At 58.1% G+C, this 57230-nt stretch carries 59 protein-coding genes (2 of these 59 only partly in view); 2 read left to right on the top strand and 57 right to left on the bottom strand.

All coding sequences use genetic code 11. The features are described from left to right. The 51 genes from H8699_RS06005 to rpsB all read right to left on the bottom strand — a co-directional run. Positions 1-121 carry the 5' portion of an SDR family NAD(P)-dependent oxidoreductase gene (locus tag H8699_RS06005; RefSeq protein WP_249284895.1) on the bottom strand. 689 nt of this gene lie to the left of the window's left edge, so 121 of the gene's 810 nt are visible here — the first part of the coding sequence; it begins with the start codon at positions 119-121; its stop codon lies off the left edge, out of view. A gap of 30 nt (positions 122-151) precedes the next feature. Further along, positions 152-1117 (bottom strand): uroporphyrinogen decarboxylase family protein, encoded by a 966-nt coding sequence (locus H8699_RS06010; protein ID WP_249284896.1) that lies wholly within the window; start codon positions 1115-1117, stop codon positions 152-154. A gap of 139 nt (positions 1118-1256) precedes the next feature. Beyond that, positions 1257-1703, bottom strand: a complete 447-nt coding sequence (locus H8699_RS06015) for a GatB/YqeY domain-containing protein (RefSeq protein WP_249284897.1) — start codon at positions 1701-1703, stop codon at positions 1257-1259. Further along, a complete protein-coding gene (locus H8699_RS06020) occupies positions 1700-2458 on the bottom strand; it encodes an NAD-dependent protein deacylase (RefSeq protein WP_249284898.1) in 759 nt (252 codons plus the stop codon). Before H8699_RS06020 ends, H8699_RS06015 begins: the two co-directional genes overlap by 4 nt. A gap of 20 nt (positions 2459-2478) precedes the next feature. Further along, positions 2479-3318: a prephenate dehydrogenase gene (locus tag H8699_RS06025; RefSeq protein WP_249284899.1), complete on the bottom strand. Its 840-nt coding sequence runs from the start codon at positions 3316-3318 to the stop codon at positions 2479-2481. 2 nt (positions 3319-3320) lie between these two features. Then, positions 3321-3770: a type II 3-dehydroquinate dehydratase gene (aroQ, locus tag H8699_RS06030; protein WP_249285113.1), complete on the bottom strand. Its 450-nt coding sequence runs from the start codon at positions 3768-3770 to the stop codon at positions 3321-3323. A gap of 12 nt (positions 3771-3782) precedes the next feature. Continuing rightward, positions 3783-4292 carry a shikimate kinase gene (locus tag H8699_RS06035; protein ID WP_249284900.1) on the bottom strand — a complete coding sequence of 170 codons (510 nt, stop codon included), beginning with the start codon at positions 4290-4292 and terminating at the stop codon, positions 3783-3785. Then, complete coding sequence (locus tag H8699_RS06040) at positions 4289-5110, bottom strand: shikimate dehydrogenase family protein (RefSeq protein WP_249284901.1); 822 nt, start codon at positions 5108-5110, stop codon at positions 4289-4291. Before H8699_RS06040 ends, H8699_RS06035 begins: the two co-directional genes overlap by 4 nt. Positions 5111-5122: 12 nt before the next feature. Beyond that, positions 5123-6241, bottom strand: a complete 1119-nt coding sequence (pheA, locus tag H8699_RS06045; RefSeq protein WP_249284902.1) for a prephenate dehydratase — start codon at positions 6239-6241, stop codon at positions 5123-5125. Continuing rightward, positions 6238-7326, bottom strand: a complete 1089-nt coding sequence (gene aroC, locus H8699_RS06050) for a chorismate synthase (RefSeq protein ID WP_249284903.1) — start codon at positions 7324-7326, stop codon at positions 6238-6240. The genes pheA and aroC overlap by 4 nt, the downstream gene beginning before the upstream one ends. Then, positions 7323-8597, bottom strand: coding sequence for a 3-phosphoshikimate 1-carboxyvinyltransferase (aroA, locus tag H8699_RS06055; protein ID WP_249284904.1), 1275 nt, complete (start codon positions 8595-8597; stop codon positions 7323-7325). Before aroA ends, aroC begins: the two co-directional genes overlap by 4 nt. Continuing rightward, the gene (gene aroB, locus H8699_RS06060; RefSeq protein WP_249284905.1) at positions 8597-9676 is read right to left on the bottom strand and encodes a 3-dehydroquinate synthase; all 1080 of its coding nucleotides are present in this window, start codon (positions 9674-9676) and stop codon (positions 8597-8599) included. Before aroB ends, aroA begins: the two co-directional genes overlap by 1 nt. Before the next feature lie 27 nt (positions 9677-9703). Continuing rightward, a complete protein-coding gene (gene aroF / locus H8699_RS06065) occupies positions 9704-10723 on the bottom strand; it encodes a 3-deoxy-7-phosphoheptulonate synthase (protein WP_249284906.1) in 1020 nt (339 codons plus the stop codon). Between the two features lie 394 nt (positions 10724-11117). After that, positions 11118-11852 carry a class I SAM-dependent methyltransferase gene (locus H8699_RS06070; RefSeq protein WP_249284907.1) on the bottom strand — a complete coding sequence of 245 codons (735 nt, stop codon included), beginning with the start codon at positions 11850-11852 and terminating at the stop codon, positions 11118-11120. Between the two features lie 225 nt (positions 11853-12077). After that, the gene (locus H8699_RS06075; RefSeq protein ID WP_249284908.1) at positions 12078-14192 is read right to left on the bottom strand and encodes a bifunctional 4-hydroxy-3-methylbut-2-enyl diphosphate reductase/30S ribosomal protein S1; all 2115 of its coding nucleotides are present in this window, start codon (positions 14190-14192) and stop codon (positions 12078-12080) included. Between the two features lie 94 nt (positions 14193-14286). Then, positions 14287-14886 (bottom strand): lysophospholipid acyltransferase family protein, encoded by a 600-nt coding sequence (locus H8699_RS06080; RefSeq protein WP_249284909.1) that lies wholly within the window; start codon positions 14884-14886, stop codon positions 14287-14289. A gap of 54 nt (positions 14887-14940) precedes the next feature. Then, positions 14941-15627: a (d)CMP kinase gene (gene cmk / locus H8699_RS06085; protein WP_249284910.1), complete on the bottom strand. Its 687-nt coding sequence runs from the start codon at positions 15625-15627 to the stop codon at positions 14941-14943. 30 nt (positions 15628-15657) lie between these two features. Next, positions 15658-16077 (bottom strand): HutP family protein, encoded by a 420-nt coding sequence (locus tag H8699_RS06090; protein WP_138296064.1) that lies wholly within the window; start codon positions 16075-16077, stop codon positions 15658-15660. 23 nt (positions 16078-16100) lie between these two features. Beyond that, on the bottom strand, positions 16101-17345 hold the full coding sequence (locus H8699_RS06095; RefSeq protein ID WP_249284911.1) for a BaiN/RdsA family NAD(P)/FAD-dependent oxidoreductase: 1245 nt from the start codon (positions 17343-17345) through the stop codon (positions 16101-16103). Continuing rightward, positions 17338-17952: a histidine phosphatase family protein gene (locus H8699_RS06100; RefSeq protein ID WP_249284912.1), complete on the bottom strand. Its 615-nt coding sequence runs from the start codon at positions 17950-17952 to the stop codon at positions 17338-17340. Before H8699_RS06100 ends, H8699_RS06095 begins: the two co-directional genes overlap by 8 nt. Further along, positions 17952-18812, bottom strand: a complete 861-nt coding sequence (locus H8699_RS06105; RefSeq protein ID WP_138296067.1) for a MurR/RpiR family transcriptional regulator — start codon at positions 18810-18812, stop codon at positions 17952-17954. The genes H8699_RS06100 and H8699_RS06105 overlap by 1 nt, the downstream gene beginning before the upstream one ends. 284 nt (positions 18813-19096) lie before the next feature. After that, positions 19097-20527 carry an adenylosuccinate lyase gene (gene purB / locus H8699_RS06110; RefSeq protein ID WP_249284913.1) on the bottom strand — a complete coding sequence of 477 codons (1431 nt, stop codon included), beginning with the start codon at positions 20525-20527 and terminating at the stop codon, positions 19097-19099. A gap of 21 nt (positions 20528-20548) precedes the next feature. Beyond that, positions 20549-21478, bottom strand: coding sequence for a dipeptidase (locus H8699_RS06115; protein WP_249284914.1), 930 nt, complete (start codon positions 21476-21478; stop codon positions 20549-20551). Between the two features lie 98 nt (positions 21479-21576). Continuing rightward, entirely contained in the window at positions 21577-23172 is a 1596-nt protein-coding gene (rny, locus tag H8699_RS06120; RefSeq protein ID WP_138296070.1) for a ribonuclease Y, read from the bottom strand. Positions 23173-23367: 195 nt separating this feature from the next. Then, on the bottom strand, positions 23368-24414 hold the full coding sequence (recA, locus tag H8699_RS06125; RefSeq protein ID WP_138296071.1) for a recombinase RecA: 1047 nt from the start codon (positions 24412-24414) through the stop codon (positions 23368-23370). Between the two features lie 17 nt (positions 24415-24431). After that, on the bottom strand, positions 24432-25688 hold the full coding sequence (locus H8699_RS06130) for a competence/damage-inducible protein A (protein WP_249284915.1): 1257 nt from the start codon (positions 25686-25688) through the stop codon (positions 24432-24434). Positions 25689-25703: 15 nt separating this feature from the next. Beyond that, the gene (gene pgsA, locus H8699_RS06135) at positions 25704-26267 is read right to left on the bottom strand and encodes a CDP-diacylglycerol--glycerol-3-phosphate 3-phosphatidyltransferase (protein WP_249284916.1); all 564 of its coding nucleotides are present in this window, start codon (positions 26265-26267) and stop codon (positions 25704-25706) included. Beyond that, complete coding sequence (gene rimO / locus H8699_RS06140) at positions 26264-27592, bottom strand: 30S ribosomal protein S12 methylthiotransferase RimO (RefSeq protein ID WP_283244157.1); 1329 nt, start codon at positions 27590-27592, stop codon at positions 26264-26266. Before rimO ends, pgsA begins: the two co-directional genes overlap by 4 nt. Before the next feature lie 10 nt (positions 27593-27602). Further along, positions 27603-30329 (bottom strand): FtsK/SpoIIIE family DNA translocase, encoded by a 2727-nt coding sequence (locus tag H8699_RS06145; protein ID WP_249284917.1) that lies wholly within the window; start codon positions 30327-30329, stop codon positions 27603-27605. Between the two features lie 163 nt (positions 30330-30492). Beyond that, positions 30493-32598 (bottom strand): polyribonucleotide nucleotidyltransferase, encoded by a 2106-nt coding sequence (locus tag H8699_RS06150; RefSeq protein ID WP_249284918.1) that lies wholly within the window; start codon positions 32596-32598, stop codon positions 30493-30495. 88 nt (positions 32599-32686) lie between these two features. After that, positions 32687-32950: a 30S ribosomal protein S15 gene (rpsO, locus tag H8699_RS06155; protein WP_138296076.1), complete on the bottom strand. Its 264-nt coding sequence runs from the start codon at positions 32948-32950 to the stop codon at positions 32687-32689. 145 nt (positions 32951-33095) lie between these two features. Further along, positions 33096-34025, bottom strand: coding sequence for a bifunctional riboflavin kinase/FAD synthetase (locus H8699_RS06160; RefSeq protein ID WP_249284919.1), 930 nt, complete (start codon positions 34023-34025; stop codon positions 33096-33098). After that, positions 34016-34930: a tRNA pseudouridine(55) synthase TruB gene (gene truB, locus H8699_RS06165; protein WP_138296078.1), complete on the bottom strand. Its 915-nt coding sequence runs from the start codon at positions 34928-34930 to the stop codon at positions 34016-34018. Before truB ends, H8699_RS06160 begins: the two co-directional genes overlap by 10 nt. Positions 34931-34933: 3 nt before the next feature. Further along, positions 34934-35908: a DHH family phosphoesterase gene (locus tag H8699_RS06170; protein WP_249284920.1), complete on the bottom strand. Its 975-nt coding sequence runs from the start codon at positions 35906-35908 to the stop codon at positions 34934-34936. Beyond that, a complete protein-coding gene (gene rbfA, locus H8699_RS06175; RefSeq protein ID WP_138296080.1) occupies positions 35898-36278 on the bottom strand; it encodes a 30S ribosome-binding factor RbfA in 381 nt (126 codons plus the stop codon). Before rbfA ends, H8699_RS06170 begins: the two co-directional genes overlap by 11 nt. Before the next feature lie 22 nt (positions 36279-36300). Further along, positions 36301-39051, bottom strand: a complete 2751-nt coding sequence (gene infB / locus H8699_RS06180) for a translation initiation factor IF-2 (protein WP_138296081.1) — start codon at positions 39049-39051, stop codon at positions 36301-36303. A gap of 36 nt (positions 39052-39087) precedes the next feature. Continuing rightward, positions 39088-39396, bottom strand: coding sequence for a L7Ae/L30e/S12e/Gadd45 family ribosomal protein (locus tag H8699_RS06185; protein WP_249284921.1), 309 nt, complete (start codon positions 39394-39396; stop codon positions 39088-39090). Beyond that, positions 39386-39658 carry an RNase P modulator RnpM gene (gene rnpM / locus H8699_RS06190; RefSeq protein ID WP_249284922.1) on the bottom strand — a complete coding sequence of 91 codons (273 nt, stop codon included), beginning with the start codon at positions 39656-39658 and terminating at the stop codon, positions 39386-39388. Before rnpM ends, H8699_RS06185 begins: the two co-directional genes overlap by 11 nt. Positions 39659-39661: 3 nt before the next feature. Continuing rightward, positions 39662-40783 carry a transcription termination factor NusA gene (gene nusA / locus H8699_RS06195; protein WP_249284923.1) on the bottom strand — a complete coding sequence of 374 codons (1122 nt, stop codon included), beginning with the start codon at positions 40781-40783 and terminating at the stop codon, positions 39662-39664. A gap of 46 nt (positions 40784-40829) precedes the next feature. Then, positions 40830-41276, bottom strand: a complete 447-nt coding sequence (locus H8699_RS06200; protein ID WP_249284924.1) for a ribosome maturation factor RimP — start codon at positions 41274-41276, stop codon at positions 40830-40832. A 168-nt stretch (positions 41277-41444) separates the two neighbouring features. Beyond that, positions 41445-45728, bottom strand: a complete 4284-nt coding sequence (locus tag H8699_RS06205; RefSeq protein ID WP_249284925.1) for a PolC-type DNA polymerase III — start codon at positions 45726-45728, stop codon at positions 41445-41447. A gap of 43 nt (positions 45729-45771) precedes the next feature. After that, on the bottom strand, positions 45772-46842 hold the full coding sequence (gene ispG / locus H8699_RS06210; protein WP_249284926.1) for a flavodoxin-dependent (E)-4-hydroxy-3-methylbut-2-enyl-diphosphate synthase: 1071 nt from the start codon (positions 46840-46842) through the stop codon (positions 45772-45774). A 17-nt stretch (positions 46843-46859) separates the two neighbouring features. After that, complete coding sequence (locus H8699_RS06215) at positions 46860-47939, bottom strand: M50 family metallopeptidase (protein ID WP_249284927.1); 1080 nt, start codon at positions 47937-47939, stop codon at positions 46860-46862. Positions 47940-47955: 16 nt separating this feature from the next. After that, a complete protein-coding gene (locus H8699_RS06220; RefSeq protein ID WP_249284928.1) occupies positions 47956-49113 on the bottom strand; it encodes a 1-deoxy-D-xylulose-5-phosphate reductoisomerase in 1158 nt (385 codons plus the stop codon). An 18-nt stretch (positions 49114-49131) separates the two neighbouring features. Continuing rightward, on the bottom strand, positions 49132-49926 hold the full coding sequence (locus H8699_RS06225; RefSeq protein ID WP_249284929.1) for a phosphatidate cytidylyltransferase: 795 nt from the start codon (positions 49924-49926) through the stop codon (positions 49132-49134). A gap of 74 nt (positions 49927-50000) precedes the next feature. After that, the gene (locus H8699_RS06230; protein ID WP_249284930.1) at positions 50001-50759 is read right to left on the bottom strand and encodes an isoprenyl transferase; all 759 of its coding nucleotides are present in this window, start codon (positions 50757-50759) and stop codon (positions 50001-50003) included. 68 nt (positions 50760-50827) lie between these two features. Beyond that, on the bottom strand, positions 50828-51073 hold the full coding sequence (locus tag H8699_RS06235) for a hypothetical protein (RefSeq protein WP_249284931.1): 246 nt from the start codon (positions 51071-51073) through the stop codon (positions 50828-50830). Then, entirely contained in the window at positions 51073-51630 is a 558-nt protein-coding gene (gene frr / locus H8699_RS06240; protein WP_138296091.1) for a ribosome recycling factor, read from the bottom strand. The genes H8699_RS06235 and frr overlap by 1 nt, the downstream gene beginning before the upstream one ends. A 68-nt stretch (positions 51631-51698) precedes the next feature. Continuing rightward, positions 51699-52415 (bottom strand): UMP kinase, encoded by a 717-nt coding sequence (gene pyrH / locus H8699_RS06245; protein ID WP_147517781.1) that lies wholly within the window; start codon positions 52413-52415, stop codon positions 51699-51701. A 79-nt stretch (positions 52416-52494) separates the two neighbouring features. Further along, a complete protein-coding gene (gene tsf / locus H8699_RS06250; RefSeq protein WP_138296093.1) occupies positions 52495-53139 on the bottom strand; it encodes a translation elongation factor Ts in 645 nt (214 codons plus the stop codon). Between the two features lie 44 nt (positions 53140-53183). Then, a complete protein-coding gene (gene rpsB, locus H8699_RS06255) occupies positions 53184-53918 on the bottom strand; it encodes a 30S ribosomal protein S2 (protein WP_147517780.1) in 735 nt (244 codons plus the stop codon). A gap of 273 nt (positions 53919-54191) precedes the next feature. Here rpsB and H8699_RS06260 point away from each other — a divergent pair, with 273 nt between their 5' ends. Continuing rightward, positions 54192-54584 (top strand): hypothetical protein, encoded by a 393-nt coding sequence (locus H8699_RS06260; protein WP_249284932.1) that lies wholly within the window; start codon positions 54192-54194, stop codon positions 54582-54584. Beyond that, positions 54581-54796, top strand: a complete 216-nt coding sequence (locus tag H8699_RS06265; RefSeq protein ID WP_249284933.1) for a hypothetical protein — start codon at positions 54581-54583, stop codon at positions 54794-54796. The genes H8699_RS06260 and H8699_RS06265 overlap by 4 nt, the downstream gene beginning before the upstream one ends. A 66-nt stretch (positions 54797-54862) precedes the next feature. On the opposite strand, the gene H8699_RS06270 is transcribed toward H8699_RS06265, so the two are convergent. The 6 genes from H8699_RS06270 to H8699_RS06295 form a co-directional block, all read right to left on the bottom strand. Further along, positions 54863-55141: a DUF1292 domain-containing protein gene (locus H8699_RS06270; protein WP_138296096.1), complete on the bottom strand. Its 279-nt coding sequence runs from the start codon at positions 55139-55141 to the stop codon at positions 54863-54865. Positions 55142-55146: 5 nt separating this feature from the next. Further along, positions 55147-55578 (bottom strand): Holliday junction resolvase RuvX, encoded by a 432-nt coding sequence (ruvX, locus tag H8699_RS06275; protein ID WP_249284934.1) that lies wholly within the window; start codon positions 55576-55578, stop codon positions 55147-55149. Further along, positions 55578-55847: an IreB family regulatory phosphoprotein gene (locus tag H8699_RS06280; RefSeq protein WP_138296098.1), complete on the bottom strand. Its 270-nt coding sequence runs from the start codon at positions 55845-55847 to the stop codon at positions 55578-55580. Before H8699_RS06280 ends, ruvX begins: the two co-directional genes overlap by 1 nt. Positions 55848-55930: 83 nt before the next feature. Then, on the bottom strand, positions 55931-56992 hold the full coding sequence (locus H8699_RS06285; protein WP_249284935.1) for an AI-2E family transporter: 1062 nt from the start codon (positions 56990-56992) through the stop codon (positions 55931-55933). 69 nt (positions 56993-57061) lie between these two features. Then, on the bottom strand, positions 57062-57226 hold the full coding sequence (locus H8699_RS06290; RefSeq protein WP_171026060.1) for a hypothetical protein: 165 nt from the start codon (positions 57224-57226) through the stop codon (positions 57062-57064). Further along, on the bottom strand, positions 57216-57230 hold the end of the coding sequence (locus H8699_RS06295; protein ID WP_138296100.1) for a hypothetical protein. Its footprint extends 498 nt past the window's final position; 15 of the gene's 513 nt are visible here — the last part of the coding sequence; its start codon lies off the right edge, out of view; the stop codon is at positions 57216-57218. The genes H8699_RS06290 and H8699_RS06295 overlap by 11 nt, the downstream gene beginning before the upstream one ends.

A 57230-nucleotide genomic window follows, 5' to 3' on the forward strand; every position in this document is an offset into this window, starting at 1 on the left:
CCGCCCCGGCCCGCGCCAGGCCCTTGCAAAGCTCCCGGCCAATGCCGCCCGCCGCCCCGGTAAAGAGAACGACCTTGCCCTCCAGAGAAAACATCTGCTGCAAATTCTTCGCTACGTCCATTTTAACTCCCCCTTAAATATAAATCCCTATCTATCTGTCGCCCTGTGCGTACTCCTGCGCGCCTTCTACTACCGCGCGGATATTCGCATCCGGCGTATCCTGCTGCACGGAACAATCCGCGCATAAAATAAGCCGTTCCGCCCCAGCGGAGGCGATCAACTCCTTGGTATAGGTTTTGACCTGCTCCGGCGTTGCACACTGCAAAATTTTGCCCGGCCGGTTATCAAACCCGCCCATCAGCGTGGTGCCAGGCTTGAAAAACGCCCTGCCCTGGGCCAGTTGCAGGTCTTTTTCGATAAAGGTGCCCCAGTTCACGGTCTCGTACGGATAGTCCTGCCACAGGTCGATGAAGTTGGGCGTCCCCACCCAGGAACACATATGGACGATATTATGCTCATACAGGCTGTTGACGTAATCTAAAAGCCGGATATCCCAGGGCTTTAACGCCTCCACATACTCCTGCGGCGTAAAGCGGTCCACCTCGCAGTTTTGCAGCGAAACAAACAGGCCATCGATCCCCGTCTTTTCTTTGAGCAGCCTGGAAAGCGTAAAATTATCCTCTTGGATCACCTGCATGGCCGTCTGCACCGCACCTTTATCCTCGCGCCACAGATCCATCACATGCGTTTCGCCGCCGAAGGTATGCTTGATGGTCGAAAAGGGCGTAAAAAGCATATAATAGACCGCTGCGCCATCCTGCATCGCCTCGGCGATCTTCCCCGCCCGGTAAAGATGGCGTTGCATATAAGCGGATTCTGGTCCGTGTGGGCGTATCCCCTTCCAATCCTGCACGGTGTGCAGCGCCGTATCGCTGAAAAAGCCCATCAACCCATCGGTCTCAACGCACAGTACATCCATATCCGTACGTTTGCACCAGTCCACCTGGCCAGCGACGGCCGCGTCATCCTCGGCCGAAAAGTGGGTGTAAAATCCCACCGGCACCCGGTCTACAGGCGACCCTGCCATGGCGCGCAGGGTCCGCTCCTTTTTGTTCATTTTTATACCCCCCTAAATTATTTTAGCTATTTCCTATTATAGGCTTTTATCTGGCCAAGCACAATCTAAAACAATTAGATACACAAAGTAAAAAGAGGACGGCTTAAGCCGTCCCCTTTTAAGCGTTACTCCGAGAAATTTACACCATGCGCTTGGACAGCAGCTGATTGACCAGCGCACTATCCGCCTTGCCCTTCACCCGGGGCATCAGATTTTTCATGATCAGTCCCTTTTGCTTGCCGGTGGGCTGCTCGATCTCCAACTCCTGCAGCACGGTGTCGATCACGCTGTCGATCTCCGCCTCGCCCATCATCTGCGGGGCAAATTCCCGAAGCACGGCGATGCGTGCCTTGCATTTTTCGATGATATCGGTCCGGCTATCCGGCGCCGTTGTCATGGTCTCCTCGGTCTGCTTGATCTCCTTTAAAACGATGGTATCCTCTTCCATGGCGGTGAGCGGCTCGCGCTTATCCTTGGCCTTGGCTTTAAGCGCGCTGAGCAGCAGGGAAAGCGTCTCCTTGCGCGCTGCGTCCTTATCCTTTAGCGCCTGCATCATCGCCTTTTGTACGGCTTCTGTTTTACTCATGTTAAACTTCCTCCTTCTGATCCTACTTCCATTTTATCCACGTTCAGCGCCGCGAATACCGCGCCAATGGCGCCGCATATCTCCAGCTGCCCGCGCGAGCGGCCCAACTTCTGGCGATTGATTACCGCAAGACACCTGCCGGTAAAATAGTCGATCAGCCCCGCCGCCGGATAAACGCTGAGCGATGTGCCGCCTACGATCAGCAGGTCCGCGTTGGCAATAGCCGCCACGGCGGCATCCAGCACCCTTTCATCCAGCGCCTCCTCATAGAGCACCACATCCGGCTTGATAATGCCGCCGCAGCTGCAGCGCGGCACGCCTTCCGCAGCCAGTATCGCCTCCACGCCGTAGGCGCGGCCGCAGGCCATGCAATGGTTACGGTGGACCGAGCCGTGCAGCTCCAGCACGTTTTGGCTGCCTGCGGCCTGGTGTAGGCCGTCGATATTCTGCGTGATCACAGCCTTCAGCCGGCCCATTTTCTCCAGCTGCGCCAGAGCCTGGTGCGCTGGGTTAGGCTTAGCCTCAAGATAGAGCATCTTATCCCGGTAAAAGCGGAAAAACCCCTCCGGCTGGGCCATAAAGTAATGGTGGCTGAGGATCTCCTCGGGCGGGAACGCATACTTTTGATGGTACAACCCATCGGTACTACGAAAATCCGGAATGCCGCTTTCCGTAGATACGCCGGCGCCGCCGAAAAAAACGATCGACCGGCTGGCCATGATCTGTTCGCGTAATTCTTTGATCGCCTCGTCCACGATCCCCGCCTCCGTTCCTTTTACACGTCCAAATTCTGCCTGCGCCTGGATGATTTTTCAAAGCAGGCCCGCAGCGCCTCCCCGTCGTCCTGGCGCACGGCCTCCTTTATAATATCCAGCTGCGCCTCAAAATTCTCGATAGCGCCTAGCAAATGCTCTTTATTTCCCAGGAAAAGTTCGCTCCAAAGATCGGGATTGATGTTGGCGATGCGCGTCAGATCCCGATAGCTATCGCCGATAAAGCTGCCGGTATCCCGCCCCTCGATATCGCTATTGACCAGCGCCACGCTAATGGCGTGGGTAAGCTGGGAGGTAAAGGCGATGATCTCATCGTGAAAGGCGGGCGTGATGCGGCGCACGCGCTTGCACCCCATCTCCCGCGCCAGCGCCTCTACCAGGCAGAGGCTTTCCTCCCGGTTGCGGGGCGTGGGGGTCAGGATATAGTTTGCGCCTTTAAAGACAGCGGCAGTGGCAAAATCGATCCCTCTTTTTTCCCGTCCAGCCATGGGGTGGCCAAAGACAAAATCTACCCCCTCGGGCAGCGCCGCCTGGATGCGATCGATATACCGGCCCTTGATGCCCGCCACATCCGTAACCACTGTGCCAGGCTTAAAGCAGCCGCCGTGGCGCTGCATAAATGCGGCGATATCCCGCGGGTAGATCGAGAGGATGACTAGTTCTGAATCTCCTAACTTTTCGGGCAAGGAGAGCTGCTCTTTTTCTATGATCCCCATTTCCCGCGCCTTATCCAGCGTCGCCGCATCCACATCCACCCCGTAGATGCGGTGCTTACCGCTTTGGGCAAGCGCCATGGCCATAGAACCGCCCACCACGCCCAGGCCTACGATGGTTATCTTCATGGCTACATCTGCTCCTTTTCCTTAAGGTGCGCGCAAAGCGCCTCCATCGCCAGCACATAGCCATACGCGCCAAAGCCGCACAGCTGGCCGATACAGGCCGGCGCGGTGACTGAGCGGTGCCTAAACTCCTCCCGCGCGTGAACATTGGACAGGTGGATCTCCACCGCCGGCAGCTGGGAGGCCTTGATGGCATCGTGGATCGCATAGCTATAGTGCGTATAGGCCCCGGGATTGATGACGATCCCATCATAGCCCTCAAAACAGGCCCGATGGATCTGGTCGATGATCGCGCCTTCCGAATTGCTCTGGAAGCACTCTACTTGGCAGCCGCGAAGCGCCCCCTGCTCTTTGATATACGCGCAGACCTGATCGTACCCGGCGGTACCGTACACGTTCTTCTCGCGGATGCCCAGCATGTTCATATTGGGCCCGTTGATCACCATAATCTTCATCATCCAGCCTCCCTATTTATTCAGTGTAGCGCAGATCCGGCGCACCGTCTCCTCGGGAGTGGTATCGTTGAGGATCTCATCCCCCGCCGCGCGGTAAAGCGCCTCCCGCTCACGCTTGAGCACATACAGCCGCTGCACCCCCTGTGCCAGCAGCGGGCGTGTGGTGGTATCGATATCGGCAGCAATACTTTCAATGGGCCGGTTGAGGAACAATACCCGGCCAGCCTGGCGCAGCAGCGCCACGTTCTCCGCCCGCAGCACGACGCCGCCTCCGCCGGCGATCACGGTATGGGTAAACTTGGCCAGTTTGCGGCAGGCCTCGGTCTCCCATTGGCGAAACAGCGGCTCTCCCACGGCGAACAGCTCCGGTATGGTCTGACCCGAGATCTCCTCGATCAGGTCGTCCATATCGCAAAAATCATAGCCCAGAGCCTTTGCCGCCAGTTTGCCGATGGTGGTCTTCCCGCTTCCGGGCATCCCCACCAGAACGATATTTTCCCCTTCTATCCTATTCTCGCTCATCGCGCCAACTCCTCTTTCATTTCCCCGTAAATCTGGCGGATGACCGCCTCTTCTACCGGGCGGCCCTGCCAGATCTCCTGGGATTTGGCGGCCTGTGCCACCAGCATGTAAAGCCCGTCGCAGGTGGTTTTGCCCATACCGCGTCCCAAACGCAAAAATTCCGTTTCAGTGGGGTTATAGATCAGGTCCACCAGCGCATCGAACTGCGCGATCACCTCCGGCGCCACTGGCGATATCCCGGTATTGGGGTACATGCCCACGGGCGTGGTGTTGATCAGCACATCCCCCTTGAGCGCATCAAGCTGCGAATAGCCCACGTGGGTCACGCACACCCCATTGGGCAGCGAGACCGGCCGGGCGGGGTCGCGCGAGACCAGATAAATCATCCTGGCTCCCGCATCTTTTAAATAAGCCAGCACGGCCTTGGACGCGCCCCCCGCGCCCAGCACCACGCAGACCTTGCCCCGGACCGGAATATCCGCGCTGGCCAGCATGCGGCCAAAGCCAAAGTAATCCGTATTGGCGCCGTAAAGCGATCCGTCCTCCTGCAGCAGCAGGGTGTTGACCGCGCCGAGCGCCTCTGCCTCCGGCGAGAGCGCGTCTACCTGCCTTAGCAGCTCCTGCTTATAGGGAATGGTCACATTCACGCCCTTGATCCCCAACAAACGGATCGCCGCCGCCGCGCCGCCGATTTTATCCTTGGGTATTTCAAAAAGCTTGTAGCCGCCCTGTACGCCCAGCAGCTCCAGCAGGCGCTGCTGTATCTGGGGTGAATAGCTGTGCCCCAGCTTTTCCCCGATCAAACCATAAAATTCCATCTTTCCACCGTCCTACTGGTTCTGCTTTTTATAAGCGCCGATCAGCTTGGCCGCCACGCCCTGGCCCCAAAGCGCCTGAACGATGGGCTGCGCCTGAGAAAGGCCATGGGCCACCTCAAAATCGGCATAAAATACGTATTCCCACGTCTTACCCGGCGCCGGGCGGGACTCCAGCTTCAACATATTGATATCCCCTTTGGCAAACTCCTTAAGCACGCCGTACAGCGCGCCCGGCTCATTGGGCAGGGTAAAGACCATGCTGATCTTATTGGCGTCCGCCTGGGGCTGAAGAGCCTTGGCCACGATGATAAAGCGGGTGTAATTGTGCTTTTCGGTATTGATGGTGGGCCGCAGGATCTTTAGCCCGTAAAGCTCCGCCGCGCGCCCGCTGGCAATGGCGGCCTTGTGCACGTCACCGGCCTGGCTCACCATCTGGGCGCTGATGGCCGTGTTATGATAGGGGATCTGCTTCCAATCAGGATGCTGAGCCAGAAATGCCCGGCTCTGTTCAAACCCCTGCTCGTGGGAATAGACCTCCCGGATATCCTCCATCGAGGCGGCCGGCAGTGCCAGCAAGTGCTGGGCCACGGGCACGAATACCTCCTGGGCGATATAGAAATCATACTTCATCAAAAGGTCGTACACCGCGTTGATCGAGCCGGTAGAAGAGTTCTCGATGGGCAGCACCCCGTAGTCGATCTCCCCACTTTTAAGCGCCACAAAGACCTCTTCGAAGCTGGGGTAATTCCTGCGCGGCTGATCCGGCGCGAAGGCCATGAGCAACGCCTCCTCCGAAAAGGAGCCCGCTACCCCTTGGAAACCCACCACCGCCGGTTTGGGCTCTTCCTTGGAAACGCCCATTCGCTCCATCTCCCGGGCCTGAATCCCCCGGCTGATCTTCATCATCTGGCGGTAAAATTCCTCGATATCCTCGCCATAGTCCTGATCCTTCAGGTTATTCCGCGCCTTTTGCAGCACTACGTCCTCCCGGCCGGCCTGCAAAATTTCCATTCCATTTTGGGCCTTATACTGCACCACGCGCTTGCACACATCCATGCGCTGCTCAAACAACGCCGTCATCTGCCGATCCAGCTCGTCTATTTTAGCGCGGTATTGTTCTAATTCCGTCATGCTCTTCTTCCCCCCATCATATCCAAAATCGCGATGGCCGCCGCCGCCTCCACCACCGGCACCGCCCGAGGGACGATGCAGGGGTCGTGCCGGCCGTGCACGATGAGCTTTGCGGGCTGCTTTTTCTCCAGCGAAACCGTATCCTGCTCTTTGGCGATGGAAGCCGTAGGCCGGCAGGCTACCTGAAAGCACAGCGGCATGCCGTTGGTGATCCCCCCGTTTACGCCGCCGTTTACGTTGGTGCGGGTGCGCACCCGGCCCTGCCCGTCGTAATAAAAAGGATCGTTACACTGGGAGCCGCGTTGCGACGCCATGGCAAACCCGCCGCCAAACGCCACGCCCTTGACGCCGGGGATGGCGAACAGTATGTGGCTGAGTACCGACTCGACCGAATCGAAAAACGGATCCCCAATGCCGGCGGCCAGGCCGACGGCCGCGCACTCGATCACGCCGCCCACCGAATCGCCCTGCTTTTTGGCCTCTAGGATCGCCTCCCGCATAGCCGCGCCAGCCTGTGCGTCCAGCACCGGCAGTTCCTGCCCGGCGAACCCCGCAAGGATCTGTTCAGTACAGGTTTCAATCTCCAGCGCCCGGTCCTGCACCGCATGAATCGAAAGGATATGCGCGCCGATCACGACGCCCTTGCGCTTTAAAATCTGCTTGCATACCGCCCCGGCAAAGACCAAAGGCGCGGTGATGCGGCCTGAAAAATGCCCGCCGCCCCGATAATCCTGAAAGCCGGCATAGCGCACCGCGCCGGTATAATCCGCATGGCCGGGCCGCACGGTATCCTGCAGCTGCGCGTAGTCCCGCGAGCGGGTATCCCGGTTGCGGATCAGCGCCGTAAGCGGAGTACCGGTAGTAAAACCATTAAAAAAGCCGCTGAGGATCTCAGGCTCATCCGCCTCGCTGCGCGCGGTGGATAAGGGGCTGCCGCCCGGCGCGCGGCGCGCCATCTCCCGGGAGATGGCCTCCATATCCAGCGCAACGCCGCTGGGAAGGCCGTGCAGGGTCACCCCGATGCCCCCGCCATGAGATTCGCCAAAGATCGAAACCTTGATATTCTCGCCAAATATGCCGCTCATCGCCCGCAAACGCCCCCTACCTTTTGATAATCCTCATAAAAATTGCCGTAGGACTTGGATACACAGCCCGGTTCCTGCAGCAGGACCGGTTTATCGCATCGCGTGGCCGCAATGGCCAGCATCATCGCAATGCGGTGATCCTGATGGCTAAAGGCCCTGCCGCCGGATAGCGATGCAACGCCATCGATTATCAGACTGTCCGGCTGCTCTGTGATATGCGCCCCCAGGGCGCCAAGCTCATGGGCGATGGCGGAAAGCCGGTCGCACTCCTTAATGCGCAGTCGCCCGGCGTTTACCACCTCGGTGCGTCCACAGGCCAGCGCAGCCGCTACCGCCAGCGGCGGGATAATGTCCGGGCACTGGGCCGCGTCGATCCGGGTCCCCCGCAGCCCCTGCGGCGCGCGGCATTGCAGCGCGTCGCCCGTCCAATTAAATTGTGCGCCCATTCGCTGCAAAATGTCCATCACCAGCCGGTCCCCCTGATGGGAATCTGCCCGCAGGCCCTGAACGGCCACATCGCTGCCTAGGGCGCCTGCCACCAAAAAGAAAGCCGCTTGGGAATAATCGCCCTCCACCGCATAGCTGCCCGCGCAATAATGCTGGCCGCCCGGCACATGGTAGCCGCCCGGCGTAGGTACGACTTTGATGCCGAAATCCCGCAGCACGTCCAGCGTCAGCTCCACATAGCCCGCCGATTGCAGCGGCGTCGTCAATTCGATGTCAGAATCGCCCTGCAACAGGGGCAGCGCGAACAGTAAGCCGGTTAAGAACTGTGAGCTGATGTCCCCCCGCAGCGCAAATTTTCCGCTTTGAAGCGGCCCGCGCACCTTCAGGCAGAGCGGATCCCCCTCATGGGAAAAGGGCAGGCCCTGTGCTCGCATGATCTCAAAAAAGGGATCCAGCGGCCGCTTGCCCAGGTTGCCCCGTCCAATAAAGGTGGTCGCCTCCCCCCACAGTGCCAACGCCAGCGGGATGAGAAAGCGCAGCGTAGAGCCGGATTCGTTGCAGTCGATCAAGCAATCGCCCTGTGCCCTCTCCCCGGCATGCAGCCCCTGCACCGCCAGCCGCCCCTCTTGCCAGGCAGCCTGCGCACCCAGCGCCTGCATGCCCGCCAGCGTGGCGCGCACATCATCGTTTAAATCCACCCCGCGCAGCACACTTTTCCCCTGGCAAAGGGATGCGGCGATCACGGCGCGGTGAGCCAGGCTTTTGGAAGAAGGGACCCGTATACTGCCGCAAAGCCGCGCGGGGGCAATTTGCATCGTTTCCATTATTCTATCCCATCCACATCGTTCTTTTCAAAAAAAGCGGCCGTTTCATCGGCGATAAAACACGCCCCGATCTGCCGCAGCAGGATCAGCTTCAGCCGCGCGCCCAGGTTCTTTTTATCGTGGGCGATGGCCTCCAGCAGCTGTGCCATGGGCGGAAGCGGATCATCATAGGGCAAGCCGTGCGCCTTCAGGGCATCGGCAATGCATTGGGCTGTGCCCGCAGGCGTCAGCCCGCGCGCCTCACTCAGGCGCGTGATGGCCACCATCCCCAGCGCCACCGCCTCGCCATGGCTGTATTTGCCAAAGTGATAGTACTTTTCGATGGCATGCCCCAAGGTATGGCCAAAGTTGAGTACCATGCGCCCGCCCATATCCCGCTCGTCTGCCTCGACCACCTGGCGCTTGATATCGCAGCAGCGGTAGACCAGCTCGTCCATCCACGCCGAGAGCTGCGCCCGGGTGGGCGAAGCGGCCAGCCTATCAAAAAAGGCCCGGTCGCAAATGCAGCCGTATTTGATCACTTCTGCCATTCCGTCCTTAAAATAACGTTCTGGAAGCGTATCCAGCACCACCGGATCGATAAAAACAGCTTTAGGTTGGTAAAAGCTCCCCACCAGGTTCTTGCCCTGCGGCAGGTCCACCGCTACTTTGCCGCCGATCGAACTATCGACCTGGGCCAATAAAGAGGTGGGGATCTGGATAAAGGGAATGCCGCGCAGGTAGGTGGAGGCGGCAAAGCCGCCCAGGTCGCCCACCACGCCGCCGCCCAGGGTGATCATCAGATCCGTACGGGTCATCTTGTTTTCCAGCAGCGCGCTGTAGATAGGCACCAGCGATGGAAAGGCTTTGGTCGCCTCTCCGGGCTCCAGCACCATTTTGGCCGTTTGATAGCCCGCGCCGCGCAGGGCGCTTTCGACCTTCGCCCCGTACTGGGCGTCCACGTTGCGGTCCGTCAAAATAAAGGCCCGCTCCGCAGGATAGACCGCCCGCACTTCCTCGCCGATTCTTTCGAGCAGGCCCTCTTCTATCACGAGCGGATAGCCCCGCTCCTTAAGCTGCACATTCAGTACGCGTCGCATCACTTAACCCCTTTCAAAGCCTCTTGCTTAAAGCGCCATTTCCCGGCCTACCGCCGTGGCGATGGGCGCGATATCCTGCATCAGCTCGCCGAACACGCAGGGTTTGATGGACTGCTGCCCGTCGCAAAGCGCGTTTTGCGGGTCGTTATGCACCTCGACGATCAGCCCGTCCGCCCCGACCGCTACCGCGCCCTTGGCCAGCGGCTCGACCATCCACCATTTGCCGGTAGCATGGCTGGGATCTACGATCACCGGCAGATGGCTGAGTTTTTTGATGGCCGGGATAGCGCTCAAATCCAGCGTGTTGCGGGTATAGGTCTCAAAGGTACGGATGCCGCGCTCGCACAAAATGACCTGATCGTTCCCCTCGGCCATGATGTATTCCGCGCTCATCAGCCACTCCTCAATGGTAGCAGATAAGCCGCGTTTTAGCAAAATCGGCTTGCGGGTCCTTCCCAGCTCGCTGAGCAGGGTGAAGTTCTGCATGTTCCGCGCGCCTACCTGGATCACGTCCACATCCCGCTCAAACACCTCGATATCCTGAGGGGCCATGATCTCGGTCACGATGGGAAGGCCGGTGGCCTCGCGGGCCTTTTTCAGCAGCTCCAGTCCGTCGTATTTCAAGCCCTGGAAGGCATAAGGCGAGGTGCGGGGCTTGAAAGCGCCGCCGCGCAGCAGCGTGGCTCCCTTGGCTTTGACCTCCTGAGCGATGGCAATGATCTGCTCCTCGCTCTCTACCGAGCAGGGGCCGGCTATGATGGTGAGTTCCTTGCCCCCGATCTTGCGGCCGCGTACCTCCACCACGGTATCCTCCGGGTGGAACATGCGGTTGGCCTTTTTGAAGGGCTCGGCCACGTGCATCACCCGCTCCACATTGCGGTTGGCTTCTACCTGGGTGGGGTCGATCTTGCTGGTATCGCCCACTAAACCCAGGATGCTCAGATCCGTACCGATAACGGGATTGACGGAAACGCCTTTGGCCTCCAGCTGTTTAGTCAGTTTTTGAATCTCTTCCTGCTGCGTACCGGGCTTTAATACGATAATCATGATTATCTCTCCTTTAAAATAGTCGCTTTGGATAAAAACAAAAAAGAGAGCTCTTCAATGAGCTCTCTTTTCCTGTACATTTGGAACCTGATCGATCCGCCCGCAGCTGCGCTTAGCGGCGCCGCCCTGACGGGAACCTTGGTTTATGCCGGATTAAAGCAATCATTGAAAAGGACTTTTTGACAGCACAAAAAGCCGTAGCTAAATCGATAGCTGCGGTACGTAAAGGTAAAAGAACGGTTTTCGTTCGCCTTCACGCTGCCTCATCCTTCCTCAATGATTTTTGTTAGTCAATCTAACTTGTTTATAATTATACAGATTCAAGGGCATTTGTCAACCGCAAATCGCCCGATTTTTCGAAAAGCCATAATTTTTACGGTTTTGCGCAACGCGTTTAATCCCTGCGGCGCGCCGAAACGATCAGCATCATGGGCCTGCGCATCTCATCCTTCATTCCGGGGCGGTCCATCATCGATGCAGGCGGCTTCGGCTCTACAATCCGCGTCAGTTCAAAGCCATTGTTCAGCAGCCCGTCCAGATAGGTGGTCAGGGTCTTATGGTATTTCGTAACCGTTTCGCCCAGAAAATTCGCCCTGCGCTCCCCCTCGTAAAAATAGTTATCTACCGGGAAATGGGCGATCTGCCCCCGGTCATCGTACACCCAGTCCTGCGAACCCTCGGCGGTAAAGATGGGATGTTCCACGGAAAAGACAAAGCTGCCGCCCTGCTTCAGGCAGGGACGCACCCGCTTTGCCACCGTGTCAAAGGAGGGAACATAGTGCAGCGCCAGGGAGCTTAGCACGATATCAAAACTATTCTGCGCAAATTCGATAGCCTCAATCGGCATGCGGGCATAGGTTACATTCTCCCAGCGGGTCTTTTCCCGTGCCACGGCCAGCATTTTTTCGGAAATATCAATCCCGGTCGCGCTAGAGGCGCCCTGCTCCATGGCATAGATACAATGCCAGCCATAGCCGCAACCCAGGTCCAGCAGACGCTTGCCCTTAAAATCCGGCAGCAGCGCTTTTAGCGTTTCCCACTCCCCTGCGCCGTCCAAGCCTTGGCGGGAACGGTCCATTTGGCTGTACTTTTTGAAAAAAACCGGGTCGTCGTACTTGTTTTCAGGCATGATTTCCTCCTCATTGGTTTTAACCAGTCTACCGCGTATGCTCCACGCTGTCAAACCGTAAAAAAGGGGCGCTTAAGGCCCTGCACGGGCCCAAAGCGCCATTTAAGAAGGGGGTTCATGAAATTATGAGGCAGTACTAGTATGCCACCCCCGAACTTTTCTATACAAAAAAGCGGGCCGCTTGGCCCGCTTTTTTTAATCAACTATCGCTGCTCCCGCAAGGGATTAGTCATCCTGCTTCGGGAAGAAATCCGCCAGGGAGAAGGTGGTCTCCTCCTGGGGCGGGATATACAAGGAATCCTCCATGCTATCCTCATGGTCATCATAGCGCGGCGCCTCCTCCTCGGGCAGCGCCTCGCGGATGGACAGGCTGATGCGCTTATCCGCCGTATTCACATCCAGCACCTTGGCCTGGATCTTCTGGCCGACTTCCAGCACATCTTCCACCTTGTCGATGCGGTGGCGGGCGATCTGCGAGATGTGCACCAGACCGTCAAGACCCGGCTCCAGCTCGATAAACGCACCGAAGGAAACGATGCGCGCCACGGTACCCTCCACAATGGAGCCTACCGGGTACTTCTGCTCGGCCACTTCCCAAGGCTTGGGCAGCAGCTGCTTGCGGCCCAGGGATACGCGCTCCTTCTCGGGATCCAGCGCCAGGATCAATACCTCGATCTCGTCGCCGGGCTTCACAACATCCGAGGGATGGTTGACGCGGCCCCAGGACATATTGGTCACGTGCAGCAGGCCGTCGATACCGCCCACATCCACAAACGCGCCAAAGTCCGTAATGCGCTTGACCGTACCCACGATGGTCTCGCCAGCGGTCAGCTTCTCCCAAGCTTCCTTCTTTTTGGCCTCGGCCTGCTCGGCCAGGACCGCGCGGCGAGAGGCGACTACGCGCTTGCGGCCCTCGTCCACCTCAATGATCTTCAGCTGCAGGGTCTGCCCCACGAACTGCTGCATGTTTTCCACATAATTCTGGGAAAGCTGCGAAGCGGGGATAAAGGCACGGATGCCCAGGATATTGGCAATGACGCCGCCCTTGACGACCTCTTTGCACACGCCCTCAGCATACTCGTTATTTTTGAACATTTCCATCACGGTGCCCCAGTTTTTCCGGGAGTCCACGCGCTTTTTGGAAAGCAGAACATTACCTTCGCCGTCGTTGACCTTCAGCACGCAAACATCGATCTCATCGCCGACGTTCACCACCGTGCGCAGATCCACGTCCATGTCGTCAGAGAACTCGTTCTTGGGAATGAATCCATCGGACTTATAGCCGATGTTCACACAGACCTCGTTCTCAGTGATCTGAACAATCTTGCCCGTGAGCACCTGTCCTTTCCGCAGAACGCGCAACGTCTCCTCTACGCTCTGCATAAAATCCGCATCCTGCTGCGACTCTTCGCTCTCGGCGGCCTCCGCGGGCTGGTCGACCTGCGCTACCGCTTCCTGCTCCGCGGCAGCAGCCCCCTCTTGCATAACCTCGTCGACCTGTTCGTTCATGTCCAACACGCTCATCCTACAAACTACCTCCTTAATTATCCATTCCGGCGTGGATGCGCCGGCAATGATCCCAACAACGTCGTCCGGCTTAAACTCCGCAAGCGGAATTTCCTCGGCCGACTCTATTGCAAACACACGGGAAGTGTGCTGGCAAGCAATCTCAAAGAGCTTACGCGTATTGCTGCTGTTTTTGCCGCCTAAAACCAGAACGGCATCGCATTTTTGCGCAATCTCCCGCGCCTCAGCCTGGCGCCTGGCCGTCGCCTGGCAGATGGAGTCAAATACCTCCAGATTCGCCACTTTTTCTCGCAGCACAACCACTGTCTGCTCAAAGTTTGAGCGCAGGGCCGTGGTCTGCGCCACGGCGAGCCCATATTGAGTTTTTGGAATATTTTCAGCCTCTTGGCTATTGAGTAAAACCGTTGCGTCCTCTCCCGCCCAACCGGCGATGCCCATGACCTCTGGGTGCTTCTCCTCACCGATAATGTAGACGTGACGCCCGCTCTGACGTGCCTGCACAACCCTTTCGTGAATGCGTTTAACATAAGGGCAGGTAGCATCAATGATATGAAGTCCAAGTGCCTCGCATTGTGTAATCATTTGCGGGGGTACGCCGTGGGAACGGATCACGACCGTGCCGCGTCCGGCGATCTCTTCGATCGCGTTAACCACCTGTACACCCTGTTTAGCCAATGCCGCCACTACCGAGGGGTTATGGATAATCGGCCCGAGCGTATAAACCCCGCCCGCCTTTGCTGCATCTAACGCAGCCTCTACCGCGCGTTTTACTCCAAAGCAAAACCCGCCGTGCTTAGCAATAATCAGTTCCATTCTTACGGCAATAAACCTCTTTTTTTACGTACCTAAAGCACATTCGATGGGTTTATGCAAAATTCCTTCTTTTTGAAACAAATTTTTTAATTTTTCATAATTCGGCACGGTCCTTCAGCGTTTGCACGCTGGTTTCCAGCAGCTTATTGGCCGCTTCAATGCGCTGGGCGCCTTTTAGCGTCTCCGGCAGCGCCGCAGCCAGTTCGATGGGTTCGCCCACATACAGGCGCACCTTACCGCCTATGTGATAAGGGGCGATATAGATCGGCAAAACCGGCGCCTGCGTCTTTAGGGCCAGCGAGGCCGGCCCGTCAAAAAACGGCAGTAGCTCCCCATCTCGGCTGCGCGTACCCTCGGGAAAGATCAAAAGCGGCGTATCCTCCCGCAGGACTTTGAGCGCCTTTTTGATGGCCCCGATATCTGCCTTGCCGCGCTTTACGGGGAACACGTTAAATTCGCCGATGGCCCAGGCCACGATTCTGTTGCGGAAGAGCTCCTCCTTGGCCATGATATAGATCTTGCGTTTAATACAGGCCGCCACCACCATCGGGTCGTTCCAATGGATATGGTTGGCGATGATGATCGCCCGGCCTTTGACGACTTCGCGAAGATAATCCGCTCCGGCTACGACGCGCGTGCGGCAGAGCACAAACGCCAGGAAATTGACGACCACCCGGAAGATCCTATACCACATGAAAAAGCGGCACCCCTTTGATTTCTTTTAATGCCTTTGTTAGGCAGCCCTGCGCTACGCCTGATGGCGGCGGGTATCGATCGCCTCGATGAGAAAGTCCACCACCTCGTCGATATCCATCTCAGTGGTGTCCACCACCTCCGCGTCGTCCGCGCAGGACAGCGGCGAAAACTCGCGTTCGGCATCCGCCTTATCGCGCTGGGCCATGGCGGCTTTGACCGCTTCAAAGCTCTCGCTTTTCTCACCCTTTTGCACCAACTCTGCAAAGCGCCGGCGCGCCCGCTCCTCCAACGAAGCGGTGATGAAGAATTTATACCGTGTGTCGGGCAGCACGCAGGTCCCGATATCGCGCCCATCCAGCACCAAATCGTTCTCCAGGGCGATTTTACGCTGCAGCTCCACCAAGTATTCCCGCACGCCGGGATGGGCCGCCACGGCGGAGGCGTACATCCCCATCTCCTGGGTACGGATGGCCGGCTCCACATTCTCCCCGTCCAGCTCTACGCGCATCTGCCCGTTTTGATAGATCACATCCACCCGAGTATCGGGCAGCAGCGCCTCGACCTTGGCGCGGTCCTTGGGGTCCACCCCGCATTTTTTAGCCTTTAGCCCCAGCGCCCGGTACATGGCGCCGGTGTCCAGATAAAGTATATCTAATTTTTGGGCCAGCTGTTTGGCAATGGTGCTCTTTCCCGCGCCCGCCGGGCCATCCAAAGCGATATTGATCTTTTGTTGTTCCATGATTTTCTCCGCCTGCCTTTACTTTGATATCTATACGGCGCGGTGGCCCAAGCCGATGGCCACCTCGTTTAAGTGCAACAGTCCGATCCCGAAAAAGGTGGAAACGGCTATGTGGTCTTCAAACCTGGCGATGCCGATCTTTCCGCCCACATTCAGCCCGATGGCCTTGGTCATGATCTGGGAGAGCGCCTCCCGCGTGGCCCCGGCTACCGCGCCCTCCTCGTGGTGGGACAGGTCGATCACATTTTCGCGCTTGGCCGCCACCACGCTGCGCTCGACGATCTTCATGACCGAGGCGATAAATTCCCCGCCAAAGTCCGCGGCCGCGCTGCGGATGCCCTGCTCAAGCAACTGGCTTTGCAGCTGTTTCTCCTGCTCGCGCGTCTGGGTCAAGCTGATCAAAAGCGCCGCGCGTGCGACCTCTTTGCTGCCGGTTTCAAGATGCTCCATATTCTCAACACCTTTCTTTGGCCTTAATTCTCCATCTCCTGCGCGGCCCCAACGCCCGCCAAATAACCAGTAGAAAAAGCGATCTGCAAGTTGAACCCGCCCGTATAGCCGTCAACATCCAGCATTTCCCCTGCAAAAAACAGGTTGGGATAGCGCTTGGCCCGCATGCTCTTCGGGTCGATCTCCCGCACGCTGATCCCTCCGCGGGTGATGATCGCCTCCTCGATGGGCCGCAAGGCCTTCGGGTGCAGCGGCAGGGCCTTGATCAGCGCGGCAAACGCCGCGCGCTCCGCCCGGGTGAGCTGGTTGGCTGCCTTTTGGGGCGCAATGCCCGAAAGGCGCACCATCACTTCCACCATCCGCTGCGGAAAAAGATCCTTCACCGCGTGGATAAACTGTTTGTTGCTGTACTTTTCAAAATCGCGAACCAGCCGGGCATCCAGCTGCTGCAAACTGAGCGCGGGCTTTAGGTCGATGCTCAGCTCGATCTCATTTAACGCCAGGCCCGCGATATGGCTGGACGCCGAGAGCACCAGCGGCCCGCTTACCCCGTAATGGGTAAACAGCATCTCCCCCTGCTCTGCATACAAGACCTTTTTGTTTCGCCTGGCCGTCAGCGCCACATTGCGCAGGGAAAGCCCCTGCAACTGCGCCGGCCAATCCTCCCGCGTTTCGATAGGGATCAGAGAAGGGTATGCAGGCTCGGTCTTTAAGCCCAAAACTTTGGCCCATGCTAGCCCGTCGCCCGTGGAGCCGGTGCTGGGATAGCTCAACCCTCCCGTAGCAACCACCACGGCCTCGCAGGGGAAGCGTTTGCCGCCGGCAAGCACGCCGCTTACGCGTTCCTCGTCCATTTCCAGCGCCTCTACCCGGTGGGAAAGCAGTACCGTAACGCCGTTTTGGCGCAGATACCGCTCCAGGGCGCGGTTGATATCGCTGGCCTTATCGCTGACCGGGAATACCCGGTTGCCCCGTTCCACCTTCAGCGGCACGCCCAGCGCTTCAAAAAAATCCATTACCTGGCGGTTATTAAACCTATTAAAGGCGCTGAACATGAACTTGCCGTTGCGCGGGAGGTTGTTCATCCATTCCTCCGGCGCACAGGCGTTGGTCAGGTTACAGCGCCCTTTACCGGTGATATAGAGCTTTTTGCCCAGCTTCTCATTGCGCTCCAGCAGCGTAACGGCGCAGCCATTTTGCGCAGCGATGCCTGCGGCCATCATGCCCGCCGGCCCGCCGCCGACCACGACCAGCCTCTTTTTATCCATCCATTGCCTCCAGATGGGCAGCATCCCCCATCGTGGGCAGGGTCCACTTGGCCCCGTCCCAGCGCAGCACGCTCAAGGTGGCGTTGCGCACCAGCATGTCCCCCAGCTGCTCCCAAGGGCGCGCGATGGCCAAGCTCATCAGCACGCTGGAAAAATAACCGTGGGTGGCAATGCCGATGTTCTCATCGGAAAACTCCCCGGTGCAGCGGTCCAGCACCCGCTGCGCGCGGGCGATCACCGTTTCCAGGCGCTCTTTCCCTTCGGGGTTACAGTTCATCGGATCCTTCCAAAGGCAATCATAAAACTCAGGAAAGGTTTCGGCCGCCTCCGATACCTTCAGCCCTTCCCAACTGCCAAAATCCACTTCCAGCAGGTCGTCCCAGGGCTCGATCTCCAGATGCTTGACCTGCGCGATGGCCTGCGCCGTCTGCCGCGCCCGGGTCAAGGGGCTGGTAAACAGGCGCTTAAAATCCAGTTCTTTTGCCCGCTGCGCCAGGCAGGCTACCTGCCTAAGCCCCAGCTCGTCCAGCGGGATATCCGTTTGCCCCTGAAAGCGATGCTCCCCATTCCATACCGTGTGCCCATGCCTGAAAATATATAATTCCATTAGTTTGCATTCCTATCCTTGCCCAAATAGACGCTGTATTCGTCCCAAACCGCTTCAAGCTTGGTAAAGTATTGCGAAATCTCATCCTTCTTGCGCGAGCCGATGGCTACGATCAACGCATTGACCAGACTGAAGGCCGCCACCATGGAATCCGCAAAGGAAGCCATGTCGCTGCGGGCTACCAGGCAAAGATCCGCCTGAGATGCCAGCGGCGAAAGCAGGCTGTCGGTGATCGATACGATCTTGACGCCATTCTTTTTCGCAAAATTGATCCCCTCCACCGTGCGGGAGGAATAGCGCGGAAAGCTCACGCCGATCAGCAGATCCCCTTCTCCGGCCCTGAAGATCTGCTCGAACACGTCGCTGACCCCGGAGGTCACCACCGTGATATTCTCAAAAATAAAGGAGAGGTAATAGGAGAAAAACTGTACCAGCGGCGCCGCGCTGCGCAGGCCCAGAATATAGATGTGTTTGGCCGAAAAAATACTCTCCACGACCTGGCTGAACACCTCCGGGTCGATCTCCTCCAGCGTAGAGCGGATATTGGCCATATCCGTTTTAAAAACGGACTGCAATATCGACGCCTCGTCCTGATCCCCTGTCATCTCGATGCGCTGCACCGTCGTCAGCTTGGTGCGGATCATCTCCTGCAGTGCCCGCTGCAGTTTAGGGTATCCGTCATACCCCAGCGCGTCAGCAAAGCGAACCACGGTAGATTCGCTCACGCCGATGCGGCTGGCCAGCTTGGCCGCCGTCATAAACGCTGCCTTATCGTAATGGGCTAAAATATATTCGGCGATCAACTTTTGCCCCTTGCTCATGGTTTTAAAGCCGCTGTTGATCCGCATGGTCAAATCCATTTGACGCTCCAAATGTATCCACCGTCCCTTTCTCAGGATAGATATTATTTTACCATAGACCCCGTTTATAAAAAAGGGCATATCAGAAGTTTTTGCAATCTATTTCATCCATCCTGCAAAACAAGCAACGGCTGCACAGCCATCGCATCCGTGCAGGAGTTCTTGCACTCCCTGCACGCTGCAATTACCGCGCAGCCGCTTTGTTTTTATTCTGTTTTGCGCGCATGTCCGCAAGCGAACAGGCCCGGGGAAACGCGATCCAATAGCGGCACAAACCGGTCCCTTTACAGGTTGACCTCCCCACGCAGGCCCAAATAGGCCTTATAGTGATCCAAAATAGGCTGTATCTCTTCCGCCACAAATTCCTCCACCTGCTGTTCGGCGCGGCCGGTGAAGCGCTTGGCATCCAATAATTCATCGATCTCCTGCAGCGTCAAGCCAAAGGCCGGGTCTGCCGCAATACGGCTGAGCAGGTCGTTCTCCATCCCCTCCATCTTGACCCTGCGGCCCGCCTCCATAGAATGGACGCGGATACGCTCGTGCAGCTCCTGCCGGTCGCCTCCGCGGCGCACGGCCTCCATCAGGATCGTTTCGGTGGCCATAAAGGGCAATTCCGCGCGCACATGCTTTTCCACCATCTTGGGATAGACCACCAGCCCATCCACCACGTTGAGGTAGATGTTCAGGATCGCATCCACCGCCAGGAAGGCCTGGGGAACAGCCAGACGCTTGTTGGCCGAATCGTCCAGCGTGCGCTCCAGCCACTGGGTGGCAGCCGTCATGGCCGCGTTCTCGCTATTGGCCATCACAAACCGGGAGAGCGAGCAGATGCGCTCGCTGCGCATGGGGTTGCGCTTATAGGCCATGGCGGAAGAGCCGATTTGGCTCTTTTCAAAGGGCTCTTCGATCTCCTTCATATTCTGGAGCAGCCGGATATCATCGGCAAACTTATAAGCGCTTTGGGCGATGCCGGAAAGCTGGCTGAGCACGATGGCATCCAGCTTGCGCGGATAGGTCTGCCCGGTCACGGCAAAGCAGGCTTTCAGCCCCATCTTAGCAGCGACCCGCTTTTCCAGCTCCTTTACCTTCTCATGGTCCCCGTCAAACAGCGTTAAAAAACTGGCCTGGGTGCCGGTGGTGCCCTTTACACCGCGCATCTTTAAAATGCTGATCACGTGCTCCAGTTCTTCCAGATCCATCAGCAGATCCTGCAGCCACAGGCAGGCGCGCTTGCCTACCGTGGTCAGCTGGGCGGGCTGAAAATGGGTAAAGCCCAGTGTGGGCATATCCTTATACTGCAGGGCGAACTTAGCCAGCTCCGCCATGCAGTTGACCAGCTTGGCCAAAACGATACTCAGCGCATCCCGCATGATGAGGATATCCGCATTATCCCCCACATAGCAGCTGGTCGCGCCCAAATGGATGATGGCCCGCGCCGAAGGGCACTGCACGCCATAGGCGTACACATGGCTCATCACGTCATGGCGCACCTCGCGCTCCCGGGCGGCGGCCACGTTATAATTGATATCATCCTGAAAGCGGCGCAGCTCCTCCACCTGGTCAGGGGTGATCGGCAGGCCCAGCTCCATCTCCGCTTCCGCCAGGGCGACCCACAGCCGGCGCCAGGTCTTAAACTTTTTCTCATCCGAAAAGTTCTGCGCCATGGCCTTGCTGGCGTAGCGCGATATCAGGGGGTTTTCATACAGCTCTCTCATGTGTCTCCTCCACATCGTAATTTATGGTAAGTTATCGTATAGATAGCGTTTTAAATTACCGTAGGCGATGCGCCCGATGCACGCCTCTTCCAGCCCTGCTTCGCCCAGGGCGCGTAGGATGCGCTGGAAATGCTGCGGCCCGTCAATCCCCTTGGGCAACACATCCATCCCGTCAAAATCAGAGCCCAGGCCCACGCAGTTTTGCCCGCCCAATTGCAGGATGTGCAAAATATGCGCAACCACATCTGCAATGCCGCTATTTTCATCATCCGCCCGCAAAAAAGGCGGATAAAAGTTCACACCAATGAAACCACCAGCACTGATTATAGCTTTAATTTGGGCATCGGTCAAGTTTCGCGGGTGTTCGCACAGCGCCCGCGCGTTGCCGTGGGAAACAAAGGGCGGATATGGATCATTTTCCAGCACATCCCAAAAGCTGCGCGCGTTCAAATGGGCCAGGTCAGGGATCATGTGCAGGGTACGCATCTCCCGGAGAACCGCCCGCCCAAACGCCGTCAGCCCGCCATCTTCTTTGGCGCCTCCTGCCAGGGGATTGTTCCAATTCCAGGTCAGCCCCAACATGCGCACCCCCAGGTGAAAGTAGGCTTCTACCTGTTCCAGCTTCCCCTCCAACGCCTCCCCACCCTCGATAGCCAGCAGGGTCAATATCCGCCCCGGCCCTTCGCTTTGCAGGTCGTCACGACTGAGTACTGGGGTCACGCGCTGCGCCTCCCGCGTAAGAAAGCGCCGGTAGGCCCTGATCTTTTGCAGGGTCGCTGCGCCGCACGCCCCCTCCTTTTTCGCATCGCCGCACCAGGCCGCCATCACCTGGAGCGCGACGCTCCCCGTCGCCAGATGCTCCGGGCTATTCTGCGGCGCAAAAGATGTATCCTTTTCCATTTTTAAAAGTGCCCAGGGATAATCGCAGTGCGCATCGTAGACTTTTATCATCAGCCTTCCCCCTTTTTGTGGGCGCAAGGTTTTACGCGCCATCTAAAAAGAGGATATGCCGCTAGGGCATATCCTCTTTCCACTTCGTCTTGTGCAAATTACTTTGCGTAGTCTACCGACCGCGTCTCGCGAATGACATTCACTTTGATCTGGCCGGGATAATCCAACTCGTGCTCAATTCTCTTAACGATTTCCTTTGCCACCAACAGGGTACCGGCGTCGTCCACATCCTCGGGTTTAACGATGATGCGCACCTCGCGGCCCGCCTGAATGGCAAATGATTTCTCAACTCCCGCAAATGAGTTAGAAATCTCCTCCAGCTTTTCTAAACGCTTAATGTAATTTTCAAGTTTCTCGCGCCGCGCGCCCGGCCTTGCGGCCGAAATAGCGTCTGCAGCTTGTACCAGTACGGCCTCCACCGTCATAGGCTCCACATCGCCATGGTGCGCCGCGATGGCGTTGACGATATCGGGATTCTCCCGATACTTTTTGGCCACGTCCGCGCCGATCTTGGCGTGCGGGCCTTCCACCTCATGGTCGATGGATTTGCCGATATCATGCAGCAAACCCGCGCGCTTGGCCATCGTCACATCCGCGCCGATCTCCGCGGCCATCAGCCCCGCCAGGTGCGCTACCTCTACGCTGTGCTTGAGCACGTTCTGGCCGTAGCTGGTGCGATAGCGCATGCGGCCCAGAAGCTTGACCAGCTCGTGGTGCAGGTTGTGCACACCCACCTCGAACACGGCGGCCTCGCCGGCCTCGCGGATGGTCACATCCACTTCCTTGCGCGCCTTTTCCACCATTTCCTCGATCCGCGCAGGATGGATGCGGCCGTCTAGGATCAGCTTCTCCAGCGCCACGCGGGCGATCTCCCTGCGGATAGGATCGAATCCCGATAAAATAACCGCTTCCGGTGTATCATCAATAATCAGATCAATTCCGGTCGCCGTTTCAAGGGCCCGAATGTTGCGCCCTTCACGGCCGATAATACGCCCCTTCATCTCATCGTTAGGCAGCGCGACGACCGAAACCGTGGCCTCGGCCACATGGTCCGCCGCACATTTCTGAATCGCCAGGCTGACGATGTTGCGCGCGCGCTTGTCGGCCTCTTCCTTGGCGCGGGCCTCGATATCCCGTACCATGATCGCCGCGTCATAACGCGCGTCGCTCTCAACCGTTTGCAGCAACAGCTCCTTGGCCTCTTCCCGCGTCAGGCCCGAGATACGCTCAAGCTCCTCCAACTGCTTTTTGTGCAGCTGGTCAAACTCCTCTTGCAGCCGGTCCAGTTCCTTTTGTTTACGCGAAAGATTTTCCTCCCGGGATTCCAAAGAAGACTGCTTGCGGTCGAGATTTTCCTCTCTCTGAAGCACGCGCTTCTCCATACGTTGCAGTTCGTTTCTGCGGTCGCGGTTCTCCTTCTCCTGCTCGCTGCGCAGGCGATGAACCTCTTCTTTTGCTTCCAGAATGGTTTCCTTCTTCGTTGCCTCGGCTTTGGCGCGCGCATCGTCCAAAATCTGGCGCGCTTTTTCCTCGCTCTTTCCGATCTTCGCTTCAGCAATCGATTTGCGATAAAAGTAACCACCTAGAACACCAATGATTAAGCTTGGAATGACAGATAAGAGAATCGGCAATAATAAATCACTGCCGTTCAATCCTAGGGTGCACCTCCTCCAATAAATTATGTTGTTTCTCATCTAACATTTCGCCGCCTGCCTCCCCCATGTGCCCCGCCCAAATGCGCGACGGACAGCATCATTAAATATAGAACAGACTGCGAATATCATACAGCACAATTTTATCGCTTTTACAGCCCCCTGTCAAGGACAGGCGGGCGTATAAAAAGGGAGAGGACGCAAGATATTGTGCTATCCTCTCCCCATGGACTACAACTACTCGTTTTCTGCCGCCGGCTGCGGGGCCGGTTCGTCCTTCTTTTCCTTTTCTTCCTTCTCCTGCAGCACCGCCGCGCGGATCTTCTCCTCGATCTCGCGGGCCACATCCGGATTATCGATCAGATACTGCCGGGCGTTCTCGCGCCCCTGGCCGATGCGCATCTCCCCATACGAGAACCAGGAGCCGCTCTTATTGACGATCTTATGGGCCACGCCCATATCCACCAGCGACCCTTCGTGGGAAATGCCCGTGCCGTACAGAATATCAAATTCGGCCATCCGGAAGGGCGGCGCCACCTTATTTTTGACGACCTTGACGCGGGTACGATTACCCACCATCTCCTGGCCGTTTTTCAGCGTTTCGATCCGGCGCACATCCAGGCGGATCGAGGCGTAGAACTTGAGCGCCTTACCGCCGGTGGTCACCTCAGGGCTACCAAACATTACGCCCACCTTTTCGCGCAGCTGGTTGATAAAGACTAGTATGCAATTGGATTTGGAGATGCCGCCCGCCAGCTTGCGCAGGGCCTGGCTCATCAGCCGGGCCTGCAGACCCACGTGCGCATCCCCCATCTCGCCCTCGATCTCTGCCTTGGGTACCAGGGCCGCCACCGAGTCCACCACGATGATATCCACCGCGCCCGAGCGCACCAGTGCGTCCGCAATATCCAGCGCCTGCTCGCCGGTATCCGGCTGGGAGACGTAAAGCTCATCGATATTGACGCCCAGGTTGCGGGCATACACCGGGTCCAGCGCGTGTTCGGCATCAATAAAAGCAGCGGTGCCGTTCAGCTTTTGCGCCTCGGCGACCATATGCAGGGCCAGCGTGGTCTTACCCGAAGACTCAGGCCCATATACCTCGATGATGCGGCCGCGGGGGATGCCCCCCACGCCCAGCGCCAGATCGAGCTCCAGACAGCCCGTAGGGATGACCTCCAGATTCAGCCTGGCCCCCGCCTCCCCAAGGCGCATGATCGACCCCTTGCCAAACTGCCGTTCTATTTGGGATAAAGCCATTTCCAGGGCTTTTTGCTTTTCCAACATACGAATGTTTTCCTCCCTTATGTCCTGTTTCTATCCATTTTATCCAGCGCCCGGCGGATCATATCCAGGGCGTTGAGTGTAGCCATGTTGCGGATGCGGTTGCGCCCGCCGCTCAGGTTGAGCTTTTTGACCGTGACGCCGCTCTCTTGGGCCAAACCGATGTAGACCAGCCCCACGGGCTTTTGCGCCGTGCCGCCATCCGGGCCCGCGATGCCGGTGACCGACAGGGCCAGATCGCTCCCCACCTGGGCGCGCAGCCCCAGGGCCATCTCCCGCGCCGTCTCCTCGCTCACCGCGCCGAACTGCTCCAGCGTCTGCTCCTTAACGCCCAGCCGGCGCACTTTGGCCGCGTTGCTGTAGACGACCTGCCCTTCCAAAAGCGCCTCGGAAATGCCAGGATAGCCCACCAGCTTGGCGGCGATCATCCCGCCGGTACAGCTCTCGGCCAGGGCCAGCGTCCTGCCCTTTTCCAGCAGCTTGCGCGCCACTACGATATCCAGCGTATCCTTGCCGTAGCCGTAAAAGTATTCGCCCACCTGGGCCATGATCGCAGCTTCCACCGGAGCGATCAACCCTTCGGCCTCTTCACGCGCCCTGCACTTGGCCGTCAGGCGCAGCGTGACCTCGCCCGTGCCTGCATAAGGGGCGATGGTAGGGTTGGTCTGCGCGGCGATCAGCTCCCGCAGCTGGTATTCCAGCGCGCTCTCCCCGATGCCGAAAAAGCGCAGGATCTTGGAGACGATCACGTCCTCCGAAAGGGAATGCAGGTAGGGCAGCACGGCGTTTTCAAACATATCATGCAGCTCCACCGGGGGGCCGGGCAGCACGATGACCACCTTGCCGTTTTCCTCTACCACGCAGCCCGGCGCCGTGCCGTTGCGGTTGGGCAGAATACGACTGCCCTTGGGGAAATCCGCCTGTTTGGCATTGTTGGGCGACATGACCGCGCCGCGCTTTTCAAAATGATCTTTAAGCCAGGCGTAGGTCGCCTCATCCCGCTCCATGGGCAGGCCGAAAAATTCCGCCACGGTCTCTTTGGTCAGGTCGTCCATGGTGGGCCCCAGCCCGCCGGTGGTGATCACCATATCCGCGCGCTGCAGGCACTCAGCCAGCGCGGCTTTCAGCCGTTCCACATTATCGCCCACCGTTACATGCCGGTAAACGTTGATGCCCATGGGCGAGAGCTGCTGGGAGAGATATTGGGCGTCGCTATTGACGATCTGCCCCAGCAAAAGCTCCGTACCCACAGAGAGAATTTCCGCACTTTGTACCATTGTACCACGACCTCCTTACGGCTGCATCTTCTTTTCAGACAAATAGCTCCAGCTTCCCTTAAAATAATCCACCGCGGACCAGAGCGTAAACACCAGCGCGATGGCCATGATGATCTGTGCAAAGGGGATATTCCAATAAGAAAAGGGGAAATTATCCGCGATATAAAAACCGATGGCCACCATTTGGGTGATGGTCTTGGTCTTCCCCAGCCAACTGGCGGCGATGATCTCATGCCCGCTGCCCGCCGCCACCAGGCGCAGGCCGCTGACGGCGAATTCCCGCATGATGATGATGAGCACCACCAGCGCGTGCACCTTGCCCTGCGAGGTGAGGATGATCAGCGCGGAACAGACCAGGAGCTTGTCCGCAATCGGGTCCAGCAGGATGCCTACCGGAGAGACCTCCTTTTTTTTGCGCGCCAGGTATCCGTCCAGCATATCCGTACTGGCGGCGATAATAAAGATGGCCACGGCCGCAAATTTCGCCCAGGGAAACGCCGCTCCGTCCAGCAGCATAAAGGCGATCATAAACGGGACCAGCGCGATCCGCGCCAGCGTCACTTTGTTGGCAGCGCTCATGTCAAGGCCACCCCTTCCAGATCGTAATCAAATGCCTGCGTGATCCTGACCGGCACAAAAGCGCCCACGGCAAGATCCGTATCAGCATGTACGAGGATCTGTCCATCAATCTCCGGGGCCTCCGCGCGGGAACGGCCCAGATAGGTCTTGGCCCGCAGGTCGTACCCTTCAATCAGCACCTCTTCCACCTGGCCGATGCGGCGCGCCAAAAGCTCTTTTGAGATGCGCTGCTGCAGCTGCATCAGTTCATCGCACCGGGCCTTTCGCAATTCTTCTTCCACCTGATCGGGCATATCGGCGGCTAGCGTCCCCTCCTCTTGAGAATAGGGGAATACGCCCAGCCTGTCAAACGTGCAGCTCTCGATGAATCCGCGCAGCGCCTCAAAAGCCGCCTCATCCTCGCCGGGGAAGCCGGTGATCAGCGTGGTGCGCAGGGTAAAGCCGCGGCGGCGCAGGTCCTTGGCCAGCGCCCGGATCTGTGCGCCGGTGCCGTTGCGGTTCATGCGCGCTAAAACCGCATCGTCGATGTGTTGGATGGGCATATCGATATAGCGGCAGATCTTCTCATTGCGCTCCATGGTTTGGATCAGCTTATCGGTGATTCGCTCAGGATAAGTATAAAGCACCCGTACCCATTGGATGCCCTCAATGGCGCATACCGCCTCCAGCAGCTCGCTCAAGCGAGGTTCGCCATACAGGTCTTCGCCGTAAAGAGTGGTATCCTGGGCCACCAGCACCAATTCCTTGACGCCCTTTTGCGCCAGCCGTTTGGCTTCGGCGATCAGCACATCCATCTCCCGGCTGTGGTAGGGGCCACGGATCATGGGAATGGCGCAGTAGCTGCAGCAGTTGTCACACCCGTCGGCGATCTTCAGGTAAGCCATATAGGGCGGCGTGGTCAGTACCCGCGCGGTCTCCTCTGCGGGCAGCCCGGGCGCAGCCACCTGCAAAACGCGCTTGCGCGCCAGCACGGCCTCGATCACCTTGGCGATATCCGCCTCATCTGTGATGCCGATGACCGCATCGATCTCCGGGATATCCCGGTACAGGTCCTCGGGATAGCGCTGGGCCAGGCACCCGCTGACGATCAGGGCCTTGAGCTCGCCCTCCTGCTTATATTGGGCCATCTCCAATATCGTCTCGATGGCCTCTTCTTTGGCCGGGCCGATGAAGCCGCAGGTGTTGACGATGATGACCTGCGCCCGAGATGGATCATTGGTCAAGTCGTAGCCCTTTTCCTGCAGAATACCCAGCATGACCTCCGCATCCACGCGGTTTTTATTGCATCCCAGGGCAATCATTCCCACTCTTATCTTCAAAGGCATTCCCTCCGGTCTATTCTTCTTCAAAATCCGGCTCCTCGCCGCCGCTAAGCGCCGCGTACTCTTCTTTGGTGATCAGCAATTTTCGCGCCTTGCTGCCGTCAAAGCCGCTGATGATCCCGCGCGCCTCCATCTCGTCGATCAGGTGGCCCGCGCGGGAGTAGCCGATGCGAAGCCGGCGCTGCAGCATGGAAATCGAGGCCTGGCCGCAATCCAGCACCAGCTCGATGGCCTGGGGCAACAGCTCGTCCCCCGCATCCTTATCCTCACCCTTGAGGCCGGGCGCGGCGTTTTCAAACTCCTCGATGATCTCGGGATTATACTGCGGTTCCTCCTGCAGGCCCGCTTTGATAAAGTCTACAATGGCGCCGATCTCCTTATCGCTGACAAAGGCGCCCTGCACCCGGATGGGCTTGGGGATAGAACCGGGGTAATACAGCATGTCGCCCCGGCCCAGCAGCTTTTCGGCCCCGCCCATATCCAGGATGGTACGCGAATCGATCTGAGAAGATACCGCAAAGGCGATGCGCGAAGGGATGTTGGCCTTGATAACGCCGGTAATAATATCCACCGACGGGCGCTGGGTGGCGATGACCAAATGCACGCCCGCCGCGCGGCCCATCTGCGCCAGACGGCAGATGCTGTCCTCCACGTCCTTGGGGGCGACCATCATCAGGTCCGCCAGCTCGTCGATGATCACCACCAGCGTAGGCAGCTTCTCCTCCCCGTTTTCCAGCAGGTACTGGTTATAGCCCTTCAGGTCGCGCACGCCGTGCTTGGCAAAGGCCTTATAGCGCGTCGTCATCTCGCTTAGCGCCCAGTTCAGCGCCCCGGCCGCCTTTTTAGGGTCGGTCACCACCGGGGTGAGCAGGTGCGGGATGCCGTTGTAAACGCTAAGCTCCACTACCTTGGGATCCACCATGATCAGCTTTACATCCTCCGGAGCGCTGTGATACAGCAGGCTGATAATCAGTGTATTGATGCACACGCTCTTGCCCGAGCCGGTAGCCCCTGCGATGAGCAGATGCGGCATCTTGGCGATATCCGCCACAATGGTCTTACCGGCGATATCTTTACCCAAAGCAAAAGCCGCTTTTCCCGGGTAATGTTGAAATTCCTCACTCTCCAACAATTCCCGCAGGCAGACGGTGGAAATATCGCTCTTGGGCACTTCGATGCCGATGGCTGCCTTGCCGGGGATGGGGGCCTCGATGCGCACGCCGGTGGCCGCCATGTTCAGCGCGATATCGTCCGCCAGGTTGACGATGCGGCTGACCTTGATGCCCGGCGCGGGCGCCAGCTCATACCGGGTGATGGCCGGCCCGCTGTTGACGCTGAGCACTTTAGCAGAGATGTCAAAGCTGGCCAGGGTATCCTCCAGCAGTTTGGCGTTTTGATGTTGCAACTGCTCCTGGGCCATGGCGTTGCCCCGGCGCGCCGGCAGCGCTAAAAGCTCCAGCGGCGGGAAGCGATAGGGCGCGGGGCCCTGCTCCTCCTCGCCGGCGTGCGGAAAAGCCATGTCAGCCGCTTTCTCCCCGTCATCCGCGCGTGTATTTTGCGGCACGTCCGGCGTCTGCGCAGCCGCCTCGGGCTCGACCGCAGGCTCCCAAAGCTCCTCTTTCCAGGGAGCCTCCTGTACAGCGCCTGGACTTTCCGCTGCCCATGCGCTATCCGCTGCGGGTTCAGCCTCGTCCTGCGCATACTCCGGCTGCACATCGCGCTCCAGCGGCGGGATAACGGCGTTCCAATCCGTTTCCATGGGGGGATATACCTGATCGAGCACCGCGTTTTTCTCTTCGCTGGTCAACGCGCCGTCCTCGGTGACAAACGGGGTCTCCTGCAGCGAATCCATGGCCGTAAACTGCAGGTCCGTTTCCTCATCCCGCAGCAGGTGGCTCTGCGGCTGGGCAGGCTCCTGCTCCCTCTTTTTTGCCTTTGCGGGCTTGTATTCCTCCGCCTCCAGGTCGATAAAGCCCCAGCGTTTTTTCCGTGGGGGCTCCTGCTGGCCGTCGAATACATCCCTATCGTAGAGCTGCGGCTCCTCCCGGTCGATGGGCATGTCCACAGCCTGTTCCCGCTCTTGCGCCTCCTGCTGGCGAATCTCATCGATATAAAGCTGCTGTTGTTTGCGCTTTTCCCGGTGCTGATCCACGTGTTGCTTGATCTGGGTATGGATCTCCTCCCCCGTATCCCGCAGAGAGATATTAAAGATCACCACTACGGCGATAGCGGCCAGCGTCAAAAAGGCGATGTAGCTGCCCGCCACGCCGATGAATTTTTGCAGCGGATACACAAACAGCGTCCCGACCACGCCTGCGCCGATATGCTCTGCACCACAGACCTGATAGGCCGACATGATGTTGGCAAAATAAGAATCCCCGCTGAACCGATCCCAAAACAGCAGGTGCACAAACCCCATCAGCGCAACGGCCAATACCACCTGCATCACCGTGCGGCCGGTGGCGTGGTGATTATACTTGCCAAAGATCAGCCAGCAGCCAATGCCCATAAGCCCCAGCGGCAGCACATAGGCGCCCAGGCCCAGCCCGCCGAACAGCACATCCGTAAACAGGGTGCCGATCTGCCCGGTCCAGCGCATGGCGCTGGGCACAAACACGCAAAGTAACAAAAAAAGGCTTATCGCTATGACGATAAGACCGCTGATCTCCCGCGATCTGCGCTCCTGCTTGGTATAGCGCGTCTTTCTAGACTTTCTCTTTTTTTTCGTTTGGGTAGCCAATCGTAGTTCCTCTCCAACGCTTTATTCAAAAATCTTCTTTACACACTACTACATTATACCGCCCACGGCCGCTAAGTTCAAACGAATTCGGCCTTTCCCACAAGAAAAAACAGGGCATGCAAAAAGCAGCCCTGTTTCGCTAAAATCCAACCAATTCAGCCGTTTATTCCTCTGCCGGCAGGTCAGCCTCGGTAATGCCGCGGCGGATCAGGTTCACCCGGCCCTTATCGTCGATCTCGATGACCTTGACGATCACCTCATCGCCGACCTTGACCTCGTCCTCCACCTTTTCGACCCGGTGGTCGGCCAGCTTGGAGATGTGCACCATACCATCTTTACCCGGCAGCAGCTCTACAAACGCGCCGAAGTTCATCAGCCGCACCACCGTGCCGCGGTAGACCTGGCCCACCTCGATCTCCTTGGTGATGGCCTCGATCATCTTGCGGGCCTGTTTGGCCGCGTCCGCATCGTTGGTGGAGATGAACACGCTGCCATCGTCCTCGATGTCGATCTTCACGCCGGTCTCGGCAATGATCTTGTTGATGGTCTTGCCGCGGGGACCCACCACCTCGCCGATCTTCTCGGGATTGATGGAGAACATGACGATCTTGGGCGCATAGGGGCTGAGCTCCGCCTTGGGGGCGGGCAGCACTTTGAGCATCTCGCCCAGAATGTGCAGGCGGCCTTCGCGGGCTTGGGCCAGCGCGCCGCGCAGGATCTCCTCGCCGATGCCCTTGATCTTCATATCCATCTGGATGGCGGTAATGCCCTCTGCCGTACCGGCTACCTTAAAGTCCATATCACCCATAAAGTCTTCCAGACCCTGGATATCCGTCAGGATCACGATCTTACCGGTCTCCGGCTCCTGCATAAGCCCCATGGCAACGCCGGCTACCGGCGCTTTAATGGGAACGCCCGCATCCATCAGCGCCAGGGTAGAACCGCACACGCTGGCCTGCGAGGTCGAGCCGTTGGAGCTGATGACCTCGGATACCAGACGAATGGCATACGGGAAATCCGCCTCGTCTGGAATAACCGGTTCCAGCGCACGGGCCGCAAGCGCACCGTGGCCAATCTCACGCCGGCCGGGGCCGCGCATGGGCTTGGTCTCGCCTACGCTGTAAGGCGGCATATTATAGTGATGCATATAGCGCCGGGTCTCTTCCTCGTCCAACCCGTCCAGCTTCTGCATATCGCCTACCGCGCCAAGGGTGGCCACGGTCACAACCTGGGTGAGGCCGCGGGTAAAGATGGCCGAGCCATGGGTGCGGGGCAAAAAGCCGGTCTCACACCAGATGGGGCGCACCTGCGTAACGCTGCGCCCATCCGGACGCACTCCGTCTTTAATGATCTTGCCGCGCATGACCGCTTTGGTCATGCCGTAAAGGATATCGGAAATCTGCCCGGCGGCCTCGGGGTACTTCTCGGCAAATGCCTCCTGTACCTCCTGCTCCACCTGGCGCTCGCGGGCGCGCAGCTCATCCCGGTCAAAGGTATCCAGGCTCCAGACCACCTTATCCTGGGCGTAGGCGCGCACTTCAGCCTCCATCTCCGGGTCGGGCTTGGGCTCTACAAACTCGCGTTTGGGCTTACCGCACTCGGCGATGATCTTCTCCTGGAAGGCGACGATCTCCTTGATGGCTTCATGCCCAAAGAGGATGCCCTTGAGCATCTCCTCCTCGCTGACCACCTTGGCACCGGCCTCCACCATCATGATGGCGTCCTTCGTGCCGGAAACTACCAAGTGCATGCGGCTCTTTTCGCGCTGCTCGCTATTGGGGTTAATCACATATTCCCCATCCACCAAGCCGACTACGACCGAGCCCGTGGGCCCGGCAAAGGGAATATCCGACAGGCAAAGGGCGATGGACGAGCCGATCATGGCGTAGCTGTCCGGCGGGATCTCGGTATCCACGGACAGCGTGGTCGCCACGATATGCACATCGTTACGGAACCCTTTGGGGAACAGCGGGCGAATCGGCCGGTCGATCAGCCGAGAGGTCAGAATCGCCTTTTCGGTGGGCTTGCCTTCCCGTTTGATGAACCCGCCGGGGATCTTGCCCACCGCGTAAAGTTTTTCCTCATAGTCCACGCTGAGCGGGAAGAAATCGATCCCCTCGCGCGGCTTTTCCGAACAGGTAGCGCAAACCAGTACCACCGTATCGCCACAGCGTACCAGTACGGAGCCGCCTGCCTGCATTGCCAGCCGGCCGGTCTCAATGCTGAGCTTGCGGCCCGCCAGTTCCATTTCATAGACCTTTTGATTCATCGAAATAGGGACTCCTTTCACCTTGACAACAAGATACTTTTTCATAAGAATAGAGCGGCATAAACGCCCGCTCTATTGCTTAAATCCTTTATTTACGCAAGCCTAACTGCGCGATCAGCGTACGATAGCGCTCGATGTCCTTGCCCTTCAAGTAGTTAAGCATGCTACGGCGCTGGCCGACCATTTTCAGCAGGCCGCGGCGCGAGTGATGGTCCTTCTTGTTCACCTTGAGGTGCTCGTTCAAGTGGTTGATACGCTCGGTCAGGATGGCTACCTGTACCTCCGGAGAACCCGTGTCACCCTCGTGGCGCTCATAAGCTTTGATAATCTCGGTCTTCTGATTCTTGTCCATGTTGAAATAAACCTCCTAATTTTTCTCCAATCCCCTTAACCAAAGCAAGCCGTCGGAGTCGTCGAACCACTTAGGCTAAGGATCATATGGATGTACAAAATTTATTCTAACATAATCGCTACAGCTTGTAAACCGATTATGGCGATTATATTTTCAGCCCTTCCCAGGCACGGGCGATGCGAACATCCTTTTCGATCTGCGCCTTGAGCTGCGCCACGCCCGAGAATTTGACCTCGCCGCGCAGTTTTTTGATAAAGCGCACCCGGATCAGGCGGCCATAAAGATCACCTTTATAATCCAGCAGATGGCTTTCAACCGAAAGGGCGCCCTGCTGCGCCACCGTGGGGTTGCTGCCGATATTCGTGACCGCCGTATGCCAAACACCATCCGTCCACACCTGAGCAATATATACGCCCCGCGGCGGCAGCTGCCGCGAGGGCGGCGGCACGATATTGGCCGTGGGCAGGTTCATGGTCCTCCCGATCTCCCTGCCGTGCACCACTTCGCCCCGCAGCTCATAGGGCCGGCCCAAGAGCGCACCTGCCTTTTGCATCTCTCCGCTGTCGATACAGCTACGGATCAGGGTAGAAGACACGGTCTCGCCCCCCAAAGTGATGGGCGGCACCACATCTGCGGTAAAGTTATACCGTTTTCCCGCCTCTTTCAACGTGTGATAATCTCCCGCGCCCCGGTGCCCAAAGCGATAATTGAAGCCGACCACCAAATGGCTGGGGTTATAGCACTGCGCTAAATGCTTAATAAAGTCTTCTGCCTCCATCGCCGCCAGCGCCGGGGTAAATTGCAGCTGAATGACAAAGTCACACCCCATGTCCCGCAATGCGGAAAGGCGCTCCATATTGCCCATCAAGCGCTTTTTGCCATTTTCACCGGTCAACACGGTGGAAGGGTGGTTAGCAAAGGTGAACACGCCCCACGTAAGCCCACGCTCCCGGGCGATCCGCTGGGCCTTGGCCATCAGCATACGGTGGCCGATGTGCAGCCCGTCAAAGGCGCCCAGGGCCAAAACGCAGCCCGCAGCTGCCTCGTCCCGCGTCCAGCGCGTCATCAAACGCATGCTTCTCCACCTCCGCTCCACAGCATGGCGCCAAAGCGCCAAAGCTTCTCTTTGCCCGTATCCGGCCGGGCCATGCCGTAAAATTCACCGTCACAGTACACCCGTACGGTAGCTGCATTTTCTATGGGCCGTTCCAGCCACGCCGGGTCGATCTTCGCGCCGCTTTGCAGCCTGCGCTTCCACTTAGGCGCCACCACTGCCGCCGGGAAATTTGCGACGCCGTAATCCATTGGCAGGAGAATATCTTCCATGCTTCCGTTCTTTACCGCAGCGTCCACTTCTTCCAGCGTCACCGCATCCTCGATACAAAATCGTCCGCTGCGGGTACGCAGCAAAAAGGAAAGATACGCCCCGCAGCCGGCCGCCGTACCCAGATCGGCCGCCAAGGTACGGATATAAGTCCCCCGCGAGCAAGCCACGCGCAGCAGATACCGCCGGTCTTCCCAGCAGCGCAGCAGTTCGATCTGATCGATCCGCACCCTGCGGCTGGGTATCTCCACCACCGCGCCCTTGCGCGCCAGGTCGTAGGCGCGTTTCCCGCCGATCTTAATGGCGGAATAGGCGCTGGGCCGTTGCTCGATCTCGCCCAGAAACCGGGGCAGCAACGCCTTAAACTGCCCGCAGGGCAGCCTGCCGCCTGTTTGGGCCACGATCTGCCCCGCCGCATCCTGCGTATCGGTCTGCGCGCCCAGGGTCACCTCGCCGATATAGACCTTGTCGTGCTCCATCAAGTAATCAAAAAGCCGCGTGGCCTTGCCGATACAAACCGGCAATACCCCCGCGGCATCGGGATCCAGCGTGCCTGTGTGGCCAATCTTGCGTACGCCCAATAGCCTGCGCAGGGCCATTACCGCGTCGCTCGAGGTCATCCCTGCCGGTTTTAAAAGGTTAATGACGCCATCCATTCCTTACATCTCCAGCGCCTGACAAAGCGCGTGTTTCATCTCTTCTTTCGCTTGATCAAGGGGCATCTTAAGCGTACAGCCCGCGGCGCGTACATGCCCGCCCCCGCCGTAAGATGCCGCGATTTTCTGCACGTCCACCCGGCGTTTGGAGCGCAGGCTGACGCGCACCACGCCATCCGGGCCTTCCTTTAAGATCGCCGCGATCTCCACCCCCTGGATATCCCGGGCATAGTCGATCATACCCTCTGTTTCGCCCTCCTGGGCGCCGCAGGCCTCCAGCCAACTGTACGCACAGCTGAGCAGCGCCACTTTATTATGGTGCAATAATTCCAGCGTGGAAAGCACTTGCGCAAGCAGCCGGGTATAGCCCACCGTCGTCCTGCGGTAAAGCCACTCGGTCAACCGCGCGCTGTCCGCGCCCGCCTCCAGCAATTCCGCCGCGGCCCGGTGCGTCTGCGCCGTGGTATTGCTATACGAAAAGTGGCCCGTATCCGTAGAGATCGCCATATAGAGATTGGCGGCGATGGAACTGGTAAAGCCAACTCCCATATGATGGATAAGGGCACACATCATCTCGCCCGCAGACGAGGCCTTAACATCCCGCCACCCGCTCATCACCTCGCCGGACTCTTCCGGCACATGATGATCCAGATACGTCACTTCTTCGCACTTATCCAGCACCTGGGCGCTATCGCCCACTCGGCCGGGATGGGAGCAGTCCACCAAAACCCCCAGGTCATAACCCGGATCGTGAGGATTATACTGCACCACTTCCTGCGCCCCGCACAGTATCATCTGCTTGTCGGTCAGCTTATCCGCGCTAAAAACCACAGCCTGCTTGCCGGCCATGCGAATTGCCTCGGCCAGCGCCAGGCTAGAACCCAGAGTATCGCAATCCGGCGAGACATGGCACAGCAGGGCGACCCGCCCGGCTGCATGGATCTTAGCGGCCAGCGCTTCTAACGGTTCATTCTTCATCCGCGTTCTCTTCCTCAGTTTCAGGTTTGACATCCAGGTCACGCAATATTTTAGCGATCTTTACGCCATATTCAATAGATGTATCCAACTCAAAGTGCAGCTGCGGCGTATGGTGGATATGCAGCCGCTTGCCCAGCTCCCTGCGCATAAAGCCCGCCGCGCTCTCCAGCGCCTTGATGGAGTCCTTCTGGGCCGTCTCATCCCCCATGACGCTGACGCGTACCGTAGCATGGGAAAAGTCCCTCGCCAGTTCTACCGAAACGATGCTGGCCATCTCGCTCAAACGCGGGTCGCGCAGGCGCAGGCGCATCATTTCGCTCAATTCTTTTTTAATATCCTCCGCCACGCGGTCAGTTCTTACGTAGGCCACTTTATTTCTCCTTATCCGTTACTTATGCGGGCTCCACCTGCTCCTGGATAAAGGCCTCGATCACGTCGTTCTCTTTAACATCGTTAAAGTTCTCAAGGCCGATACCGCACTCAAAGCCGGTCGCCACTTCTTTGGCGTCGTCCTTAAAGCGCTTGAGCGAATCGATCTTGCCCTCGTAGATGACGATGTTGTCCCGCGTCAGGCGCACCTCCGCATTGCGGCGGATATTGCCGTCCGTTACATAGCAGCCGGCGACCGTGCCCACGCCGCTGACCTTAAAGGTAGAGCGTACCTGAGCGTGCCCGATGACCACCTCTTTAAACACGGGGGCGAGCAGGCCCTTCATGGCCTTCTCCACATCCTCGATAGCATTATAAATCACGCGGTAGAAGCGCAGGTCAACATTCTCAGCCTCAGCGGCGGCGGCCGCATTGGCATCCGCGCGCACGTTAAAGCCGATGATAATGGCGTTGGATACCGAGGCCAGCATGATATCCGTCTCGGTGATCGCCCCGGCTGCGCCGTGGATCACGCGCACGCGCACCTCGTCGTTGCTCAGCTTTTCAAGCGCCTGGCGCACAGCCTCAACCGAGCCCTGCACGTCCGCCTTGACGATAATGTTCAGATCCTTGACCTGGCCCTCGGCGATCTGGTTGAACAGATCGTCCAGAGAGACCTTGGCCATAGATTTAGCCTGCTGTGCCTTGATCTTATCGCGGCGCTCCTCCGCTACCTGGCGGGAGAGTTTATCTTCCTCCACGGCGTTGAGCACATCGCCAGCCTCAGGCACTTCGCTAAAGCCCAGCACCTCCACAGGATCAGAGGGATAAGCCGCCTCTACCCGCTGGCCCTTGTCGTTGATCATGGCGCGCACGCGGCCATAGGCCACGCCCGCCACGATGGTATCGCCCACGCGCAGGGTACCGTTTTGCACCAGCACGGTGGCCACCGGACCGCGGCCGCGATCCAGCTTCGCCTCGATGATGGCACCCTTGGCCTTGCGGTCGGGGTTGGCCTTGAGCTCTTGCACCTCGGCCACCAGCAGGATCATCTCCATCAGCTTTTCCAGGCCTTCCTGCGTCTTGGCAGAGACCGGAACCATGATGGTATCGCCGCCCCAGTCCTCCGATACCAGGCCCTGCTGGGTCAGTTCCTCCATCACGCGCTGGGGATTGGCGCCGGGTTTATCGATCTTATTGATCGCCACGATGATCGGCACATCCGCCGCTTTGGCATGATTGATGGCCTCGATGGTCTGCGGCATCACGCCGTCGTCCGCCGCTACCACCAGGATCGCAATATCCGTCACCTGGGCGCCGCGGGCACGCATAGAGGTAAACGCCTCATGCCCCGGGGTATCCAGGAAGGTGATCGTCGCGCCTGCCGCCTTGATGGAATAAGCGCCGATATGCTGGGTAATGCCGCCTGCCTCCGTCGCGGTAACGTTGGCCGAACGGATAGCGTCCAGCAGAGAGGTCTTACCGTGGTCGACGTGGCCCATGATGGTGACCACCGGGGGACGGGGCTGCAATTCTTCCTGATCGTCCTCGCGGTCATCGTCGGCCAGCACCTCTTCATAGGTCTTCTCCAGCTTCTGCTCCAAGGTAATGTTATACTCGGATGCGACCAGCTGCGCGGTATCAAAATCGATTTCCTGATTAATGGTCGCCATGATCCCGATCAGGAACAATTTTTTAATGATATCTCCGGCCGGTTTGCCGATCTTCTCCGCCAGGGTCTTGATCGGCACCATCTCCGTTGTGATCACCGCATGCTCAATCTTAATGGGCTCGATCACATGCGCAGGCGCCTGCTTTTTCGGTTTGCGCCGTCCGCGCACGCGCTCATCATCCCGCATGACCGCGCCCTTCTCCACAATGCCCTTGCGCGGCTTGGCCTTGCGGTCGTTATCGTAATTGCGGTTATAGTTGCTCTTATTCGGATCGTAATTGCTTACGCGCTCCTTCTCCACCGCAGGGGTCTCAATGGCTGCGCGCGGCGCCGGGCGGTTAAATCCGCCGGGACGCTGCGGGCCCGCCCCGCCCTGCCTAAAGGGCGGACGGTTACCCTGCTGCCCCTGGCCGCCATAGGGACGACGCTCGCCCTGAGGCGCGCCGCCCTGCCGGTTGTATGGCGGACGATTGCCTTGCTGGCCTTGACTATAAGGCCGCCGGTCTCCCTGCTGCCCCTGACCGCCGTAGGGACGACGGTCGCCCTGCTGGCCTTGGCCACCATAGGGACGACGCTCGCCCTGAGGCGCGCCGCCCTGCCGGTTGTACGGCGGACGATTGCCTTGCTGACCCTGATTATAAGGCCGCCGGTCTCCCTGCTGTCCCTGGCCGCCGTACGGACGACGCTCGCCCTGTTGCTGCGCAGCCGCGCGGGGCGCATTTTGCGCCGGGGCTGCCGTCTGCGCAGGCCGTACCTGCTGCGGGGCCGCCGGAGCCTCCTCTTTAGGCTCTTGTGCCTTGGGCGCTTCCTGCACTTTGGGCGCCTCGGCCTTTTCCGCCGTTTCGGTTACAGGCGCTTTTTCCTCCACTTCCGGGGTGGATTCCAACACCGCGCGCCGCATATCGGCCACGCGCTGCTCGCGCTGCAGGCGTTCCTGCTCCACAGCGTCGCTGCGTTCGCGGTCCGCCAGCGCCTCCTCCATTCTACGGATGACCTGCACGTGCGCTTGCACGCGCTTTTGAGTATCGTGTACCTGCGCCTGTGCTTTCTTTGCACTTTCCGCCAGTGCACGGGTCATCTCCAGGATGTTTGTTTTGCTCATATAATTCCTCCACCCCCAGGTTAATTGAAAAACGCCTTACGGCATTAATTTATCCGCAATCATCTTTGCGAATGCGGCGTCCGTCACCGCCAAAACGATACGCCCGGGCTTGCCAATGGCCTGCCCCAGGTCGAAATCTTCTAAAATATAGCAGGGAATCCCACGGAATTTGGCCGCCTGCGCGTATTGCTTTTGCGCATTGGCCGCCGCAGTAGCATCTACCAGCAGGCAGAAAGCCTTATTCCCCTTCAGCGCCGCCTCTACCGCTACCTCGCCGCTGGGCGCTTTGCCCGCGCGCGCGGCCAGGCCGATGGCGCCGCCAATCTTTTGGCCCTTACAGTTCACGGCGCAACAGCTCCCTTGTCAGCTGGTCGTAAAGCGCCTCGTCGATCTTCTTATCCAGCGCCCGCTCCAGCATACGCGCTTTCACGGCTTTTTGCAGGCACGCCTCCGATGCGCAGATATAAGCCCCCCGGCCGGATTGTTTCCCCGTCCGGTCAAAGCTGATATCGCCTTCGGCAGATTTGACCACCCGGAGCAGCTCCTTTTTAGGCTTCATCTCCCGGCAGCCTACGCACATGCGCATGGGTACCTTCCTGGTCTTCAACGTTTATTCCTCCGCGTCCGTAAACTCAAAATTCTCCAGCGGCTCGTCCTCCCAGACGACTTCCTCCCCGGCGTCCTCCGCCATCAGCAGGGCCTGCGCCTGGCTCTGGCTCTTGATATCGATCTTCCAGCCCGTCAGCTTGGCGGCCAGGCGGGCATTTTGCCCCTCCTTGCCGATGGCCAGTGAAAGCTGGCTGTCCGGTACGATGACCCGGGCCGCGTGCTCGTCTTCCAGCACCTGGACCATGATTACCCGCGCCGGGCTCAGGGAGTTGGCGATATAATCGATCGGATCGGCATTCCATTTGATGATGTCGATCTTCTCGCCCTTAAGCTCTTCAACAATACGCTCTACCCGCGTGCCACGCTGCCCCACGCAGGCGCCCACCGGATCGATGGCCTCATCCGAGGAGTAGACCGCCATTTTTGTGCGGGAGCCCGCCTCGCGCGAGATGCTCTTGATCTGCACCACGCCGCTGTGGATCTCCGGTACTTCCAGTTCAAACAAGCGCTTGACCAGCCCGGGGTGCGTGCGCGAAACCATGACCTGCGGCCCCTTGTTGGTCTTTTTCACCTCGACCACATAGACCTTGAGGCGGTCGTTGATCTGGTATTCCTCACCGGGCATATGCTCGCTGGGCAGCAGCACGCCCTCGGCCTTGCCCAGCTCCACATACACGTTCTTTTTCTCGATTCGCTGGACGATAGCCGTCAAAACCTCGTTTTCCTTCTCGATATACTCGTCAAAGATCATGCCCCGCTCCGCCTCGCGGATGCGCTGCATCACCACCTGCTTGGCCGTCTGCGCCGCGATGCGGCCAAAGGACTTGGGCGTGACCTCAAACTCCACAAGATCCCCCGGCTCGTACGCCCGGTTGATCTTGCGCGCCTCCTCCAGGCCTACCTCCAGCGTATCGTCCTCTACCTGCTCCACCACGTTTTTAATGGCGAATACCCGCACATCTCCGCTTTCCCGATCGATATTGACGCTGACGTTGTGCGAAGAGCCAAAGTTGCGCTTATAGGCGGAGACCAACGCCGACTCGATGGTCTCGATCAATACCTCGCGGCTGATGCCCCGATCCCGCGCGATGATCTCGATCGCCTCTAAAAATTCGTTATTCATTGCCTTGCATTTCCTCCCCTTGTCTAAAGCAGTACCTCTCAGCTTCTTAAATCATTTCAAATACCGGTTTGACCGCGGCGACGATCTTGCGATCAAAACGGCGTTCCTTTCCATCAATTAAAATCACTACATCCTCCTGGGTGCGGCCTACGAGCTCGCCCTCAAAGGCCTTTTGCCCATCTAGCGCTTTATAAAGGCGCACCTGCACAGGGCTGCCGGCCATGCGTACAAAGTCCACATCCCTTTTGAGCGGCCGATCTCCCGGCGAGGAGACCTCCAGGTAATCGTAGTCGATATCGTCAAACAAATCCCGGATGCGCATGTGAAACTCCTGGCAATGATCCAAATCAACCCCGCCGGGCATATCCACAAAGATACGCATAAAACGGGCCTGCCCCTCTTTGCGCAGCTCCACATCCACCAGGTCCATCTTCATCTCCTGCGCGATGGGCAACACCCGCCCTTCGATCTGGGATTCAATTTTACTGGGCATCCGTTCACGCTCCTACATCACAATGTCATAAAGACAGCCTAAAGATTTCACCGTAAATACAACAGAAAGAGTGGGGACTAGGCCCACTCTTTAGTCTCATCATTCATCTTCAAAATTACATGCTATCACGCGGCTATTATAGCATACTGCAAGGGCCATTTGCAAGGGCTAAAACAGCGTAACCTGGCTGGTTTTGGGCAAATCGCCCAGACAGCCCATCTCCTGCATCACTTCCAGCACCGACCGGCTGAGCTTGGTACGGCGCCCAATTTCCTCGATGGAGATGAATTTTCCGTTCTTGCGCTCTTCCACCACGGATTGGGCGGCGTTTGCCCCCAGCCCGGGAATGGCGGTAAAAGGCAGGCGGATCCCCTCCGGCTCGATCAAAAATTCCGTCGCGTCCGAGGCGTACAGATCCACCGGTAAGAACTGTATCCCCCGGCAATACATCTCAAGGGAGATCTCCAGCATCGTTAGTATGGACTTTTCCCGGGGAGATAATCCATTGCGGCCGTCAAATTCTTTGATCTTGGCTTTGATGCCCGGGATGCCGCCGGTCACCATCCCCGCCTCAAACTCATCGGCGCGCACGGTAAAGTAGGTGGCATAAAACGCCTTGGGGTAGTTGACCTTGCAGTAAGCGATGCGGAAACCCATCGTAACATAGGCTACCGCGTGCGCCTTGGGGAACATGTACTTGATCTTCTTGCACGAGTCGATGAACCACTCGGGCACGCCGGCTTCCCGCATTTTAGGCTCCATATCCACCGCTCCGTCCTTGCGCTTTAAAACCAGGCCCTTTCCCTTACGCACGCTCTCCATAATGGCAAAAGCATCCGCCGAGTCCATGTAGTTCATCAGCTGGTTCATAATATCGTCTCGGGTACAGATGCACTGGTTCAGGCTGCAAACCCCGTCCCGGATCAGGTCCTGGGCGTTATTGGTCCACACATCCGTACCGTGGCTCAAACCGGATATGCGTACCAGCTCAGCCATGGTGGTGGGTTTGGTCTCCACCAGCATCTGGCGCACAAAGCGGGTGCCAAATTCTGGGATGCCGAAGGTACCCACCGGGCAGTCGATATCCTCAGGTGTGATCCCCAGCGGCTCGGTAGAGGAAAATATCTGCATAGTCTTGGGGTCGTCCAGCGGGATCTCTCGGGCATTAATGCCGGTCAGATCCTCCAGCATGCGGATGCTGGTGGGATCATCGTGGCCCAGAATATCCAGCTTGACCAGCCGGTCGTGCAGGGAGTTAAAGTCAAAATGGGTGGTAATGGTGCCGCTGTTCACGTCGTCCGCCGGGCGCTGCACTGCGGTAAACTCGTGGATGTCCCGATCCTTAGGCACCACGATGATGCCGCCCGGGTGCTGGCCGGTGGTGCGCTTGACCCCCGCGCTTCCCTTGACCAGACGGTTGATCTCGGCATTCAGCGCCACGCGGCCCTTATCCTCCAGGTACTTGCGCACGTAACCGTAAGCCGTCTTTTCGGCAATGGTGGCGATGGTACCGGCGCGGAACACGTGGTCGCTGCCGAACAGCTCCTCCACGTATTTATGGGCCGTGGGCTGGTATACGCCGGAGAAGTTCAGGTCGATATCAGGCACTTTGTCGCCCTTAAAGCCCAAAAACACCTCAAAGGGGATGCCGTACCCCTGCTTTTTATAGGGCGTTCCACACTCGGGGCAGACCGCGTCCGGCAAGTCCACGCCGGTAATATCCGCCATGCCTTCCTGATGCACGAACTCGCAGTGCTTGCAGTTGGGGCAGATATAGTGGGGCGGCAGCGGGTTTACCTCGGTTATATCGCACATAGTCGCCACAAAGGAGGAACCTACCGAACCCCGGGAGCCTACCAAATAGTGGTCGTCCAGCGACTTTTTCACCAGCTTATGTGCGATCAGGTACAGCACGGCAAAGCCGTTGTTGATGATGGCGTCCAGCTCCTTTTTAAGCCGCTTTTCCACCACCTCCGGCAATACCTCGCCGTAGATCTCATGGGCCTTTTTTGTGGCCATTTCGCGGATATCGTCATCCGCCCCATCGATGCGGGGCGCGTGCAGATCGTCCGGATAGGGCTTGAGCGAGGCGCATTTTTCCGCGATGGCCCGCGGCGCGTGCACCACCACGCGCATGGCCTCCTCCTGCCCCAGGTAGCTAAACTCTTCCAGCATTTCATCGGTGGATTTAAAGTAGAGCGGGGATTGCTCGTCCGCATCGTCAAAACCCATGCCATGGGTCAGGATCGCGCGGTACTCCGCATCGTGCGGGTGCAAAAAGTGCACATCCCCCGTGGCGACCACGGGTTTGCTGTACTTTTCTCCCAGAGCGATGATCCTTTTATTGATGTCGTGCAGCGCCTCAAAATCAGGCAGCGTGCCCTCCCGCACCAAAAAGGCGTTATTGGCATCGGGTTGAATCTCGTAATAATCGTAAAACTCGGCCAATTCGGCGATGCGGTCATCGTCCTCGCCGTTTAAAAAGGCCTTGAACAGCTCGCCCGCCTGGCAGGCAGAACCTACGATCAAACCGCCCCGCAGGCGGTTCAGCAGCGTGCGGGGGATGCGCGGGCGGCGGTGGTAATACTTCAGGTGCGAGGCGGAAACCAGCTTATAGAGGTTTTGCAGCCCCTCCTGGTTCTCCACCAGCAGCACGATATGGTAAGAGGGCAGCTTTTTGGTATCCACCTGCTCGGAAAACGCGCCGTTGACCTGGCTGAGCCGCTCCAGCCCCATCTGCTTTAACTGCTCCAACTGCCGCAGCAGAATCAGCGCCGTGGCCTCGGCATCGTGCACGGCGCGGTGATGGTTCTTCAGCGAGACCCCCAGATGATCCGCCACGATATTGAGCTTGTGGCTGCGCAGTTCCGGATACAGGTTGCGCGCCAAGGTGAGGGTATCGATCACCGTAGGCTCAAAAGTCCATCCGTTCTGTTTGGCCGTATGGCGGATGAACGATATATCAAAGGGAGCGTTGTGGGCGCACAGCGCCGCATCCCCGCAAAAATCCAGAAACTGGCGCACTACGGTGGCATTATCGGGCGCTGCGGCCACCATCTCATCGGTAATGCCGGTGAGCTTGACGATGTTGAGCGGGATGGGCCTGCCGGGGTTGGTAAAGCTGGAGAACCGGTCGATGATCTCCCCATCCCGTACCTTGACCGCGCCGATCTCCGTGATGCCGCACTTAGCCACGCTAAGGCCGGTGGTTTCGATATCGAATACCACCGTCTCCGTGTGCAATCGCTTATCCCCCGGTCTGCGCACGATGGGCACCGCGTCGTCCACCAGATACCCCTCGACGCCGAAGATCGCCTTCATCCCATTGGCCTTGGCCGCGGCGTACGCATCCGGAAAGGCCTGCACCACGCCATGATCGGTAATGGCCACGGCCTCATGGCCCCAGGCGTGGGCCTGCTTGAACAGATCCTTGACCGGCGTAAGCGCATCCATGGCGCTCATCTGGGTATGCAGGTGCAGCTCCACCCGCTTAACCTCGGCCGTATCCACCCGCACCGGCGCCTCGGCCGCGCCGATGTCGTTAGCCATGATTACGGTCTCCCGCTGGAATTTGTCAAATACCACCGGGCCCTTGACCCGTACATAACCGCCGGGCTTCAAGTGATCCTGCACGCCGCTGTTGGGTTCCACAAACAGCTTGACGGAAAAGGAGTTGGTGTAATCGGTCATATCAAAGTTTATGATCTGCTTGCCGTTGCGCAGATCTTTGACTTCTACGCCGATGATCTCCCCCTCGATACAGACCGTGCCGGAATCCTCCGCCAGCTCGCGCATGGGGATGGGTTTGGTCTTGATGGCGTTGCCGTAAATGACGGAAGGGGTGGCGCTCTTTTTCTTCTCCGGCTTTTTACGTGCTTCTTTCAACGTCTGGCTGAGTAGCTGGGCCGTGGCCTGCTTTTGCAGCTCCTCGTGCTGGGCGATGGCCTCATCCTGCTTGCAATCGCAGGTGAATTCTACCCGCATCTCACAGCCGAACTGGCTTTTGATGATCTCCTCCAACGCCTGGGCGCCGCCGCAATCCCGCAGGAAATCCCTGCCCGCGGGGTTATGGACCTGCACGTTGAGTTTATTGCCCTCGCTTTTCCAGTCGGCTCCCGCCAGCCACACGCGCGCCGAGGGCAGTTTCTCGCTCAATCCCTCGGCCAACTGCGCAGTATACTGGGGCAGGTCATTGCGCAGGGCATCCCCCATATCGGGGTAGACCACGGATACCTCTACCCGGCTCCAATCCTTAAATTCCTCCTGCAGGGCCTGCTTTAAGTCGGCCAGCTCCTGGGCGGGGATACAGCTTTTCCCCGCAAGGGAAAAGACCAGCTCCTCCCGCTTGGGATTCACCCGAACCCCCTGCAGCTGTAAAAGGGACTGCCAATGGGCCAGTCCTCCCCGCTGTGTAATCTTCTGCCATCCCTGCTGTAACGCCTTTGCCGACAACCTTTAAGACCCCTTTTCCCAAAATAACGCTTGATTTTATCTCTTAACGCTTTGACCCTGCCCCGGTCATCTCCAGGATCTCCTGCGCCAACCGGCTGGCCAGCTGATCCCCGGGCACGGCGCATACCTGCTGGCCGCGCTTAAAGAGCACGCCCTTGTCCTTGCCGCCGGCGATGCCTACATCCGCCTGCCGGGCCTCGCCGGGGCCGTTGACCGCACAGCCCATGATCGCCACCTTGATGGGCGCCTCCACTGTACCCACCAGGCGCTCTACCTCATAGACGATCTGTTCCAAGTCGATATTGCACCGCCCGCAGGTGGGACAGGAGACGATCTCCATCCCCTGGCGGCGCAGCCCCAGGCTGCGCAGGATCTCGATGCCGGTCTCCACCTCGCGCACCACATCCCCCGTCAGGGAGACCCGCAGCGTATCGCCAATGCCGTCCAGCAGCAGCGCGCCGATGCCGATGGCGCTCTTGACGATCCCAGCCCTGGGCGTCCCCGCCTCGGTCACCCCCAGGTGCAGCGGATAGTCCCGCTTTTCGGCCATCAGGCGGTAGCTTTCTACCGTATCGCACACGTTAGACGCCTTAAGCGCCACCACGATCTGGTCGAAGTTCAGCTCCTCCAAAATCGCGATATGCTCCATGGCGCTCTCTACCATCCCCTGAGGCGTGGGGCCATGATACTTGTCCAATATCTTTTTATCCAGCGAACCGGCGTTTACGCCGATGCGGATGGGGATATTCCGCTCCTTGGCCGCAGAAACCACTTTGCGCACCCGCCCGGGTTCCCCGATATTGCCGGGGTTGATGCGCAGTTTATCGATGCCCTGCTCAATCGCCTTGAGCGCCAGACGGTAATCAAAGTGGATATCCGCCACCAGCGGCATACCGCTCTGGCGCTTGATCTCGCCAATGGCCATGGCGCAGGCCTCATCATAGATGGACATGCGCACGATATCGCAGCCTGCGTCCTTCATCCGCATGATCTGCGCTACCGTAGCGTCAATATCCCGCGTATCCGTATTGGTCATCGACTGTACCGGGATGGGCGCCCCCCCGCCGATGGGCACGCCGCCTACCGTCACTTGCCGCGTATTTTTCCTTTGCATATTCAGCTCCCGCTCCTTTATGTCCCGGGGAATATCAGCGCCCGGATATCTTGGAAGGTCAGCACCACAAACAGCCCCATCATAAAGACCAGCCCGCAAAAGTGCACCATGCCCTCTTTCTCCGGGGGGATGGGCTTGCCGCGGATGGCCTCAATGGCGATGAACACCAGCCGCGCCCCGTCCATGCCGGGGATGGGCAAAAGGTTGATCACGCCCAGGTTGATGCTGATCAAAACGCCAAACATCATCAGGTTTTTGATCGCCAGGGTGATGGCGTCCCAGGTCCCGGCAAAGCCGATCTTGGCCGCATCCCCCAAAATGCTGACGATGCGCACCGGGCCGCCCAGATCCTGCGCTCCCTCAAATTTGAAGATCAGGTTTTTAAGGAACACGAACATCTGGGTCACGATATCCACTAGCATCTGCCCGGCCTGTTTGATGGCCTCAAAAAAGCTTAAGGGGATGCGCTCCCCAAAGGTGATGCCGATTAGATAACTCTGGCTGGCTTCGTCATATACCGGCGTCATGACCAGGTTCTCCACGAGCTGACCCTCCCGCTCCACCGTAAGGGTAATGGGCTGGGTAGGGTCTTTCTGAATCTCTGTCCTGGCCTGGGAAGCGGTCTCCACCGCTACGCCGTTGACCGATACGATCTTATCCCCGGCCATCAGCCCTGCCTCAATGGCCGGGCGGCCTTCGTCCACCGTTACGATCCGGCTGGAATAATCGCCGCCGAAAAACATCAGCAACAACGCCGCCACCACAAAGGCGAACACAAAGTTCATCAGCGCCCCCGCCGCCACCATGATGGCCCGCCGCCCCACGGAGATATTGTTCATGGCCCTAGGGTCGTCGTCGGATTCATCCTCGCCCAAAAAGCGGCAGTATCCGCCGATGGGCAGCCAGCGAAGGGAATACATCGTGCCCTTGCGCTCTTTTTGGACGATCTTGGGTCCCATGCCGATAGAAAACTCCAAAACCTGCATGCCCACCGCCTTGCCGGCGATAAAGTGACCAAACTCGTGCACCATGACGATGATGCTCAGTGCCAATAGCGCGATCAGGATCGCGCCGATGTTTGAAAAAATAGCGCCCATTGCATTTCCTTTGTCCTTATTTATTTGCAGCCCAGATGCGCGACAACCGGTCGGCCTCTACGACCTCTCCTATCGTATCCGCCTTTAAATGCGCCCCCTGCTCTAAAGCATATTCTACCAATCTTGGAATATCCATAAACCCAATTTGCGAATTTAAAAATTTAGCCACGGCAACCTCGTTCGCCCCGTTGAGCACCACCGGCGCCGCGCCGCCCGCCTGCAGGGCCTCGTAAGCCAGGCGCAGACAGGGGAAGCGCGCATAATCCGGCGCTTCAAAGGTGAGCGGCGGGCAGGTAAAAAGATCCAGATGCTGCGCCGGGCTCTCCATACGCTCTGGATAGAGCAGTGCATACTGGATCGGGATGCGCATATCCGCCACCCCCAACTGTGCCAGCACAGATCCATCGCAAAACGCCACCGCCGAGTGGACGATGCTCTGCGGGTGCACCGCTACCTGTATGCGCTCCGGCGCCAGGCCAAACAGCCAGCGCGCCTCGATGACTTCCAGCCCCTTATTCATCATGGTGGCAGAATCGATGGTGATCTTCGCCCCCATGGCCCAGTTGGGGTGATTGAGCGCCTGCTCCACCGTGACCTGCGCCATCTGGTCCGCGGTATAGCCCCTAAACGGACCGCCGGACGCTGTCAACCATATTTTTTCTACCCTTTTGCCGTCCGCGTTGCCCTGGATGCATTGGAAGATCGCCCCGTGCTCGCTGTCCACAGGCAAGAGCTCTGCCCCGCCCTTGTGGACCGCCTCCAGCACCAGCGCCCCGCCGGTGACCAGCGCCTCCTTATTGGCCAGGGCGATGCGCTTGCCCGCCTTGGCCGCAGCCAGCACCGCCTCCAGGCCCGCAATGCCTACCACCGCAACCAGGCAGGTATCCGCGCCCTCCCAGGCGGCCAGGGCGATCATGGCGGCGCGGCCGGTGACCAGCTGCGTGCCCTTAGGCACCTCCCCGGCAATGCGCGCGGCGGCCGCCTCATCCACCAAGCAGGCCATAGCCGGGTGGAAAAAGTGGATCTGCTCCAGCAATTTTTCCGCCTGGCTGTAGGCGCAGAGCGCCGTCACTTTTATCTTATCCGGGTGCGCAGCCGCAACGGACAGCGCCTGTGTGCCGATTGAACCGGTACTGCCCAGTACCGCCAGCTTGATTTTTTCCGTATCACCCAAAAAACGCGCCTCCTAACCCTACAAGAGGAACAACGTAAAGTATCCAAATACCGCCACTGCGTTAAAGACGATGCCGTCAAACCGGTCCATCACCCCGCCGTGACCTGGAAAGACTTTGCCATAATCCTTAATGCCGCAAAACCGCTTGATCTGCGAGGCCGCCAGATCCCCAAGCTCCCCGGCCAGAGAACTGAGCACCGCCAAAATCGCAAAATGCCACAGGGGAATGCCCGCGCCTTGGGCAAAATACCCTACCCCCATGCAAAAGATCAAGTTCCACACAAAGCCGCCAATGGCGCCCTCCACCGTCTTTTTGGGGCTGATCTCCGGGCAGAGCTTGTGTTTGCCGATAAAGGTGCCGGTAAAGTACGCCCCAATATCGCAGATGGACGAACCCGCCACCGCGATGAGCAGACCGTACAGGCCCACCCAATAATCCGGCCAGTGGTTGAGCGCGATCAAAAACGCGAAGGGCAGCGAGGGATATAAGAGGGTAAACGAACCTGCGATAATGTTATCCACACTTCGCCCCTCGAACAGCGCGCAGGTCATCTGCGCCACCAGGCAGGCGGAAAGCAGGATCACCGCGCCGGTAAGGCCCTTCCACAAAAAGGCCGGCAGCAGCAGGATGCCGAAAATATAGACCGGCCACCGCCCGATCTTGGGATATTTACTTTTGAGCGCAGTCAGCACTTCCCACTGGGCCACCAGCAAAAAGGCAATCAGCATCAGGTCCGCCGCCCAACCGCGGAAGGTCAGAAAAAACGCCACCATACATAGCGCGACGATACCCGTTATGATGCGTGTTCCCATTTCATCTACGTCCTTCTGCCCGGAAAGGGCGTTTTTTTGGTTGCCAACGATTTATTATACCATATCCCCGCGGTTTAAACACCGCCAAATCGCCTGCTGCGGCTTTGGTAAATCGCGATCGACCGGAAAAATTCCTCCTTGGTATAATCCGGCCAGTACACATCGGTAAATACGAACTCCGCATACGCCAGCTGATAGAGCAAAAAGTTGCTCAGCCGCTGTTCTCCGCTGGTGCGGATCAAAAGGTCCGGCTCGGGCAGGCCCGCCGTAAACAGGTACCGGCCAAAACCATCCTCATCCAGCGCTTCGGCCTGCACGTTGCCCTTGGCAACGTCCAGCGCAAAGCGCTTGGCCGCCTGCACGATCTCACCCCGCCCGCCATAATTAAAGGCGATGTTAAACTTCAACCCCTTGTTATCCCGCGTGCACACACAGGCGCGCTCCATCACCTCGCGCACGCGCGAGGGGGTCTGCTCCTCAAACCCCAGGATGCGGATGCAAACGCCGTTGCGGTCCAGCTCGTCGATCTTTTTCTCAAAGTATTCCACCAGCAGGTTCATCAGCATGGCCACTTCTTCTTTGGGCCGCGCCCAGTTCTCGGTGGAAAAGGCGTAAACCGTCAGGGCCTCGATGCCCAGCTCGTCACACGCACGGATGATGGTTTCCAGCGTTTCCATGCCCGCCCGGTGCCCTGCCGTGCGCGGCAGCGCCCGCTGCTTAGCCCAGCGCCCGTTTCCATCCATGATCATCGCGATATGCCGGGGCAGTTTATCCGGCGAGCGATCCAGCGCGATAGCGCCAGGCTGCACCGCCTTTTTCTTGAACCACTTCATTTGTATGGAGCCTCTTTCCTAAAAATTCGCCCAAGGCCATCGCAAGACAGCCCTGGGCAAATATTTCATCATTCCATTTTTGCGCACGCCGCCGGCGCGTAGGCAAAGGCGCCGGCGATGATCTCCACCACCGCGCGCTGCGTCCCCTGCGCGTCCAGCGCCCTGAGCCTGATCACGCGCAAATCCTTTAACCGCGCGTCGTAATGCCGTATACGCTGGGGCATCGTCAGCTTCACCCGCAAGGTATACTGTCCGCCAAGCGCGGCCTTCACCTCTTCCAGCGGCCAGCCCAGGTATTTTTGCAGCTCATCCATTAAACCGACATAACTTCCTTTTCTTTTTGCGCAAGGATGCCGTCGATCTCTTTAATGGCCTTATCCGTCGCCTTTTGCACGTCCGCTTCCAACGTTTTGAGGTCGTCCTCGGTAATCTCGCTGGCCTTTTGCATCTTTTTCAGCGCGTCGTTGGCATCCCGGCGGATGGCGCGCACCGCCACCTTGGCCTCTTCGCCCTGCTTTTTCACCAGTTTGACCAGCTCTTTGCGGCGCTCCTCGGTCAGCTCCGGCACCACCAGGCGGATCACCTTACCATCGTTGGAAGGATGGATGCCCAGATCCGAGGCGTTGATCGCCTTTTCCACTGCCGAGATCATGCTGGTATCCCAAAGGGAGATCACCAGCATCCGCGGCTCGGGCGCCGAGATGTTGCCGATCTGGGTCAGCGGGGTGGGCGTGCCGTAATAATCGACTGTAATGCGGTCTAACAGCTGCGGGTTCGCCCGTCCGGCGCGCAAGCTGGAAAGCTCTTTTTGGAGTACACTCTGGGTCTTGGCCATTTTTTCTTTCGCCGTAGCCAGTACGTCGTTTGCCATTTTGTACCGCCTCCTTGTTTAACTTAACTTTATTGTACCGAATTTTGCCAGCGGATACAACCTATTTCTTAGAGCAGCGCGCCCACGCGGGTGCCAAACTCTTCTCCCATCACCGCGCGGCGGATGCTGTTCTCCTCGTTAAGGCCAAAAACCACGATCGGGATCTTGTTATCCATGCACAGCGTAATAGCCGTCGTATCCATTACCGTCAACCCGCGGTTGAGCACATCGATATAATCGATCTGCGAGAAACGCTTGGCATTGGGGTTGACTTTGGGGTCCGAATCGTACACCCCATCCACGTTTTTAGCCAGCAGGATCGCTTCTGCGTCGATCTCGGCCGCGCGCAGCGCAGCGGTGGTATCCGTAGAAAAGAACGGGTTGCCCGTGCCGCAGGCGAAGATCACCACGCGCCCCTTTTCCAGATGCCGGACCGCGCGCCTGCGGATGTAAGGCTCCGCTACCGCGCGCATCTCGATGGCGCTGAGCACCCGCGTGGGCACCCCGCGCTGCTCCATCGCATCCTGAAGGGCCAGCGCGTTGATGCCGGTGGCCAGCATACCCATATAGTCCGCCGTGGTCCGGTCCATATTGCTGCCCTGGCGGCCGCGCCAGATATTCCCTGCGCCGATGACGATACCCACTTCGATGCCCATCTGCACCACCTGGATGATCTGATCGCAAATTTTACCCACCACGTCGAAGTTGATCACCTGGCCGTTTTCCCCGACGATCGCCTCGCCGCTGAGTTTGAGCATGATTCTTTTATAAGCCGGTTCTGCCATGAGGAAAGCCCCCCTTTACATAATTGTTGCAAAAAACGAGAACACAAGGTGTTCTCGTTTTTTGAGCATCCATAACGGATTATTTCATCTGGCTCATAACCTCGTCCACAAAATTATCCTGGCGCTTCTCCAACCCTTCGCCCATCTCATAGCGGACAAAGCGGCGGATATTCATGTTCTCGCCAATGGTCGCGATCTGCTCTTGCACCATCTGGTTGATGGTCTTATCGTTGTCCTTAACAAAGGGCTGCTCCAGCAGGCAAACATCTTTGTAGAACTTCTCGATACGGCCCTGCACCATGCGCTCGACGATCTTCTCAGGCTTGCCCTCGTTGAGAGCCTGCTGGCGCAGAATCTCCATCTCCTTATCCAGCACATCCTGGGGCACGTCTTCCTTTTTCAAATAAGTGGGGTTCGCCGCGGCGATATGCATGGCAATATCCCGCACAAAGGCCTTGAACTCCGCCGTTTTCGCCACAAAGTCGGTCTCGCAGTTGACCTCGACCATAACGCCGATCTTGCCGCCCATATGGATGTACGCCTCAACGATACCCTCGGCAGCGATGCGCCCGGCCTTTTTCGCCGCGGCGGCCAGGCCCTTCTCGCGAAGCAGCTCGATGGCCTTATCCATGTCGCCGTTGGCCTCATTCAAAGCGCGTTTGCAATCCATCATACCTACGCCCGTGCGCTCGCGTAACTCTTTAACCTGTTGCGCAGTAATCATAGCACTTTCCTCCCGATGCTTTTATCCTAAAGTTTATCTGATCCTTATTCGGCAGCTTCCACGGCCTCAGCCTCAGCCTCGGCTTCTTCCATCTGCTCGCCCTGGCGGCCTTCCAGCACGGCGTCGGCCATCTTACCGGCGATCAGCTTCACCGCGCGGATGGCGTCGTCATTGCCGGGGATCACCATATCGATCTCGTCCGGGTCGCAGTTGGTATCCACGATCGCCACGATCGGAATCCCCAGCGCACGCGCCTCGGATACGGCGATGTGCTCTTTGCGCGGGTCTACGATGAACAGCGCGCCCGGCAGGCGGGGCATCTTACGGATACCGCCCAGGTTTTTGAGCAGCTTCTCGCGCTCGGCGTTGAGCTGCAGCACTTCCTTTTTGGGCAGCACTTCAAAATCGCCGTCGGCCTCCATCTTATCGATGCGATCCAAACGCTGGATACGGGTCTTGATGGTCTTAAAGTTGGTCAGCATGCCGCCCAGCCAACGCTGGTTCACATAATACATGCCGCAGCGCTGCGCCTCCACCTCGATGGACTCCTGCGCCTGCTTTTTGGTGCCTACAAACAGGATATCGCCGCCCTGCATGGCAATATCGCGGACGAACATATAGGCCTCGTCCACCTTTTTCACCGTCTTTTGCAGGTCGATAATGTAGATACCGTTGCGCTCCGTAAAGATATAGGGCGCCATCTTGGGGTTCCAACGGCGGGTCTGGTGGCCAAAGTGCACACCGGCTTCGAGCAGCTGCTTCATAGAAATAACGGACATAAAAAAACCTCCTCGTTTTTTCCTTCCCCTGCTTCATCTTACCTGGGTGACCATTTACGGCACGAGCCCATTCATCCACTAGGGGTGTGTTTTTCCTGAAAAATTATATCATAACCCCGCCGGCAATGCAAGCGCGCTTTTTGGCTGCAAACATACCTCACCTTGTCGGACGATTGTCGATTTTCGGGGAAATCGATATGATGATATGTAGAATTGCATTTCTTTTCACTCAATTCCTAGGACTTTTGCAAAAATTTGGAGAGGGGTTTTTGTATGAAGAAAATCATCACGCTTGCACTCATTGCCGCCCTGGCTGCGCTCAGTACCGCGGGCTGTACCTTCGCGCCGGCCAAACAGGCGGCCGCAACGGTTTCCGCCAGCGCAACGGCCACAGTTGTACCGGCAACAGCGACAGCTGCGCCCAGCCAGGCAGCTGCAACGGCCAAGCCTGCTACGGCGTCTTCAGCCAATAAGGGGACTACGGGCAGCGTGCTCTCCCCCAGCGCTCAATTTAATGCGATAGCCGAAAAATATTACTTTAAGATCACCGATGTTTCCGATCCAGACCTGTACCAGCTTACCCTTCCTATCAGCTCTGCGGGTTATACCAGCAAGCGGGATCTGCGGACGCGCTTTTACAGGTCATGCGCCTGTTCGGCGATGTGATCCAGCTCGATCAGGTCCCCTGTCAGGGCCTCATTATCAGCATTAATCTGGACGGCCGGGATATCGCCGTGGTTTCGGTGTACACCGCCGTAGACCTGGGTATGCTGGGGACCAACGAGCCCATGATGCTCGACACCAACTACAGCGACGCTTTTAAATCCGTTTACCAGCAGTATTTCGCCGAGATCGATTATAAAACGCTGACCAAATAACTAGTGATAAATACAAAAAAGCGGGTAAATCAAAATTGATTTACCCGCTTTTTTTCATAAACAAACTTATTCTTCTTCCTCTTCTTGTTCCATGATCGCAACGAATTCGTTAAAGGCCGCATCCAGCTCCTTCTCATCCTCGATCACTTCATAGACCTCGCCGCCATCAGGCTCCTCATCGATCCGCATGATGGTGACCATATCCTCCTCGTCCTCCACCTGCTGGAGGGCGAGATAATGCTTTGCGTTGTACTCAAACGTCAGCAGATGGTGGAACGCGACGCCCTCTCCATCTTCTCCAATCAGCTCGATCACTTCGTATTCGCCATTGTCCGCCAATGCCATTCCCCTCACTTCGTCTTTTGTGGTTGCATGCTCAGGTAATCCAGATAATTTTGTAAGATAAACACCGCCGCGATCTTATCGACCACGTTTTTGCGCTTTTTCCGGCTGACGTCCGCTTGGATCAGAACCTGATGGGCCATGTTCGTGGTCATCCGCTCATCCCACCAGACCGGCTCAAGTCCGCAGCCCGCGGCCAGCTTTTCGCCGAAGGCCTGCGTCAGCAGAGCCTGTCCGCGCAGGCTCCCGTCCATGGATTTGGGCAGCCCGATGACCAGCACATCCGCCTGCTGATCGGCAATCAGCTCACAAAGCGCGGCGATATCCTCTGCCTCGCCCTTGCGCCGGTACACCGTAAGCGGCTGCGCCGTCCAGCCCATCGCATCGCTAACCGCTATGCCGATGCGCTTGTTGCCCACATCAAGGCCGATGGCGCGCATCAGTTTTCCTCGATATGGAGACTATCCAGATAGAATTTGACCACATACTCCAATATCTCATCCCGCTCCAGCCGGCGGATCAGATACCGCGCGTTCTGGTGGCTGGTGATATAGGTGGGGTCGCCCGAGATGATGTAGCCCACGATCTGGTTTACAGGGTCGTATCCCTTCTCGCGAAGCGCAACATAAACCCGGGTCATAATATCGCGTACGGTCGCTTCATCGTCACGCGATACTTGAAATTGGATGGTATCGTTAAATTCACTCATGGGTTGCGCTCCTTTTCATTTGCATGTCTTGCGGCGCTGGAAACCTGAACTAATCTATATTATACAGGATAGCCCCATAAATTTCAATTCATCTCCTCCGGGCTGATGGTTTTCTTTTCCACCCGCGCCCGGTAGGCACCCTTTACCACGATGCGGATCATCAGCATGATGGGCACGGAGGTCAGCATGCCGGCCACGCCAAAAAGCTGCCCCGCCGCCAGAAGTAGCACCATGATATAAAGCGGGTGGATCTTGACGCTGTCCCCGGTGATCTTGGGGGCCAATACCGCGCCCTGCAGGCTTTGGGTCACCACCAGCAGCCCTAAGGTAAAGATGAACTGCCAGCTGCCACCCGCCAGCGACGCCAGCAGGATGGGGATGGCCGCAAGTACAGGGCCAAAGTACGGGATAAAGTTGAAAAAGAACATGAGTATGCCCAGCAGTAACCAGTACGGGATGCCGATAATGGCCAGCCCCGCGCCGGTTAAGGTACCCATGATCAGCGCCAGCAGGATCGTCCCGCGCAGGTATTTCCATAGCGCGGAATCGATCTGGCGCAGCGTGCGTTTAACGCCTGCGCGCTTGCCTGCGGGGATGAGCTTGGTCAGCTCGGTCGCAAAATAATCCTTATCCTTTAAAAAGTAAAAGGTGATGATCGGTATACTAAAAAGCCAGGGTGAAATGGCCAAAAAGCCCTGAAGATGGCTCATGGTCGCCTCCAGCAGCTGGGGCCCCAGCTCGGGCAACTGATCCATATAGTTCTGCACCAGCCCCGCCAGATCTACCTGAATATTCATCGCCTGCAGCTTTTGATCCAGGCTGCTTACGATCTGGCTCAGCCGCTGCATATTTTCAGGCAGGCTGCCCACCAGCTTGGCCAGTTCCTCCCCCGCCTGGGGCACGAATACCCCGGCGATCAGCAACAGCACGACCAGGATGCCGCTCATCAGGAAAAAGAGGGCATAATCCCGCCCTGCCCGTTCCCCCAGATAGGATACCAGCGGGTTTAACAGATAGGCTAAAAACAGCGCGCCCAGCAGCGTCCACAGCAGGTTCACCAGCATCCCCCGCCACAATACAGCCAAAACGATCGCCACAGCTGCAGCCAGCCCGGCTATGATATAAATTTTCTTTTTCCTGTTCATAAGGCACCGCCTAAAAAAGAGGGAGAAATCATCTCCCTCTTTCATTTTTGCATAACTTCCCTTTGGATATTAGTGCATCGCCTTGGCGATGTTTCTGGCATAGCGCCGTGCCATGCGTCGGCCCTGCTTGACCCATTGCTGGGTATTTTTCTCTACCATCGGTGCGGCGATCATCCCCACAGCCAGCCCAACGGCGGCTCCGGCGATCATCCCGGTTGCTGTACTAACCTTCATAGAG

The sequence above is a fragment of the Luoshenia tenuis genome (genome assembly GCF_014384745.1).
Lineage (GTDB): Bacteria > Bacillota > Clostridia > Christensenellales.

Bases quoted from the DNA above. Each gene is read 5' to 3' on its own strand.
- H8699_RS06010 (WP_249284896.1), bottom strand. From the start codon at position 1,117: ATGAACAAAAAGGAGCGGACCCTGCGCGCCATGGCAGGGTCGCCTGTA.
- H8699_RS06015 (WP_249284897.1), bottom strand. From the start codon at position 1,703: ATGAGTAAAACAGAAGCCGTACAAAAGGCGATGATGCAGGCGCTAAAG.
- H8699_RS06025 (WP_249284899.1), bottom strand. From the start codon at position 3,318: ATGAAGATAACCATCGTAGGCCTGGGCGTGGTGGGCGGTTCTATGGCC.
- aroQ (WP_249285113.1), bottom strand. From the start codon at position 3,770: ATGAAGATTATGGTGATCAACGGGCCCAATATGAACATGCTGGGCATC.
- H8699_RS06035 (WP_249284900.1), bottom strand. From the start codon at position 4,292: ATGAGCGAGAATAGGATAGAAGGGGAAAATATCGTTCTGGTGGGGATG.
- H8699_RS06040 (WP_249284901.1), bottom strand. From the start codon at position 5,110: ATGGAATTTTATGGTTTGATCGGGGAAAAGCTGGGGCACAGCTATTCA.
- pheA (WP_249284902.1), bottom strand. From the start codon at position 6,241: ATGACGGAATTAGAACAATACCGCGCTAAAATAGACGAGCTGGATCGG.
- aroC (WP_249284903.1), bottom strand. From the start codon at position 7,326: ATGAGCGGCATATTTGGCGAGAATATCAAGGTTTCGATCTTTGGCGAA.
- aroA (WP_249284904.1), bottom strand. From the start codon at position 8,597: ATGGAAACGATGCAAATTGCCCCCGCGCGGCTTTGCGGCAGTATACGG.
- aroB (WP_249284905.1), bottom strand. From the start codon at position 9,676: ATGCGACGCGTACTGAATGTGCAGCTTAAGGAGCGGGGCTATCCGCTC.
- aroF (WP_249284906.1), bottom strand. From the start codon at position 10,723: ATGATTATCGTATTAAAGCCCGGTACGCAGCAGGAAGAGATTCAAAAA.
- H8699_RS06070 (WP_249284907.1), bottom strand. From the start codon at position 11,852: ATGCCTGAAAACAAGTACGACGACCCGGTTTTTTTCAAAAAGTACAGC.
- H8699_RS06075 (WP_249284908.1), bottom strand. From the start codon at position 14,192: ATGGAACTGATTATTGCTAAGCACGGCGGGTTTTGCTTTGGAGTAAAA.
- H8699_RS06080 (WP_249284909.1), bottom strand. From the start codon at position 14,886: ATGTGGTATAGGATCTTCCGGGTGGTCGTCAATTTCCTGGCGTTTGTG.
- cmk (WP_249284910.1), bottom strand. From the start codon at position 15,627: ATGGAACAACAAAAGATCAATATCGCTTTGGATGGCCCGGCGGGCGCG.
- H8699_RS06090 (WP_138296064.1), bottom strand. From the start codon at position 16,077: ATGGAGCATCTTGAAACCGGCAGCAAAGAGGTCGCACGCGCGGCGCTT.
- H8699_RS06095 (WP_249284911.1), bottom strand. From the start codon at position 17,345: ATGGATAAAAAGAGGCTGGTCGTGGTCGGCGGCGGGCCGGCGGGCATG.
- H8699_RS06100 (WP_249284912.1), bottom strand. From the start codon at position 17,952: ATGGAATTATATATTTTCAGGCATGGGCACACGGTATGGAATGGGGAG.
- H8699_RS06105 (WP_138296067.1), bottom strand. From the start codon at position 18,812: ATGGATTTGACCATGCGGATCAACAGCGGCTTTAAAACCATGAGCAAG.
- purB (WP_249284913.1), bottom strand. From the start codon at position 20,527: ATGAGAGAGCTGTATGAAAACCCCCTGATATCGCGCTACGCCAGCAAG.
- H8699_RS06115 (WP_249284914.1), bottom strand. From the start codon at position 21,478: ATGATAAAAGTCTACGATGCGCACTGCGATTATCCCTGGGCACTTTTA.
- rny (WP_138296070.1), bottom strand. From the start codon at position 23,172: ATGAGAAACAACATAATTTATTGGAGGAGGTGCACCCTAGGATTGAAC.
- recA (WP_138296071.1), bottom strand. From the start codon at position 24,414: ATGTTGGAAAAGCAAAAAGCCCTGGAAATGGCTTTATCCCAAATAGAA.
- H8699_RS06130 (WP_249284915.1), bottom strand. From the start codon at position 25,688: ATGGTACAAAGTGCGGAAATTCTCTCTGTGGGTACGGAGCTTTTGCTG.
- pgsA (WP_249284916.1), bottom strand. From the start codon at position 26,267: ATGAGCGCTGCCAACAAAGTGACGCTGGCGCGGATCGCGCTGGTCCCG.
- rimO (WP_283244157.1), bottom strand. From the start codon at position 27,592: ATGCCTTTGAAGATAAGAGTGGGAATGATTGCCCTGGGATGCAATAAA.
- H8699_RS06150 (WP_249284918.1), bottom strand. From the start codon at position 32,598: ATGAATCAAAAGGTCTATGAAATGGAACTGGCGGGCCGCAAGCTCAGC.
- rpsO (WP_138296076.1), bottom strand. From the start codon at position 32,950: ATGGACAAGAATCAGAAGACCGAGATTATCAAAGCTTATGAGCGCCAC.
- H8699_RS06160 (WP_249284919.1), bottom strand. From the start codon at position 34,025: ATGCGTTTGATGACGCGCTGGACGCGGGACGAGGCAGCTGCGGGCTGC.
- truB (WP_138296078.1), bottom strand. From the start codon at position 34,930: ATGGATGGCGTCATTAACCTTTTAAAACCGGCAGGGATGACCTCGAGC.
- H8699_RS06170 (WP_249284920.1), bottom strand. From the start codon at position 35,908: ATGAAGAATGAACCGTTAGAAGCGCTGGCCGCTAAGATCCATGCAGCC.
- infB (WP_138296081.1), bottom strand. From the start codon at position 39,051: ATGAGCAAAACAAACATCCTGGAGATGACCCGTGCACTGGCGGAAAGT.
- nusA (WP_249284923.1), bottom strand. From the start codon at position 40,783: ATGAATAACGAATTTTTAGAGGCGATCGAGATCATCGCGCGGGATCGG.
- H8699_RS06200 (WP_249284924.1), bottom strand. From the start codon at position 41,276: ATGCCCAGTAAAATTGAATCCCAGATCGAAGGGCGGGTGTTGCCCATC.
- ispG (WP_249284926.1), bottom strand. From the start codon at position 46,842: ATGCAAAGGAAAAATACGCGGCAAGTGACGGTAGGCGGCGTGCCCATC.
- H8699_RS06215 (WP_249284927.1), bottom strand. From the start codon at position 47,939: ATGGGCGCTATTTTTTCAAACATCGGCGCGATCCTGATCGCGCTATTG.
- H8699_RS06225 (WP_249284929.1), bottom strand. From the start codon at position 49,926: ATGGGAACACGCATCATAACGGGTATCGTCGCGCTATGTATGGTGGCG.
- H8699_RS06230 (WP_249284930.1), bottom strand. From the start codon at position 50,759: ATGAAGTGGTTCAAGAAAAAGGCGGTGCAGCCTGGCGCTATCGCGCTG.
- H8699_RS06235 (WP_249284931.1), bottom strand. From the start codon at position 51,073: ATGGATGAGCTGCAAAAATACCTGGGCTGGCCGCTGGAAGAGGTGAAG.
- frr (WP_138296091.1), bottom strand. From the start codon at position 51,630: ATGGCAAACGACGTACTGGCTACGGCGAAAGAAAAAATGGCCAAGACC.
- pyrH (WP_147517781.1), bottom strand. From the start codon at position 52,415: ATGGCAGAACCGGCTTATAAAAGAATCATGCTCAAACTCAGCGGCGAG.
- tsf (WP_138296093.1), bottom strand. From the start codon at position 53,139: ATGATTACTGCGCAACAGGTTAAAGAGTTACGCGAGCGCACGGGCGTA.
- rpsB (WP_147517780.1), bottom strand. From the start codon at position 53,918: ATGTCCGTTATTTCTATGAAGCAGCTGCTCGAAGCCGGTGTGCACTTT.
- H8699_RS06260 (WP_249284932.1), top strand. From the start codon at position 54,192: ATGAAGAAAATCATCACGCTTGCACTCATTGCCGCCCTGGCTGCGCTC.
- H8699_RS06270 (WP_138296096.1), bottom strand. From the start codon at position 55,141: ATGGCATTGGCGGACAATGGCGAATACGAAGTGATCGAGCTGATTGGA.
- ruvX (WP_249284934.1), bottom strand. From the start codon at position 55,578: ATGCGCGCCATCGGCCTTGATGTGGGCAACAAGCGCATCGGCATAGCG.
- H8699_RS06280 (WP_138296098.1), bottom strand. From the start codon at position 55,847: ATGAGTGAATTTAACGATACCATCCAATTTCAAGTATCGCGTGACGAT.
- H8699_RS06285 (WP_249284935.1), bottom strand. From the start codon at position 56,992: ATGAACAGGAAAAAGAAAATTTATATCATAGCCGGGCTGGCTGCAGCT.
- H8699_RS06290 (WP_171026060.1), bottom strand. From the start codon at position 57,226: ATGAAGGTTAGTACAGCAACCGGGATGATCGCCGGAGCCGCCGTTGGG.